This window comes from Flavobacterium sp. GW821-FHT12A05 (assembly GCF_058807735.1).
Genome location: NZ_JBXAQY010000002.1, coordinates 1 through 57,671, shown reverse-complemented (window position 1 = coordinate 57,671; position 57,671 = coordinate 1). Strand labels below are relative to the sequence as shown.

General features: G+C 34.3%; 45 protein-coding genes (1 of these 45 running past the window's edge). 11 read left to right on the top strand and 34 right to left on the bottom strand.

Annotation, left to right across the window (positions count from 1 at the left end):
• On the top strand, positions 1–130 hold the 3' end of the coding sequence (locus AC1RRQ_RS03655) for a hypothetical protein (protein WP_493021542.1). Its footprint begins 608 nt before the window's first position; the window shows 130 of its 738 coding nt (coding positions 609–738); the start codon falls outside the window, past its left edge; its stop codon occupies positions 128–130.
• 82 nt (positions 131–212) lie between these two features.
• Here AC1RRQ_RS03655 and AC1RRQ_RS03650 read toward each other — a convergent pair whose 3' ends face one another.
• Together AC1RRQ_RS03650 and AC1RRQ_RS03645 are read right to left on the bottom strand one after the other, a co-directional pair.
• The gene (locus AC1RRQ_RS03650) at positions 213–1,805 is read right to left on the bottom strand and encodes a peptide chain release factor 3 (protein WP_395415100.1); all 1,593 of its coding nucleotides are present in this window, start codon (positions 1,803–1,805) and stop codon (positions 213–215) included.
• Between the two features lie 148 nt (positions 1,806–1,953).
• Positions 1,954–3,393, bottom strand: coding sequence for an alpha-amylase (locus AC1RRQ_RS03645; RefSeq protein WP_493021540.1), 1,440 nt, complete (start codon positions 3,391–3,393; stop codon positions 1,954–1,956).
• A 488-nt stretch (positions 3,394–3,881) separates the two neighbouring features.
• Between AC1RRQ_RS03645 and AC1RRQ_RS03640 the strand changes: the two genes are divergently transcribed.
• The 4 genes from AC1RRQ_RS03640 (at position 3,882) to AC1RRQ_RS03625 (ending at position 11,922) form a co-directional block, all read left to right on the top strand.
• Positions 3,882–5,309 carry a peptidylprolyl isomerase gene (locus AC1RRQ_RS03640; RefSeq protein ID WP_493021538.1) on the top strand — a complete coding sequence of 476 codons (1,428 nt, stop codon included), beginning with the start codon at positions 3,882–3,884 and terminating at the stop codon, positions 5,307–5,309.
• A 78-nt stretch (positions 5,310–5,387) separates the two neighbouring features.
• Positions 5,388–6,341, top strand: a complete 954-nt coding sequence (locus tag AC1RRQ_RS03635; protein ID WP_493021536.1) for an AAA family ATPase — start codon at positions 5,388–5,390, stop codon at positions 6,339–6,341.
• A 406-nt stretch (positions 6,342–6,747) separates the two neighbouring features.
• Positions 6,748–9,519 carry a bifunctional aconitate hydratase 2/2-methylisocitrate dehydratase gene (locus tag AC1RRQ_RS03630; protein WP_493021535.1) on the top strand — a complete coding sequence of 924 codons (2,772 nt, stop codon included), beginning with the start codon at positions 6,748–6,750 and terminating at the stop codon, positions 9,517–9,519.
• A gap of 138 nt (positions 9,520–9,657) precedes the next feature.
• A complete protein-coding gene (locus tag AC1RRQ_RS03625; RefSeq protein WP_493021534.1) occupies positions 9,658–11,922 on the top strand; it encodes an aconitate hydratase in 2,265 nt (754 codons plus the stop codon).
• A gap of 176 nt (positions 11,923–12,098) precedes the next feature.
• Here the strand turns inward: AC1RRQ_RS03625 and AC1RRQ_RS03620 are convergent, their stop codons facing one another.
• On the bottom strand, positions 12,099–13,460 hold the full coding sequence (locus AC1RRQ_RS03620) for a Kelch repeat-containing protein (protein WP_493021533.1): 1,362 nt from the start codon (positions 13,458–13,460) through the stop codon (positions 12,099–12,101).
• 243 nt (positions 13,461–13,703) lie between these two features.
• On the opposite strand from AC1RRQ_RS03620, the gene AC1RRQ_RS03615 reads away from it, so the two are divergent.
• Positions 13,704–15,113, top strand: coding sequence for a C40 family peptidase (locus tag AC1RRQ_RS03615; protein ID WP_493021531.1), 1,410 nt, complete (start codon positions 13,704–13,706; stop codon positions 15,111–15,113).
• A gap of 6 nt (positions 15,114–15,119) precedes the next feature.
• On the opposite strand, the gene AC1RRQ_RS03610 is transcribed toward AC1RRQ_RS03615, so the two are convergent.
• The 7 genes from AC1RRQ_RS03610 to AC1RRQ_RS03580 form a co-directional block, all read right to left on the bottom strand.
• Positions 15,120–15,509 (bottom strand): response regulator, encoded by a 390-nt coding sequence (locus AC1RRQ_RS03610; protein WP_493021529.1) that lies wholly within the window; start codon positions 15,507–15,509, stop codon positions 15,120–15,122.
• Positions 15,499–16,923 carry a sensor histidine kinase gene (locus AC1RRQ_RS03605; RefSeq protein ID WP_493021528.1) on the bottom strand — a complete coding sequence of 475 codons (1,425 nt, stop codon included), beginning with the start codon at positions 16,921–16,923 and terminating at the stop codon, positions 15,499–15,501. Before AC1RRQ_RS03605 ends, AC1RRQ_RS03610 begins: the two co-directional genes overlap by 11 nt.
• Positions 16,924–17,351: 428 nt before the next feature.
• Complete coding sequence (locus tag AC1RRQ_RS03600) at positions 17,352–18,905, bottom strand: AAA family ATPase (RefSeq protein WP_493021527.1); 1,554 nt, start codon at positions 18,903–18,905, stop codon at positions 17,352–17,354.
• Entirely contained in the window at positions 18,906–19,433 is a 528-nt protein-coding gene (locus AC1RRQ_RS03595) for a hypothetical protein (RefSeq protein WP_493021526.1), read from the bottom strand.
• Positions 19,430–19,621: a hypothetical protein gene (locus tag AC1RRQ_RS03590; protein ID WP_493021525.1), complete on the bottom strand. Its 192-nt coding sequence runs from the start codon at positions 19,619–19,621 to the stop codon at positions 19,430–19,432. The genes AC1RRQ_RS03595 and AC1RRQ_RS03590 overlap by 4 nt, the downstream gene beginning before the upstream one ends.
• A 17-nt stretch (positions 19,622–19,638) precedes the next feature.
• On the bottom strand, positions 19,639–21,339 hold the full coding sequence (locus AC1RRQ_RS03585) for a hypothetical protein (RefSeq protein ID WP_493021523.1): 1,701 nt from the start codon (positions 21,337–21,339) through the stop codon (positions 19,639–19,641).
• Between the two features lie 19 nt (positions 21,340–21,358).
• The gene (locus tag AC1RRQ_RS03580; protein ID WP_493021521.1) at positions 21,359–21,808 is read right to left on the bottom strand and encodes a hypothetical protein; all 450 of its coding nucleotides are present in this window, start codon (positions 21,806–21,808) and stop codon (positions 21,359–21,361) included.
• Positions 21,809–22,124: 316 nt separating this feature from the next.
• Between AC1RRQ_RS03580 and AC1RRQ_RS03575 the strand changes: the two genes are divergently transcribed.
• Positions 22,125–23,534 (top strand): APC family permease, encoded by a 1,410-nt coding sequence (locus AC1RRQ_RS03575; protein WP_493021519.1) that lies wholly within the window; start codon positions 22,125–22,127, stop codon positions 23,532–23,534.
• A 147-nt stretch (positions 23,535–23,681) separates the two neighbouring features.
• Here AC1RRQ_RS03575 and AC1RRQ_RS03570 read toward each other — a convergent pair whose 3' ends face one another.
• The 6 genes from AC1RRQ_RS03570 to AC1RRQ_RS03545 all read right to left on the bottom strand — a co-directional run bounded on the left by AC1RRQ_RS03570 (position 23,682) and on the right by AC1RRQ_RS03545 (position 28,972).
• Positions 23,682–24,143: a DUF1810 domain-containing protein gene (locus tag AC1RRQ_RS03570; RefSeq protein WP_493021517.1), complete on the bottom strand. Its 462-nt coding sequence runs from the start codon at positions 24,141–24,143 to the stop codon at positions 23,682–23,684.
• Between the two features lie 157 nt (positions 24,144–24,300).
• Positions 24,301–24,927, bottom strand: coding sequence for an alpha-ketoglutarate-dependent dioxygenase AlkB family protein (locus AC1RRQ_RS03565; protein ID WP_493022280.1), 627 nt, complete (start codon positions 24,925–24,927; stop codon positions 24,301–24,303).
• 8 nt (positions 24,928–24,935) lie between these two features.
• Positions 24,936–25,712 carry an exodeoxyribonuclease III gene (gene xth, locus AC1RRQ_RS03560; protein WP_493021515.1) on the bottom strand — a complete coding sequence of 259 codons (777 nt, stop codon included), beginning with the start codon at positions 25,710–25,712 and terminating at the stop codon, positions 24,936–24,938.
• 72 nt (positions 25,713–25,784) lie between these two features.
• Positions 25,785–27,164 (bottom strand): exonuclease domain-containing protein, encoded by a 1,380-nt coding sequence (locus AC1RRQ_RS03555; RefSeq protein WP_493021513.1) that lies wholly within the window; start codon positions 27,162–27,164, stop codon positions 25,785–25,787.
• A 50-nt stretch (positions 27,165–27,214) separates the two neighbouring features.
• Positions 27,215–28,474 carry a Y-family DNA polymerase gene (locus tag AC1RRQ_RS03550; RefSeq protein ID WP_493021511.1) on the bottom strand — a complete coding sequence of 420 codons (1,260 nt, stop codon included), beginning with the start codon at positions 28,472–28,474 and terminating at the stop codon, positions 27,215–27,217.
• Between the two features lie 48 nt (positions 28,475–28,522).
• Positions 28,523–28,972, bottom strand: a complete 450-nt coding sequence (locus tag AC1RRQ_RS03545) for a LexA family protein (protein ID WP_493021509.1) — start codon at positions 28,970–28,972, stop codon at positions 28,523–28,525.
• 96 nt (positions 28,973–29,068) lie between these two features.
• On the opposite strand from AC1RRQ_RS03545, the gene AC1RRQ_RS03540 reads away from it, so the two are divergent.
• On the top strand, positions 29,069–29,842 hold the full coding sequence (locus tag AC1RRQ_RS03540) for an XRE family transcriptional regulator (RefSeq protein ID WP_493021507.1): 774 nt from the start codon (positions 29,069–29,071) through the stop codon (positions 29,840–29,842).
• Positions 29,843–30,041: 199 nt separating this feature from the next.
• Here the strand turns inward: AC1RRQ_RS03540 and AC1RRQ_RS03535 are convergent, their stop codons facing one another.
• The 13 genes from AC1RRQ_RS03535 to AC1RRQ_RS03475 all read right to left on the bottom strand — a co-directional run bounded on the left by AC1RRQ_RS03535 (position 30,042) and on the right by AC1RRQ_RS03475 (position 45,996).
• On the bottom strand, positions 30,042–30,803 hold the full coding sequence (locus tag AC1RRQ_RS03535) for a phosphatase PAP2 family protein (RefSeq protein WP_493021505.1): 762 nt from the start codon (positions 30,801–30,803) through the stop codon (positions 30,042–30,044).
• Positions 30,804–30,938: 135 nt separating this feature from the next.
• Complete coding sequence (locus tag AC1RRQ_RS03530; protein ID WP_493021503.1) at positions 30,939–31,238, bottom strand: type II toxin-antitoxin system RelE/ParE family toxin; 300 nt, start codon at positions 31,236–31,238, stop codon at positions 30,939–30,941.
• Entirely contained in the window at positions 31,220–31,456 is a 237-nt protein-coding gene (locus AC1RRQ_RS03525; protein WP_493021501.1) for a hypothetical protein, read from the bottom strand. Before AC1RRQ_RS03525 ends, AC1RRQ_RS03530 begins: the two co-directional genes overlap by 19 nt.
• 57 nt (positions 31,457–31,513) lie before the next feature.
• The gene (locus AC1RRQ_RS03520) at positions 31,514–33,232 is read right to left on the bottom strand and encodes an ATP-binding protein (protein WP_493021499.1); all 1,719 of its coding nucleotides are present in this window, start codon (positions 33,230–33,232) and stop codon (positions 31,514–31,516) included.
• Positions 33,233–33,496: 264 nt separating this feature from the next.
• The gene (locus AC1RRQ_RS03515; RefSeq protein ID WP_493021497.1) at positions 33,497–34,621 is read right to left on the bottom strand and encodes a sensor protein KdpD; all 1,125 of its coding nucleotides are present in this window, start codon (positions 34,619–34,621) and stop codon (positions 33,497–33,499) included.
• Between the two features lie 216 nt (positions 34,622–34,837).
• The gene (locus AC1RRQ_RS03510) at positions 34,838–35,917 is read right to left on the bottom strand and encodes a porin (RefSeq protein ID WP_493021495.1); all 1,080 of its coding nucleotides are present in this window, start codon (positions 35,915–35,917) and stop codon (positions 34,838–34,840) included.
• A gap of 414 nt (positions 35,918–36,331) precedes the next feature.
• Complete coding sequence (locus tag AC1RRQ_RS03505) at positions 36,332–36,883, bottom strand: K(+)-transporting ATPase subunit C (RefSeq protein WP_493021493.1); 552 nt, start codon at positions 36,881–36,883, stop codon at positions 36,332–36,334.
• 248 nt (positions 36,884–37,131) lie between these two features.
• Complete coding sequence (kdpB, locus tag AC1RRQ_RS03500; protein ID WP_493021491.1) at positions 37,132–39,189, bottom strand: potassium-transporting ATPase subunit KdpB; 2,058 nt, start codon at positions 39,187–39,189, stop codon at positions 37,132–37,134.
• Between the two features lie 253 nt (positions 39,190–39,442).
• The gene (gene kdpA / locus AC1RRQ_RS03495; RefSeq protein WP_493021489.1) at positions 39,443–41,164 is read right to left on the bottom strand and encodes a potassium-transporting ATPase subunit KdpA; all 1,722 of its coding nucleotides are present in this window, start codon (positions 41,162–41,164) and stop codon (positions 39,443–39,445) included.
• Positions 41,165–41,270: 106 nt separating this feature from the next.
• Positions 41,271–41,348 (bottom strand): K(+)-transporting ATPase subunit F, encoded by a 78-nt coding sequence (gene kdpF / locus AC1RRQ_RS03490; protein ID WP_081909388.1) that lies wholly within the window; start codon positions 41,346–41,348, stop codon positions 41,271–41,273.
• A gap of 163 nt (positions 41,349–41,511) precedes the next feature.
• Positions 41,512–41,793 (bottom strand): DUF7674 family protein, encoded by a 282-nt coding sequence (locus tag AC1RRQ_RS03485; RefSeq protein ID WP_071636641.1) that lies wholly within the window; start codon positions 41,791–41,793, stop codon positions 41,512–41,514.
• Positions 41,794–42,150: 357 nt separating this feature from the next.
• Positions 42,151–43,506: a sigma-54-dependent transcriptional regulator gene (locus AC1RRQ_RS03480; protein ID WP_493021487.1), complete on the bottom strand. Its 1,356-nt coding sequence runs from the start codon at positions 43,504–43,506 to the stop codon at positions 42,151–42,153.
• 51 nt (positions 43,507–43,557) lie between these two features.
• Positions 43,558–45,996 carry a histidine kinase dimerization/phosphoacceptor domain -containing protein gene (locus AC1RRQ_RS03475; protein WP_493021485.1) on the bottom strand — a complete coding sequence of 813 codons (2,439 nt, stop codon included), beginning with the start codon at positions 45,994–45,996 and terminating at the stop codon, positions 43,558–43,560.
• A gap of 208 nt (positions 45,997–46,204) precedes the next feature.
• Between AC1RRQ_RS03475 and AC1RRQ_RS03470 the strand changes: the two genes are divergently transcribed.
• Positions 46,205–48,178, top strand: a complete 1,974-nt coding sequence (locus tag AC1RRQ_RS03470) for a sigma 54-interacting transcriptional regulator (RefSeq protein ID WP_493021483.1) — start codon at positions 46,205–46,207, stop codon at positions 48,176–48,178.
• 118 nt (positions 48,179–48,296) lie between these two features.
• Here the strand turns inward: AC1RRQ_RS03470 and AC1RRQ_RS03465 are convergent, their stop codons facing one another.
• Positions 48,297–49,082, bottom strand: coding sequence for an alpha/beta fold hydrolase (locus tag AC1RRQ_RS03465; RefSeq protein WP_493021481.1), 786 nt, complete (start codon positions 49,080–49,082; stop codon positions 48,297–48,299).
• Between the two features lie 347 nt (positions 49,083–49,429).
• Between AC1RRQ_RS03465 and AC1RRQ_RS03460 the strand changes: the two genes are divergently transcribed.
• A complete protein-coding gene (locus tag AC1RRQ_RS03460) occupies positions 49,430–50,662 on the top strand; it encodes a polysaccharide deacetylase family protein (RefSeq protein WP_493021479.1) in 1,233 nt (410 codons plus the stop codon).
• A 268-nt stretch (positions 50,663–50,930) separates the two neighbouring features.
• Here AC1RRQ_RS03460 and AC1RRQ_RS03455 read toward each other — a convergent pair whose 3' ends face one another.
• The 4 genes from AC1RRQ_RS03455 to AC1RRQ_RS03440 form a co-directional block, all read right to left on the bottom strand.
• Positions 50,931–54,470 carry an ABC transporter permease/M1 family aminopeptidase gene (locus AC1RRQ_RS03455; protein ID WP_493021477.1) on the bottom strand — a complete coding sequence of 1,180 codons (3,540 nt, stop codon included), beginning with the start codon at positions 54,468–54,470 and terminating at the stop codon, positions 50,931–50,933.
• 4 nt (positions 54,471–54,474) lie between these two features.
• On the bottom strand, positions 54,475–55,359 hold the full coding sequence (locus AC1RRQ_RS03450) for an ABC transporter ATP-binding protein (protein WP_493021475.1): 885 nt from the start codon (positions 55,357–55,359) through the stop codon (positions 54,475–54,477).
• Positions 55,360–55,475: 116 nt separating this feature from the next.
• Positions 55,476–55,682 carry a helix-turn-helix domain-containing protein gene (locus tag AC1RRQ_RS03445; protein WP_012024053.1) on the bottom strand — a complete coding sequence of 69 codons (207 nt, stop codon included), beginning with the start codon at positions 55,680–55,682 and terminating at the stop codon, positions 55,476–55,478.
• 2 nt (positions 55,683–55,684) lie between these two features.
• Positions 55,685–56,200 (bottom strand): DUF2975 domain-containing protein, encoded by a 516-nt coding sequence (locus AC1RRQ_RS03440; protein ID WP_493021473.1) that lies wholly within the window; start codon positions 56,198–56,200, stop codon positions 55,685–55,687.
• 174 nt (positions 56,201–56,374) lie between these two features.
• On the opposite strand from AC1RRQ_RS03440, the gene AC1RRQ_RS03435 reads away from it, so the two are divergent.
• Complete coding sequence (locus AC1RRQ_RS03435) at positions 56,375–57,391, top strand: LLM class flavin-dependent oxidoreductase (protein WP_493021471.1); 1,017 nt, start codon at positions 56,375–56,377, stop codon at positions 57,389–57,391.
• Positions 57,392–57,671 lie beyond the last annotated feature (280 nt).

Genomic DNA, 57,671 nt, shown 5'->3' with positions numbered 1-57,671 from the left:
TAAAGAAATCCCTTTTAATATAAAATCAGTTAAAGGAAATGTATTGCAGCAAAATATAGTTATCGCTTCAGAAGAGCTGACTAAAATTTATATTGCCGGTGGATTAGGAATTAATTATACCGGACAATAAAATTTACATATTGGGGAATGTAAATAAAAAAGGCTGTCTAAATAAAATTGACAGCCTTTGTATTTTTTCTTCAAGAAAATGATTAATCAAATTCAGAAGTAAAGTATAATTTCACGGTTGGATATTTACTCTGAGTCATTTGAATTGTAAAATCAGAATCGGCTAGAAATACCAATTGTCCGTATTTATCGTGAGCCAGAAATTTTTGCTTGATTCGCTTAAATTCTTTGAATTCTTCATTTTTAGCGTCATCAGGTTTTACCCAGCAGGCTTTGTGAACAGGGAAGTTTTCGTAAGTACATTTGGCACCGTATTCGTGCTCTAAACGATACTGAATAACCTCATATTGAAGCGCTCCAACAGTTCCAATAACTTTACGATTGTTCATCTCTAAAGTAAATAACTGCGCTACACCTTCATCCATTAACTGATCGACTCCTTTTTCTAATTGCTTAGCTTTCATCGGATCAGCGTTGTTAATGTATCTAAAGTGTTCCGGAGAGAAACTCGGAATACCTTTAAAGCTCATTACTTCACCCTCAGTTAAAGTATCTCCAATTTTAAAGTTTCCTGTATCGTGTAAACCAACAATATCACCTGGATATGAAATATCAACGATTTCTTTTTTCTCAGCGAAAAACGCATTCGGGCTGGAGAATTTTAAATTTTTCTTTTGGCGAACGTGGTAATAAGGTTTGTTTCTTTCAAAAGTTCCCGAAACAATTTTAATAAATGCTAAACGGTCTCTGTGTTTTGGATCCATATTAGCATGGATTTTAAATACAAAACCAGTCATTTTTTCTTCTGCAGGATCAACCAAACGAGTTTCAGAATCTTTTGGTCTTGGAGATGGAGCAATTGTTACGAAACAATCTAACAATTCGCGAACTCCAAAGTTATTCAAAGCAGAACCAAAGAATACTGGTTGAATTTTTCCGTCTAAATAGTCCTGACGTTCAAATTTTGGATACACTTCATCAATAAGTTCTAATTCTTCACGAAGTTTTTCGGCCGCTTTTTGACCCACAATTTTATCTAATTCCGGATTGTTTTGAACATCAGAAAAAGCAATTGTTTCTTCAATATTTTTACGGCTGTCTCCACTGAAAAGATTGATGTTTTCTTCCCATAAATTATAAATTCCCTGGAAATCATAACCCATTCCAATAGGGAAACTTAGCGGTGTAACTTTTAATCCTAGTTTTTGCTCTACTTCATCCATCAAATCAAAAGCATCTTTACCTTCACGATCTAATTTATTGATGAAAACAATCATAGGAATGTTACGCATTCTACAAACCGAAACCAATTTTTCAGTTTGTTCCTCAACCCCTTTTGCAACGTCAATAACAACAATTACACTATCAACAGCGGTTAAAGTTCTAAAAGTATCTTCGGCAAAATCCTTGTGTCCTGGTGTATCAAGGATATTGATTTTTTTGTCTTTATAATTAAAAGCAAGTACAGAAGTCGAAACCGAAATACCTCTTTGGCGTTCGATTTCCATGAAATCACTCGTTGCTCCTTTTTTAATTTTATTGTTTTTTACAGCTCCAGCTTCCTGAATCGCCCCTCCAAATAACAATAACTTTTCTGTTAATGTTGTTTTACCGGCATCGGGATGCGAGATAATTCCAAATGTTCTTCTGCGTTGTATTTCTTTTAAAAAGCTCATATTTTGTATAAATAGGTTGCAAAAATACTATTAATTACCGCTTAATAAAAATATTCACTTCTTAATTTGGGAACTCTTTAGCCTAAAGATTCTTTTTTAGAAAAAAAATAAGGCTGTTTTGCAACAGCCTTAAATAGTCATTTTAAAATTACTGATTAATTGACCAAATTGAATATCCTCTTGGAGGACATTGTATTTTTACCCATTTGTCTGCCTGAGTTGTTGGGTACCAGGTTGAATTTCCTGTAAAATCTTTTATTTGAGTATTGGCCCAATTGGTTTGAATCCATCTTTCCTGCCAAGCATCAGAATTGTTGATGTAAACAACCAATCCAGGATTACCATTATATCCGTTTCTTCTTGCAATATATTCGTCATTGTCAGAATATAAAATCGAAGTTGTACCAGTCGCTTTGTTGTTGTGAATCCAGATAAGATTGTTGAGTTTGTTTTTGTCCAGCCATTCTTCATAATCTCTATAGAAAATGGTTGGATAACCTTCGTGAGTTAAAATATACGAGTAAGCAAGCATTTTGCTGTAAATTTCATCAGTATCATGATTTGTTACAAATGTAACCGCTTTATAAGGGTTACGTTTCCACATCATATCATCATTTAAAAGAGCCAGATTGTTTCCGTCAAATGCATCATTCATTTTGTAATAACAAGCAAAATCAAAAACAGAACTATTAGCATTATTGGCCCAGTCATTCAATACATTTACGTTAGAATCCCATAATTCACCAACCGAAAAACCGCCTACATTAGCATTCCATGAATTTACAACCCACGCACCAAATCCTTTAACATAATCAAATCTCCAGCCGTCAAATTTCATGGTGTTTTTGTAATATTTACCAACTCCATCAGCTCTCAGCCAAAGCCAATCCTGTACATGCGGATTTGCATGGCATAAGTCTGGAAAACCTCCAAAAGATCCTTCGTCATTATTGCCGTAGCTGTTTTTATAAAAATCATTATAATTACGTGTAAATTTTCCCGAAGCAACACCGCTGAAATTAGTCCATGTATTCGTTCCCGTAAACGGATTTGCTTCAGATTGTCCACCGCTATTATGATTGATCACAATATCAGCATAAACCTTCATGTTTTCGGCATGTGCGTTGGTAATTAAATTTACCAATTCAGTTTTCGAACCAAATCGCGTTTCTACACTTCCGTTTTGGTTGTAATCACCAAAATCAAAATAATCTGTTGGATCATATCCCATAGAGAAAGCTCCATTTTGAGCTTTAGATGCAGGAGGAAGCCAGATAGAGCCAATTCCAGCATTTGACCAGGCCGTTACTTTACTGCTTACAGTATTCCACCAGTTTCCGCCGGAAGGAACATCCCAGTAAAAGGCCTGCATCATAACGCCTCCGCCTGGATTATCAACATATTTTCCGGTTAAAGAAGAAGATTTTCCTGTACTAAAAGGTTTTCCGTCGTGATGGGTAACGTCGATAATTTTAAACTCCTGACTTTGGGCTTTTGCGTCAGCATCGTTTACTTCATTTTGCGAACAAGAATACAGCAAAGCTGTAATTGCAGTGATAAAGCATAATCTTGCAATAGGTTTTTTCATGGTAGATGTGGTTAAGTTAAATTAATAAAGTTTGTAATTGTTTAGTTTAATAGGTGTAAAAACAAGATATTCTTAATTTTTAGCACGATAAATTATTAATTACGCATCTAAAGTAGCAGTTTTTTAATATGGTTTTATTTTGTAAGAAAATAGTTTTACAACGAAAACGTTGTAGTGTTTACAACTTTTTTTTATTCGGTTATAAATTAACAGTTTGAGTTTTGTTGTTTTTTACGGAATAGGCTTTTAAAGGAGAAAAATAGGGAAGAATGAAACCTGAGGTATTGAATTTAATTACGTTCCACATAATTTTTTGTTAATACTATGGCTGATAGTTGTATTATGTAATTGAATTGTTATTTTTGTTCGTTTTATATAAAAGAAATAAGAGTTAATTATTTAGTTTTTCAGAATAACTTTTGAAAAGAAATAATAGCTTATTAAATTTTACATACAGATATTTACATCCAAAAATTAAATTTAAAATAATGTTATTAAAAAAATTACAGCTAAAAACGATTGATTATAAGTTAGTCTTAACAATGTGTTTTTTACTTTTTTTCAACTCAATAGTTTCAGCTCAGGAAGTTATTAAGGATGTTGTAGCTGAGAAACCGGTTGAAGCTCCACGCGGAAAACAAAAAATTGACGGTATCATCGCTACAGTTGGAGATTATATTGTTTTAGATTCTGATATTGATAAAGGATACCTGGAGATTGCAAGTCAAGGTGGTAATATAAAAGATATTACAAGATGCCAGATGCTTGGAAAACTTTTAGAAGATAAACTTTATGCGCATCAGGCTATTCAGGATAGTATTATTGTGAGCGACGCCGAAGTTAGAAGTATGATGGATGAGCGTTTGAATTATATGATTCAGCAAGTTGGAGACATTAATAAAGTAGTTGAGTACTATAAAAAGAGTTCTGTGGAGGAATTTAAAACATACTTTGCCGACATCTTGAAAGAGCAAAAATTAGCCTCAGAAATGAGAGATAAGATTGTTAAGGATGTGGAAATTACTCCAGAGGAAGTTCGTAATTTCTTTAAAAAAATCCCTAAAGACGAATTGCCGACTTTTGGAGCTGAAATGGAAGTAGCACAAATTGTGGTTGATCCGGCAGTTTCTAAAGAAGATAAGCAAAAAGTAATAGATAGATTAAATGCGATTAGAAAAGACGTTTTAGAAGGTTCTAGTTTTGCAACAAAAGCCGTTTTGTATTCACAAGATCCTGGATCTTCGCCTAACGGAGGTTATTACAAAATGACACGTAAAACGCCTTTCGTAAAAGAATTTAAAGACGTTGCGTTTAGTTTACAAGAAGGTGAAATTTCGGCACCATTTGAAACTACTTTTGGATTTCATATCATTATGGTTGATAAAATAAAAGGACAAGAAGTAGAATTACGTCATATATTAATAGCTCCAACAGTTTCTGAAAGCGCTTTAAAAGAAGCAAAAGAAAGAATCGCAAACATCAGAGCTAAAATTATAAACAAAGAGATTTCTTTTGCAGAAGCTGCAAGAACAGAATCTGATGAAAAAGAAACAAGAGCAAACGGAGGAACATTAGTAAACCCAAATACTCAGGATACTCGTTTTGAGTTAACTAAAATGGATCCAACTTTATACAGCCAGGTTTCCAATTTAAAAGACGATGAGATTTCGCAGCCGCTTTTAAATGTAGACGATAAAGGAAAGAAAACCTATAAATTAATTACTGTAACAAACAGAATTGATGAACATACAGCAGATTACGCCAAAGATTATACTAAAATTAAAGAGCTGGCGTTAAAAGAAAAACAAATCAATGCAATTGCAAAATGGTTTGATACTAAGATTAAAGATACTTACATCAAAATTATTGGAGAATACAGAGATTGTACGTTTGCTAACAATTGGTTGAAAAAATAATTTTTATTAAATAAAGAAAAAGAGTTAGTTTTATGAGTTCATTTAACTAACTCTTTTTAATTTTAAATATACTCATAAATGTCTGACGTAACAGCAATTCACAACTTAGTTCAGAAACGTAACGAATTAAAAAACGAAATAGCCAAAATCATTGTAGGGCAGGATGCCGTAATTGACCAAATTTTACTTTGTATATTTTCTGGAGGCCACGCACTTTTAATTGGTGTTCCCGGTCTGGCAAAAACATTAATGATCAATACTTTGTCTCAGGCTTTAGGATTAGATTTTAAAAGAATTCAGTTTACGCCGGATTTAATGCCTTCGGATATTTTAGGAAGTGAAATTTTAGACGAAAGCAGACATTTTAAATTTATAAAAGGACCAATTTTCTCTAATATCGTTTTGGCCGATGAGATTAACAGAACACCGCCAAAAACGCAGGCTGCTTTACTTGAAGCAATGCAGGAACGTTCCGTTACAATTGCCGGGCAGAATTACAAGTTAGATTTACCTTATTTTGTATTGGCAACACAAAACCCAATTGAGCAGGAAGGAACATATCCTTTACCAGAAGCGCAATTAGACCGTTTTATGTTCGCTATTAAATTAGAATATCCAACTTTTGAAGAAGAGGTAAAAGTAGTAAAACAGACAACATCTGATAATAAAGTTGAAATCAGACCTTTATTTACTGCACAGGAAATTATAGATTTTCAGCATTTAATCCGCAGAATTCCTGTGGCTGATAATGTTATTGAATATGCCGTAACTTTAGTAAGTAAAACTCGTCCAGACAACGCTTTAACAAATGATTTTGTAAAAAACTATCTGGATTGGGGAGCTGGCCCAAGAGCTTCACAAAATTTAATTTTGGCAGCAAAAGCACACGCTGCTTTTAACGGTAAATTTTCGCCGGATATTGAAGATGTAAAAGCTGTTGCAACCGGAATTTTACGTCACAGAATTATTAAAAATTATAAAGCTGATGCCGAAGGAATAACAGAAGAAATTATCATTCAGAAGCTGATGTAAGTTTTAAAAAATATATTATGAAAAGCTCGATGATTTTATCATCGGGCTTTTTTTATGCGGAAATGAATAAAAATAATTGTGATTTAGAGTTTGATGTGAAATTCCAAAAACAGCGGCAAAAAATCGCAACTATAACGTTATAAATTATTATTTAGAAGGATTCTTAGTGAAAATAGATGTAAAATCTCACTTACTTCGTAACATTAAATTTCGACTTTGTTAATGAAAAGATTTTAAAATATCAATAATTCATTATTTTAATATAAAATTGATATATTGGCAAAAACAAGCAGTGAAAATCGTTTTTTAACAATAATAATTTTTGAAAAGGCGACTTCTATTATATTTTTTTTAATTATCGGCTTTAATGCGTAAATTTGCGTAAAAAAATAAATCTGCCTTAATTATGAACATTTATAAGGATTATATTCAAGAAATTGAAGAAAGAAAAAATCAAGGACTTCACCCAAAGCCAATTGATACCGCTGAATTATTAAGCGAAATTATTGCACAAATTAAAGATTTAAATAACGAGTATCGCGAAGATTCTCTTAAGTTTTTTATTTACAATACTTTACCAGGGACTACAAGTGCAGCTGGTGAAAAAGCTAAGTTTTTAAAAGAGATCATTCTTGGTCAATCTGTAGTAAAAGAAATCACTCCGGCTTTTGCTTTTGAGTTATTGTCTCACATGAAAGGCGGACCTTCTATTGAGGTATTACTTGATTTAGCTCTAGGAAATGATGTATCTATTGCAAAAGAAGCAGCTAAAGTTCTTAAAACACAAGTTTTCCTTTACGAAGCTGATACAGATCGTTTAATAGAAGCATTTAAAAATGAAAATGCAGTTGCTAAAGAAATTTTAGAAAGTTATGCACAAGCTGAGTTTTTTACAAAACTTCCAGATGTTGCTGACGAAGTTAAAGTAGTTACTTTTATTGCTGGTGAAGGAGATATTTCTACAGATTTACTTTCTCCGGGTAACCAGGCTCACTCACGTTCAGACCGTGAACTTCATGGTCAATGTATGATTACGCCTCAGGCACAGCAAGAAATTAGAGCACTTCAGGCACAACATCCTGATAAAAGTGTGATGTTAATTGCAGAGAAAGGAACTATGGGAGTAGGATCTTCAAGAATGTCAGGTGTAAATAACGTGGCACTTTGGACAGGTAAACAAGCAAGCCCATATATTCCATTCGTTAATATCGCTCCAATCGTTGCAGGAACAAATGGTATTTCTCCAATTTTCCTAACAACTGTAGATGTTACAGGTGGTATTGGATTAGATCTTAAAAACTGGGTTAAAAAAACAGATTCAGAAGGAAACGTTGTTCGTAATGAAAACGACGAACCAATATTAGAGCAAACGTATTCTGTTGAAACAGGTACGGTGCTTACAATCAATATTAAAGAGAAAAAACTTTACAATGGCGACCAGGAGCTAATCGATATTTCTAAGGCATTTACTCCTCAGAAATTAGAGTTTATTAAAGCTGGTGGATCTTACGCAATTGTATTTGGTAAAAAACTTCAAACATTGGCTGCAAAAGTACTAGGTGTTGAAGCTCCTCTTGTATTTGCTCCATCAAAAGAAATTTCACACGAAGGACAAGGTCTTACTGCTGTAGAAAAAATCTTCAACAAAAATGCAGTAGGAATCGCTCCGGGTAAAGTATTACACGCAGGTTCTGATGTTCGTGTAGAAGTTAATATCGTAGGTTCACAAGATACAACTGGTCTTATGACGGCTCAGGAGTTAGAATCTATGGCTGCTACAGTAATTTCGCCAATCGTTGACGGTGCTTACCAATCAGGTTGTCATACTGCTTCGGTTTGGGACAAAAAAGCACAGGCTAACATTCCTAAATTGATGAAATTTATGAATGATTTCGGTTTAATCACGGCTCGTGACCCGAAAGGCGTTTATCATGCCATGACAGACGTAATCCACAAAGTACTTAACGATATCACTATTGATGAGTGGGCTATTATTATTGGTGGTGACTCTCATACAAGAATGTCAAAAGGAGTTGCTTTTGGTGCTGACTCAGGAACAGTTGCTCTTGCATTGGCTACTGGTGAGGCTTCAATGCCAATTCCGGAATCAGTAAAAGTAACTTTCAAAGGAGATATGAAAGGGTATATGGACTTCCGTGATGTGGTTCATGCTACACAAGCGCAAATGCTTCACCAATTTGGAGGAGAAAACGTATTCCAAGGTAGAATTATTGAGGTTCATATTGGAACTCTTACTGCTGACCAGGCATTTACGTTTACAGACTGGACTGCAGAAATGAAAGCAAAAGCTTCTATCTGTATTTCTGAAGACGATACTTTAATCGAATCATTGGAAATTGCTAAAGGCAGAATCCAAATCATGATTGACAAAGGAATGGATAACGATAAACACGTTCTTCAAGGATTAATCAACAAAGCAGATAAGAGAATTGCAGAGATTAAATCAGCTGAAAAACCAGCTTTAACTCCAGATTCAAACGCTAAATATTACGCTGAAGTTGTGGTTGATTTGGATCAAATTTCTGAGCCAATGATTGCTGATCCAGACGTAAACAATATTGACGTTTCTAAACGTTATACTCACGATACAATCAGACCTCTTTCTTTCTACGGAGGAGTTAAAAAAGTAGATCTTGGGTTTATTGGATCTTGTATGGTTCACAAAGGAGATATGAAAATTTTAGCTCAAATGCTAAAAAATATCGAAGAGCAAAAAGGTAAAGTAGAATTCTTGGCACCGCTTGTTGTAGCGCCTCCGACTTATAATATCGTAGACGAACTTAAAGCTGAAGGTGACTGGGAAGTATTGCAAAAATACTCTGGTTTCGAATTCGACGATAACGCTCCAAAAGGTGCAGCACGTACAGAATACGAAAACATGTTGTATTTAGAGCGTCCTGGATGTAACCTTTGTATGGGTAACCAGGAAAAAGCAGCAAAAGGAGATACTGTAATGGCAACTTCAACTCGTCTTTTCCAAGGCAGGGTTGTAGAAGATGCTGATGGTAAAAAAGGAGAATCATTGCTTTCTTCTACTCCAGTTGTAGTTTTATCTACAATTTTAGGTAGAACTCCAACATTAGACGAGTATACAACTGCTGTAGACGGTATCAACTTAACTAAGTTTGCGCCATCTAATAAACAGTTAGTTATGTAATAAATATAGGATTAGTTATAATCATTATATATAGAAAGCCCGAGCGATAAACTCGGGCTTTTTCTTTTCTAGCTCTTCTATTTTTTGTAACTTGTCATGTTCAAAATAGAATAAAAAAACAAAAACAATTATATACTTATGGCTTTTGATATTGAAATGATTAAAAAAGTGTATGAGAACATGCCAGGTCGTGTTGATAAAGCACGCGAAATTGTTGGTCGTCCACTTACATTAACAGAGAAAATTTTGTACAATCACCTTTGGGACGGAAATCCAACAAAGGCGTTTGGAAGAGGAGTAGATTATGTTGACTTTGCACCAGATCGTGTAGCGTGTCAGGATGCAACAGCTCAAATGGCATTATTGCAATTTATGCATGCCGGTAAATCTAAAGTAGCAGTTCCTACAACAGTACACTGCGATCACCTGATTCAGGCAAAAGTAAATGCTGCAACCGATTTGGCCAGAGCAAAAACACAAAGTAATGAAGTTTTTGATTTCCTATCATCAGTTTCCAATAAATACGGAATTGGTTTCTGGAAACCCGGAGCAGGAATTATACACCAGGTAGTACTTGAAAATTACGCTTTTCCCGGCGGAATGATGATTGGTACCGATTCTCACACTGTAAATGCAGGTGGTTTAGGAATGGTAGCAATTGGTGTTGGTGGAGCCGATGCCGTAGACGTTATGTCTGGTATGGCTTGGGAGCTTAAATTTCCTAAACTTATTGGAGTAAAACTAACGGGTAAATTATCAGGATGGACAGCTCCAAAAGACGTTATCCTTAAAGTTGCCGGTATTCTTACTGTAAAAGGAGGTACTGGTGCAATCGTTGAATATTTTGGAGAAGGTGCTACTTCTATGTCATGTACAGGAAAAGGTACTATTTGTAATATGGGTGCCGAAATTGGAGCAACAACTTCTACTTTTGGTTATGATGCTTCTATGGGGCGTTACCTTCGTTCTACAAACAGAGCCGATGTTGCCGATGCAGCCGATAAAATTGCACCATATTTAACGGGAGATCCAGAAGTGTATGCAGATCCTGAGAAATATTTTGATCAGGTTATCGAAATTAACTTATCTGAATTAGAACCGCATTTAAACGGTCCTTTTACACCGGATTTAGCTACTCCAATTTCTAAAATGAAAGAAGAAGCAATCAAAAACAACTGGCCGTTACAAATTCAGGTTGGTTTAATAGGTTCTTGTACCAACTCATCTTACGAAGATATTTCTCGTGCCGCTTCTTTAGCAAGACAAGTTGCAGCTAAAAATTTAAAAACAAAAGCGGAGTTTACCATTACTCCAGGGTCTGAAGTAGTTCGTTCAACTATTGAAAGAGACGGATTTATCGATACTTTTAATAAAATTGGAGCAACCGTTTTTGCTAACGCCTGCGGACCATGTATTGGTATGTGGGATAGAGAAGGAGCAGAAAAAGAAGAAAGAAATACAATCGTTCACTCTTTCAACCGTAACTTCTCAAAACGTGCAGATGGTAATCCAAACACATTAGCTTTCGTAGGTTCTCCAGAATTGGTAACTGCAATGGCGATCGCTGGTGATTTAGGTTTCAATCCATTAACTGATACATTAATTAACGAAGACGGTGAAGAAGTAAGGCTTGACGCTCCAACAGGAGATGAGCTTCCTGCTAAAGGTTTCTATGCCGAAGATCCAGGATTCCAAGCTCCGGCAGAAGACGGTTCAGGGGTTCAGGTAGTGGTGAGTCCTACATCAGAACGTTTGCAATTATTAGCTCCATTTGACGCTTGGGATGGTAAAAACATTACAGGTGCTAAATTGTTGATCAAAGCATTCGGAAAATGTACAACTGACCACATTTCTATGGCTGGACCATGGCTGCGTTTCCGCGGACATTTAGATAATATTTCGAATAATATGTTAATTGGTGCTGTAAATGCATACAACCAGAAAACAAATTCGGTTAAAAATCAATTAACAGGAGAATACGATGCTGTTCCTGCCGTCGCTCGTGCCTACAAAGCAGCTGGAGTTCCATCTATCGTTGTGGGAGATCACAACTACGGTGAAGGTTCTTCTCGCGAGCATGCTGCTATGGAGCCTCGTTTCTTAGGCGTTAAAGCGGTATTGGTAAAATCTTTTGCCCGTATCCACGAAACAAACCTTAAAAAACAAGGTCTTTTAGGATTGACTTTTGCAAACGAAGCCGATTATGATAAAATTCAGGAAAACGACACGATTAACTTTACTGATTTAACTGAGTTCGCTCCAGGAAAACCATTAACAATAGAGTTCGTTCACGCCGATGGTACAAAAGATGTCATCTTGGCAAATCATACCTATAACGAAGGTCAGATTGGATGGTTCGTTGCGGGTTCTGCTTTAAACTTAATTGCGGCAGGAAAAGCTTAATCTTTAAGATTTAATTATAACTAAAAAACGCGCTGTGAAAACAGGGCGTTTTTTTATTAGAAGCTAATCCAGCTATCCGCTATATCTTTTTATCCGCTGTCGCTGGATAAAAAGGATGCCGCTTCTATCTGGGCTAGGGCACTCATTTTTAAAAGAAAATAATGAGTTAGCTTTGACTAATTTGCTTCTTGAAATAAATTTTTGACTTTCGTAGGTTTCGTAGTTTGAAATTCATTTACATCAATACTGAATACTTTATTGGTTGGTGTTTTAGAGTAATCATTATCAATACGTCCGCCAATAATATATAATTTATTATCACTGTAAAACATCGCCGAATATTTTAATGGAAGTTGAACTTCATATTCTTTCAATTGTTTTAATTTTAGATCATAAACACACATTTTCTGGTTTTCAAAAAAATAAATGGTATTATGATTACAAGTAATTGCGGGATATTCTACGCTGGAAAATAACTCGCCTTCCTTCCGCCATTTTTCTGTAATCAAATCAAAACTTTCGATTTCAGATAAAAGCTTTCCGTTATTTCCGCCAATTAGGTAGATTTTATTATCTACTAGTATTCCATTTGCTTCTTTTGCAACTGGCATATTGGCTAACTCGTACCATAGACCTGATGTGATATTATAAAAATGAACTTTATTAGTAAAATCTTTTTTGCCACTCTCCGTCATTTTTACAGAACCTCCCATTACAATAATGTTATCTTTATAAGTAAACGAGGCAAAATTTGCTGCCTGATGCGGATTAGTGTTGTCTAGTTTAATGGTCTTATTATTAAGATCTAGTACTTCAATTTGATCTTGCAGATATTCAAATTTTCCATTTACAGAAATTTTCTTTCCACCCAATACATAAATTGCATTATCATATAAATGGATATCATGATAAGCTCTTTTTGTAAATTTTATTGGTGAAATTTCCCAGGTATCAGTTTTAATGTCATAGGTAGAAAAATCTCCTTTATAAAATAAAAAAGTCGAATTCTGCCTTAGTTCATCTTGAAGATCTTTTAATGTAGGAGCAGGTTTTTCTGCAGTGACTTTTTTCCATGAATCAGTTTCTCGAGAGCCGTCTCCGCCAATAACATAAATTTTGTTCTCCTTTAAAAAAGCTCCAAAAGAGAAAAGAGGATGTTTTAGAGGAGCTAAAGTATTGAAATTTAATTTTGATTTTAGCTTTAATTGATGATTAGCTCTAATTGTCAATTCAGATAAATTTTCAATTTCATTTGAAAGTAAAACGTTGAATTTTGTTTTTTTTAGATTTTCCAAACTTATTTTTAAGCTGGTAAATCCAATATGGGAGAATTCTAAAATTTCCTCATCTTTAAATTGAGAAAGTAGTTTTAATGAGAATTTACCATCCTGATCAGTAATAGTTCTTACTTTACTGGATAGAGCTAAGACATTGGTGTTTTCAATTGGAAGATTGGTTTGTAAACAAAAAACAGTACCGTTTATATTTTGAGCAAAAGAAAGAACAGGAAGAATTAACAATAGTAATAGTTTTTTCATATTGTTCTCAGGTTTAAAGGTGGTTTTGGTTTAAAAATGCTGTTTTTTCTAAAAAGCATATTTTCAAAGTGTTGATACAAAATTTATGCCGAGCCTGTTAATTTGAGGTAAATTAGTTGTTAAAAAACGTGCAAATTTTACTTTAAAAAGTTAAATTCGCTTTTTAGGCAATATATTTACACTTTTTGAGTTTAAATTAGTGTCTAAACTTAAAAAAGGATTAATAAACTTTAATAGGTAAGTATGGTTTTTAGATTGATTATAGTATTGTTTTTTTTTAGTGTTGGTGTTTTTTCTCAGGAAAAATTTATCAAACACAAGATTTCAAAAGGAGATAACCTTACTGTAATTGCTAAAAAATACGGAGTAAAAGCAAAAGACATTCAAGAAGCGAATCCGGATGCACCTAAAGTTTTAAAATTAAATTCGGTACTTCTAATTCCGAATAAAAATGCAAAATCAGCTCCCAATACAGATCAAGTAGCAGCAAAAAATGCACCACTGCCAAGTTCGCATGAAGTTTCGCAAAAAGAAACACTTTGGGGAATCGCAAAAAAATACAATGTTTCTGTTGATGATCTTAAAAAAGCAAATCCCGCTTTAGAAACAGAAGACTTAAAAATAGGACAACAGTTAAATATTCCTTCTAATAATACTGTTGCACTTTCAACAAATACGGTTAAAACAAACGATGCAAAGCCAGAAATTATTCCGTTAACAGATGTAGAAGTTGTTGTTGAGGTACAGCCAAAAGAAACAAAATATTCGATAGCCAAGAAATACGGAATAACAGTAGCAGAATTAGAACGCCAAAATCCTTTTATCAAAGGAAAACTGGCAGTAGGTTATATATTGAAAATCCGTACTTCGGCAGAAAAAGCAAACCAGATTGTAAAAGATGCTGGAATTGCATCTCAAACTCAAATTGCTGAAAATCCTGCTAAAACTGACGGAGTAAAACCAGAAATTACCCCAACGACAGATGTAGAAGTTGCGGTAGAAGTACAGCCAAAAGAAACAAAATTTGCAATAGCCAAAAAATACGGAATAACGGTAAAAGAATTAGAACGTCAAAATCCATTCATTAAAGGAAAACTCCCAGTTGGGTATGTTTTAAAAATAAAGACAACCAAAGAAAAAGCAGATGCTGCTTCGGGAATAATTTCTCCTCAGTTAAACGAAACAGTAACACAGACACCTTCAACTCAAGTGGCTGAAAATTCGACAATAAAAAAAGATTCTGCTTTTGTTTATACCGGAAATCACTCCGTTTTAGTTGACCAATTGATTGTAAGTGCAACAGATAATATTGGTACACGTTATCGCTCTGGAGGTACTACAAAAGCTGGTTTTGACTGCTCAGGATTAATGTTTTGTACTTTTGGAAATTTTGATATTAAACTGCCTAGAAGCTCAATTGAACAATCACGAATAGGAACAAAAGTAGCTTCTACAGAAGCGCAAAAAGGTGATCTTATTTTCTTTAGAACCAACGGAAGACGTCATATTAATCACGTTGGAATGGTAGTTGAAGCTGCCGATGGAGAAATTAAATTTGTACACTCTTCGACTCATGGAGGTGTTATGATTTCTTCAACAAAAGAACCTTATTATCAAAGAAGTTTTTCGCAGGTAAATCGAATTTTAGAATAGAGAAGTTTATTTAGAAAGCTGTCTTTTTAATTCTTCAATAGGAAATGGTTTGTTCAAAAAACCGGTGACATAACTGCTTTTTTTGATTTCTTCAATCTCATCAGCATCTAAAGTAGAGGATAAAACATAAATCTGAATTTCCTTTTTAATCTCCTCGTTTAGTGTTTCAAACAGTTCTAGAAATTCAAAACCATTCATTGTAGGCATTTGAATATCCAATAAAATAATAATCTCCTTTCGGGTGTTTTTGTTTTTAATAATCCATTGTAAGCCTTCTAGTCCGTTATTCGCAACAAAAACCTGATCGACATTAAGGATTTTTTTCAGCAGTTGTTTTGTCACAAGCTGATCGATCAAGTTGTCTTCGATTAAAACAAATGTAGGGTTAGATTCCATAAGAAGTTGGAATTGTTACAACAAATTTACTTCCAATATTGCTTTCCGAAAACACAGCGATATTGCCCTTAATATTTTCTACAGCTTCTTTTACAATATACAATCCTAATCCAGAACCTTTATTTTTGTTGGTACCAAAATACATTTCAAAAATATAATCTTTACAATCGTCCTTAATTCCAATTCCGTTATCAGTCACCTCAATTTTATTGAAACCATCTGCAATATAAGTTTTGATAGAAATAAACATTTCCTGTTTGCTGTTGTCAGCATATTTAATCGCATTAGAAAGTAAATTGCTGATGATGATTTTAAGGCGTAAACCATCACTTTCAATTTGATCTACCAATAATTCCTGTTTGAAAGTTATTTTATTTGCATTTTCGATATGCATTAATTGCGAAATAGCTTCATTAAATATCTCCTGAAGACTTACAGGTTCCATGATAATCTGTTTTCTTTTATTTTTAGAATAATCAATAATATCACTTATAAACTGATCCTGTCTCGTTAAACTCTGATGCATTAACTTTAAATACTCTTTTATCTGCGTTACATCATCCTCCAACTGTGTAATTTCTATAAGACCTTTTAAAGAAGTTATAGGCGATCGTAAGTCATGAGAAGCACTGTAAACAAAACGATCTAGTTCGTGATTAACCAGAGTTAAGTTTTCGTTTTTAACTTCGATTTCCTTTTTAGAAATAGTTAAACGTTTTACCATAATTGAGTAATACGAGCAAACGCTTAAAACAATTACCAGAATAAAAAAGATGTTCGTTATGGTTAATAATGTTTTTATTTTTCGGGTTCCTTCGCCCAAAGTACTCGAAAAATTACGCTGATTTATGGTAAGCTTATCGCTGATACGGCTTATTTGGAGAATAAATTTTTTCTGATCAGCCTCTGTTAATGAATTATGCTCGATTTTGGCATTAATTTGAGTTCCAATGATAAACAGCTCATTAATTAAATTATCGCCTAATTCCCATTCATGAATTGCCTTTGCGAGAAACGAAACTTTTCTAAAATTTACAAACAGCCAAACCAGATCATCCAAATCGTCTTTATGGTTACGTCCGGTTAAAAAACCTTGTCTTGCTACTGGATTGTCACCCGCTTTTAAAAGTGTTTTTCGTGCGATGCCGTCACCCTGAGGGACTTTTAGTTCTTCATTGTATAATTTCCATTGATTGGGATCTTTGTTGTAGAGATAGGTGATAAGATGTCGTGAAGCATCTTTCTGTCCTTTAGAATAATGCGATTCACCATTAACATAAGCCCTGTTTGCGGATAAAATTTTAATCGTAAAAAAATTAATGCAGATTAATAAGGCGCACGAAATGAATACGATTAGTATAAGGATGAAAACATTTGGCAAACGCAGGTTTTTTATAGAGCGAACCTTATACATAAATTTCATATTAGTAGGTTAATATTAATGTTCTGCCGTATGTCGAGCTGTTTTAATTTTGTTCTTAAAATAATTTTTGAGGCGGATTATTTTAAGTATAAAAAAATAAACAATTGTTAATGAAAATATCTAAATTTTAAGACTAATGTAGTCTTTAACCAAATTTAGTAAAAAATACGAATCTTTTTACAAGAGCGAAGTTTTTTCTTGTAATATTTTTAGTAAAACATAATCTATTGATAATTAGTATTTTGAAATTTTGTTTTTTGTTAAAATTTAATATGCAATCTTTTAGGTCTAATGAATTGAGATTGCTGACCCATGAATATTTTTATTTTTTTTGTTTAATAATGTTAAATAAAAAACTGCAAAAGATATTGCAGTTTAATGAGTTATGAAATTACATGTTGCAAAAAAGCTAATCGTTATTAAATAATAATTGAACGTTTTCCAGTTATCTTATTATTAGAAGAGGTTTCCCATGAAACTCCAGATGCAGGGACAGCTCTTTCGCGACCCCAAGCTCTAATCGCTTCGATTTTCTCTGGTGCTGTTTTACTTAATGGCACAATATTTTTAAAACATTTTTCAAAAAGATTATCATCTACAATATTGTCGCCATGAATTACAGCTTGAATAGCAACATCTCTTACTGCACCTTCAATATCTGAACCAGCGAATCCATCAGAAATTTCAATAAGTTGATTTAATGTTGTTTGCGAAGGCGTCATTAATAAATTACGATTTATGTAAAGATTTATAATATCATTCCTTTCAATTTCTCCAGGTAAGTCAACAAAAAATAATTCATCAAAACGTCCTCGACGTAATAATTCTGGAGGTAATTTACTAACGTCATTAGCTGTAGATACAACAAAAACTTTTGCCATACTTTCTTGAAGCCAAAATAAAAATTGACCGACCATTCTAGTTGAAGTTCCACCATCATTACCTCCAGTTGCACCAGAAAGACCTTTTTCAATTTCATCAATCCATAATATGCAAGGCGCTGCATTATCTGCAGATGCTAATGCCTCTTTTAAACGATTTTCAGATTGCCCTAGATATTGTCCTTGAATAGCGGCAAGATCGAGACGATATAAAGGAAGATTCCAATTAGCGGCTATAAATTTAGCAGATAAAGATTTACCACATCCTGGAACGCCAACTAACAAAACACCTCTAGGCGGTCGCATTTTTCTCGCTTTTAGATCTGCTGTTAAAAGTTGTTTTTGGTTATCCAGCCAATGTTGTAATCCTGTCAAACCTGCAACCGATAAGGTAGAAGAGTCTATTTTTACCTTTTCTAAACCTGATATATCACTAAATAGTTTGTCTTTCGCATTACTTAATTCCTTAATATCTTCTTTGATTAAAGAACCCTTTGCCATTTGAGTTGCTAAAACATTTTCAGCTTCAATTTTAGTCATATTTGCTAAAATAGTTGCGGCCATCTTATAATCTGTTTCATCCCATTCGAGTGGGATTGAACCTTTATAAGGCATAACACATTCTTTAACAACCTCTAACATTTCATCTTCATTAGGAGCATCTAGAGTAATTGTCATTCCTAATCGCTGTAATTGCGGCCAAATAGATTTAGTGGTGATTAAACAGATGCTTCCTCCTCTTTCAATTGCTTGAACAACACAATCATAAAGATGTCTGGAAACTAAGTTATCATCTTCAATATCGCTTACTTCTGTAAAAACAAACGTCAAATTTTGTCTCTGTGAAATATTTTGAACAGCATAGTCCAGACCACCTGCAACTGACCGATCATCATTTACACTTTTTTTTGTTTTTATATCAATAGTTCCGTGAGATAAATTATGAAAGTAAATGGGAATATTTATTTCATCTGCTAATTGTTGAATGACTTCCAGTACTCTTGCTCGCTCTATACTTCTAATTGATATGAAAGGTATTCTAGCTCTAAACATCCGCAAAAGCGAAGTTTTAAATTCTGATTTATGTGCCATTTAGAATATTATTTTTCTGCCAATTGAGGCAGTTGTTTCATTAATATTATCTTTTTTATCTATCTTGATTTCTGTTGAAATCATATTAATTTGAAAAGAGTTTAGTAAGATTTGTATTTTTTCACTTCCCTTTGATGATGTAGAATTACTCTTTTTTAAAGATGTTCTAATTTCAATAACAAAATCTTCAAGATCTTTTTGAAATGTTTTTTTTAAATCTTCAGGAAATCCGCTTATATGTATAAACTGATTTAGCAGAATAAGATTTTGCTTTCCATTTCTTAATGCAATTTCAAAATCATCTTCTGTTTTAAGATTTTGTAATTGAAAAGATCTTTGAAATTTATCCAGCCAACTTTGCTTTCGTTTTTTGTACACTTCTTCGACTTTGGAATAGAACCGATTTGCAGTTCCAGCATCAATCAAAAATGTCCCATTATTTAATTGATCCAGAACTGAATCATCTCCATTTGCGAATTGATTAAGTAAATTTATCCATTCAGAATATGTTGTTGGTCCATTTGTCATTGAGTTTTAATTCTAGGATTAATAAATTGATTTGGAGGTAATATATCCCATTCTGGAAATTTAGCGTTCTCTAATTCAGCTTCTGTTCTACCTTGAAAAAGATTTGGTTTAATACTAATTTCTTTTTTTAATTCTTGCGAGTTATCATCAGTTCTTTCTGAATGATTATCTAAAATTATTTTTGTCATGATTGATTTTTTTGAGATTAAATAATGCTTCTTGCTGTTTCATGTGATACACTTGAAAAATCTTCTGGAGTAATTGATGAAATAAGATTTCTGACATCTTCGGCCTTATTGTCTTCCTTTGAGTGTTCTATTCTATAATCTACAGTTTCAGCAATACATCCTCTTAGTACTTCTTTCGCTTTTCGTTTTCTCTCTTCTACGTTTTCGGTAACTTTATTTTTGGATTTCTTGTATCCTGTGACAGAGCTCCAAATTATAACAGCACCTATTCCGCAACCAATAATACCAAGTATTGCATGAAGGCTAAAAGCCCAAAAACCAAGAAAGCAAATCAATATTCCAATAATTATAGCGGCGTATGGAAATGAAATTTTACTTAATTCTGTTTCCAAAATTTTATCATAATAAGTTTCTTGTTCTTTTAAAAGTTCATTTTCTTCGCTTCCATCTTTTGTAGAAGTTTTAAAATCATCTATTGAAAGTTCAATATATTGCGGAATCCTATTTCTGCTTTTTGCTGTAAAACTGTCATAAGCTTCTAATATCCAAGGCTGACTTATTGAAACTGCCAGAGCTTGTGTTACTTTAGTTGCTCCAGACAATTCCGGATTAAATGATGCATTTGTCAAGAGTTGTAAAAAGTCTACTTTTTCATCAAAAATATGTTTTTCAGCATCCATTAAAGATTGAGCAGCATGTTTGTCGCCATCCATTTGAATTATAAGTTGGTTAAGTCTCACCTGCTCTTGTAAGGGCAGTTCTTCATCGTCAAAATTTGTAACAAGAAGAGATAAATTTTCATCTAATTGTTGCTTAATGCCTTTTGAGAAATCAGCTGATGAAGAAATAATACCTTTAAAATGGGTGTGTAATATATCGTGTGTTTTAGCTTCTTTTAGTGAAGTTTCTAATGAATTCCAGTTAAGTGAAAATTTTTCTAGTAAAGAATATTTACCTTCCGATAAAGGACCTAATGCTTCAAAAAAGCTAATCCACTGAGATTTCTGTTCATCTATGAATTTGTCACCTTGCGTAAGTTGATCAAGCCAGTTTTTAACATTTTCCATCATTAATTGGCGCGAGGCTGGTGGAAATACTCCTGTAGTTACAGCTTCAAGTATGATAATAAATTCTCTATCCAGATTATGTGGATTTTGATGCATAAAATAGCGTTCAAGCCATTTTAAACTTGCATCATTTCTTGTCAATCTTCGCATGACCATCATAAAGAAAAGGGTTGTTTTGTAATCATCTCTTTTTAAAGCTTCATTCAAAGCTTTTTCGCTAGTAGTCTTGTCGTTTCGTATCCAGGCAGTTAAAGAAACCAAGGCAGGAGCTAACCAATATCCCGGTGCTTTTATCATTACTTCTTCTGTAGTAAATCGCAAAGTGTCTTCACTTATTACACCAGTATCAACGCCTTGTAGAATACCTGTTGCCATTCTTCTAACTTCGGCGTAATAACCAAACTTGATTTGTAAATCTTGTTTTAAATTCCCTTGACGTGTTTCAGCCAGTTGCAATGACTTTTGTTTTAAATCTGCTTCGACAAAATCCGCAAAAGAATCTGCTAGTTTTACTAACTCACTTTCTAATTGATCTTGTTTAAAGTTTAATGTTCCTAATTCAGAATGAACTCCTTTCATATCTGAACTAATTGATCTTAAGGCACTATTTATGATCGAAAGATCTGCGTAAGAGATTACTTGTTGAGACATAGTTGTTTTATTAATGATGTTATAGTTTTGTTGCTGTTCCGTCTTCTCGAATTAAAATGATTTTGTCTTTATAGATTTCGACCATTGCATAAGCATTATGTTTAGCAACAGATCGCGCTTTTTCAAATTCTGCTTCCATAGTTTCTGAAATTTTGTAATGCTTAATAATTTGACTGCCGCTTAAATCTAATGTGTGCACTTCATATGGATGTCCTAAAAAACATTTTGAAAGAATTCCTAATGGTAAATTAGAAAGATCAGCTGTGCCAAATTCTTCTTGAATTGATTTTATAAGCTCATCCATTCCTTTTGTATCAGTTAATGTTTTTGCATCGAGACCACTAATAAGATCAAGATATTTTTTTGAACGTTTTTTTAAAAGATCTCTATCACTAATGAAGCCCCTAGTTAAGTTCGTTTTGTCTGAATCAAAACTTATGTTTTCGTTTTGTAAAATGATTCTTGCCATGCTTTTTGTTGAATTATTTTAATTTTTCGATTCTCAAAAGTAGCCAGTCCAATAGGTTATATTTTATGGAAAACCGTAATAGCATTTTTATCCTGAAAAGACCTTATGAAAAACGTTGCGTAAGGGATAGAGGCGGCATCTCCCGATTTAGAAAAACAAGGCTTTTTAGCCGTAGTTTTTGTTAATCGGGAATATAGCCGAAAGCCCGACCCGGAGGGATACGCCCAAAAATATTTTCAGTCAATTGAAAATTTATAACAGAAAATCTAAAATTTGAGAAAAAAGTATATCTTTAACCAACCCAAAACCCAAAAAAATGCACGAAAACGATCAAGAACATTTTAAAAGAGAACTCGGATTATTAGACGGAACCATGCTTGTGGTTGGCTCTATGATAGGATCCGGAATATTTATTGTAAGCGCCGATATCGCAAGACAAGTAGGATCTGCAGGATGGCTGACTCTAATTTGGCTGATCTCTGGATTAATTACCATTATCGCCGCTGTAAGCTACGGTGAGCTGAGTGCAATGTTTCCAAAAGCAGGCGGACAGTACGTTTATTTAAAAGAAGCGTACAATAAATTGATTGCCTTTTTGTACGGCTGGAGCTTTTTTGCTGTAATTCAAACGGGAACAATTGCAGCAGTTGGAGTGGCATTTTCAAAATTTGCGGCGTATTTATACGAACCGCTTAGCGACGAAAATATACTTTACGAATTAGGTTCTTTTAAATTGAATGCGGCACAGCTGGTTTCAATTTTCACGATCATTTTACTGACTTATATTAATAGCCGAGGCGTTAAAAACAGTAAAACGCTTCAAACGGTTCTTACGATTATCAAAATTTTATCCTTGCTTGGATTAATCGTTTTTGGATTAACATTGGCAGCAAAAGCTTCTGTTTGGGATGCAAACTGGGCCGATGCATGGAATACACGTTCGTTTGATAAAGAAACGGGTTCATGGCTTCCAATAGGCGGAACGGCTTTGATTACCGGAATTTCGGCTGCAATGGTTGGATCTTTATTCTCAAGTGATGCCTGGAATGGCGTAACTTTTATTGCAGGAGAAATTAAAAACCCAAAACGTAATGTTGGTTTCAGTTTATTTCTTGGAACTTTTATTGTAACCATTATTTATGTTTTAACTAATATTATGTATCTGGCGGTAATTCCGTTAGACGAAATTGCAACAGCAAAATCAGATCGCGTAGCGGTCGTGGCTTCACAATATATTTTCGGGAATATTGGAACTTTGATTATCGCGATCATGATTATGATTTCGACTTTTGCCTGCAATAACGGATTAATTATGGCCGGTGCCAGAGTGTATTATACGATGGCAAATGATGGTTTATTCTTTAAAAAAGCAGCAGTTTTAAACAGCGCAAGTGTTCCGGCATGGGCTCTTTGGGCGCAGTGTATTTGGGCTTCGGCTTTATGTTTAACGGGTAAATACGGTGACTTATTAGACTTCGTAATTATCATTGTTTTGATTTTCTATATCTTAACTATTTACGGAATCTTTATTCTGCGTAAAAAAATGCCGGATGCGGAAAGACCTTATAAAGCTTTCGGATATCCGTTTTTACCATTGCTGTACATTATTATAGCTGCGGCAATTTGTGTTTCATTATTAATCACAAAATTCTCGACTTGCGGATGGGGCGTATTAATTATGCTAACTGGAATTCCGGTTTATTACTTAACAAAACCAAAAGAATAAGTTTTTTGCTTTAAGTTGAAAACTCTATAAATAATAAAAGCGCTTTGATAATCTCAAGGCGCTTTTTTTTGCAGCAAATTTTAAAACAAAAAAAAGACACTGCTAAAAAACAATGTCTTTTTGATACTAAATAATCTATTGAACTGGTTATACAACAGCAGGCTCAACAGATGATTTTATAGTTGAATTAATAATAGAAATAGTAAGCGGATCAATTTCTCCAGAGAAAAAAGCATCTAATATTTCCTGAAATACAGGATTAGTGTTTTCTACTAAAGAAAAAAGCGTCATCGAAGAACGTAATTTTCTGGCATCTAAATCACCTAAAATTCCATCTGCCGATTTTCTTTTAAAGGTCAATAACAATTCAGAAATTTCGATAAGATGTTTTCCTAAAATAGGATGTTCCAGATATTCTGTAGCTTCTTTAAGATCGGCAATGGCATAAAGATTTGACGTATCACTAGTACCTAAGCCTTTAATTTGAGGAAAAATGAACCACATCCAGTGTGTTTCTTTTTTTCCTTTTTTAATTTCAGCAAGGGCAGTAAGATAAAGTTTGTTCTGCGCATCTAAAAAGCGCATTAAATCATTGTTTGAATAAGCCATTTTGGTATTATATTTTAAAAAAGGGTTGCAAAAGTAGTAAAAAAGAAAGGGTCTGCCTAATAAAACATGCATACAATCAGTATTTTAACTTTTTTCGACAGAATTTTCCTCATCGTCTGGGAGTTAAAAAATACGGTTGTTTTTAGTTATTAATTAATTACACATTTCGGTGCGTTTGTCTAAATGTTAAATTTATTCTGGGTAAAACATTCCGTGCCGTTTTCGGAACCTGATGCTGCCAAAAACTATTTGTGGTTCCGGCCATCAATAAAAAAGAGCCATGATGCAGCGGAATTTCGACCTGCGGAATCTCCTTGCTGAATTTATGGCGCAGCTTGAACATTCTCGTTTCACCAAAAGTAACCGAAGCAATAACGGGGTTTGGCCCTGTATTATGTTCCTTATCGCTGTGCCAGCCCACGCCGTCATTTCCGTCTCGGTATAAATTAAGCAGAACAGTATTAAAATCCAGCTGTGTTTCTTTTTCTACACGGCCTCTAATAGTCAGTAATTCGTAGTTCCAGTCAGGACCTTTTGGATCTGCTCCGGGATTATCTTTGTCTTCATACCACGCGATCATTCGGGGAACAGTATAAGTTTTATCATAAATTTCCATTTCATATTCTCTCCATTTGGTTTTACGAAGCAGTCTTTCATACAAACGATCCGATTCTTCTTTTGTAAAGAAATTATCGATCAAAATCAATTCAGAATCAGGGATGTCAAATACTTTTTTTCCTGCCAAACCTGCGGTAAATAATTCGGTGTCGTTAAATAATGTCATTTTTCCATTCATTTTTTGTCAATTTCAATCCAAACAGGAGCATGATCGCTTGTTTTTTCCCAGCCTCGCACATGACGGTCGACAGCGCCGGAACGGAGTTGCTTTGCTATTTGCGGGCTCAGTAAAAAATGATCAATCCTTAAACCGGCATCCCGTTCGTAAGCATTCCTGAAATAATCCCAAAAAGTGTAAATTTTTTCATTAGGATATAAGGTACGAATGGCATCTGTCCATCCCTCCGAGACAATAGCAGCAAAAGCTTTTCGGACTTCGGGTCTGAAAAGTGCATCGTTAACCCATTTTTCGGGTTTGTAAACATCCAGTTCTGTTGGCATAACATTAAAATCGCCAATTAGTATTACCGGAATTTTTAAATTCAATAATGTTGCTGCACGATCTGTAAGCCTATCAAACCATTTTAGTTTATAATCAAATTTGGGGCCGGGCGAAGGATTTCCATTTGGAAGATAAAGGCAGCAAATCACGATTCCATCAATCAAAGCTTCTATATACCGACTCTGAACATCATCTTCATCTCCCGGAAGAGCGCGGGTTACTTCTTCAATTTCCATGTTTCGGGCCAGAATAGCAACGCCGTTCCATTGCTTTTGTCCGTGCCAAATGGCATTATAGCCGGCATCATTAATCGCTTTAAGCGGAAAATTATCCTGCGGTGCTTTTAATTCCTGCAAACAGACAATATCCGGAGCAGTTTCTTCAAGCCAGCGTAATAAAACAGGTAAGCGTCCGTTGACTCCGTTTACGTTATATGTTGCTATTTTCATGGTACATTTAATTAATTTGTATCATTAAATTTACTGATTATTAAGCATTTAATCTAGATTAGAATTATATTCTTATTTCAGGAACTGTTTGTTAAAGAATACTTTACCCGGATGTTTTTCTGCGTAAGCAAAAATCAAATGCTCGATATATTGATTGCTCTTATAAGGTTCAGTATAGTTTTTTACTTCTAACGGATCATGAATCGAAATGTCTGACGGAATATATCCCATACCATAAAAGCGCCCGTTTTCAATCCAAATGCAGCTCCTTTCATCTTTAGCTCTTCCTTTGTCTATAATAGCAAAAGTGGGTCTGTTATTTAACAAAAAATCAATAGCATTGTCGACTTGTTCGTTATGGAGTGAAACATCAGGCAGACTTTTTATGTCGTTGTTTTGGAAAAGCTCTCCTTCTTCCGGTCTTGTATATTTGCAGAATCTATGATCGATTTCAAACTGTTCCGCCAAACCTCTCAATAAATTGATGCCGTCGTATTGCGTATTAAATTCATGAATGCAGATTTGAAATTTACTCACTTTTCCAATGGCCAGATATTTATAACCGTTTCGGGCTTCATATTGATAGATTCCAAATTTAGCTTCAAAGCGTTTTAATGCCCTATTGTAAGTTGGCCAGAGTTTTTTGATTTCGGTACATTCTAATAAAAGAGCCATTAATTCAGTGCCGCAGATTTCAAAAGAAATTCCGTGAATATCCCGTAGAAAATGCTGTCTTTGCGGATTAATATTGTTACCGCTGAAATGCGAAGCCACACGTTTTTTTAAGTTGATGGCTTTACCAACATAAATAACTTTTTTTTGCTGATTATAGAAATAATACACACCTGGTTTTTCGGGTAAATTATTAAAATCATCTGGCGGAAGGTTAGGAGGCAAACGTTGATCCTGCGCCGTTTTCTTGATCATTTTTTCGATTTCTCCAGCATCATCCCATTCTAATAAAAGTGAAAATAAAATAGCTGTCGCATCTGCATCTCCGCCGGCACGATGTCTGTTTTCTAAATCTATATTTAAGGAATTGCAAAGATTTCCTAAACTATAAGAACCTAAACCCGGTTTGATTTTTCTGGCAGCGCGAACTGTACAAAGTTTTTTTGCCGACCATTTAAAACCGGCCTGCTCCAGCTGATGATGAACAAATGAATAATCAAAATTGACGTTATGAGCAACAAAAATACGATCTGTAAGCATCTCTAATACTTTCTCCGAAATGTCGTCGAAAATAGGCGCATTAGCCACCATTTCGTTATTAATACCCGTTAATCCAAAAATAGAAAGTGGTATATCTTTTTCTGGATTTACAAGCGTTTCATAACGGTCAATTACATTTTTGCCATCATGAATAATGATCGCAATTTCTGTAATCCGGCTTCCACTGGCATTGCCGCCTGTGGTTTCGATATCGACTATGGCATATTCCGTATTTTTCATCTTTATATAACGTAAAACCGATTGTGTTTCTGTTGTTTATACTTTAAAATTTAAACTTTAACCGTAATAACATCCTTTAGCAGAGTAGAAAACTTGGGTGATAATCTGTCCTGTTTCATTTTCCATTGTCGCCCCAAAGACTGCACGCCGAATTTAATTTTATTATTACCGTAGTTTTGGTTCATTTTATCAATCACACTCATTAAAGGCTGATGCTTAGGATTTGAAGTTTCGAATAAATTAAGCTGAGTTTCACTATTTGGAGTTAACCCCATTACAATTACCCCTGCTTTTTTATAACGATAGCCTTTTTTAAAAATAGCTTTAAATCCTTTTTGTGCAGCCTCATTAAGTTCTATTGTCGAATTGGTTGGAAAATCAGTAGTGATGGTAATACTTCGTGAATAGTGCGATTCCTCATTCTTTATAAAACTGGTTTGGATAAAAACAGTCACCATATTGCAATGACATTCCTGACGTCTTAATTTTTCTGCACAAGAAGCTGTAAACGTGCTGATTCTTTCGGATATTTCTTCATAAGTAGTATATCTTTTTTCGAAAGATCTCGTAGTGGCAATCATTTTACGGTCTGTGGCTTCTTCTAATCCCAAAGTTTGTTTTCCTTCTAATTCATGTTTTAATCGAAGCCCAACTACAGACATTTCTTTTCTTACCCAAGCATCCGGAAGTTGAGTAAATTCATAAGCCGTATTGATTTTCTTTGCTTTAAGTCGTTTGGCATGTTTTCTTCCTATTCCCCAAACATCTTCAATTTTACTCCACTTTAATGCTTTAATTCTTTTCTCCTCAGAGTCGATACAATAAACACCCTCTGTACGATCTGCAAATTTTCGGGCAATTTTATTCGCCATTTTAGCCAAAGCTTTGGTAGGAGCAAAACCGATGCTTACAGGAATACCTGTTCCTTGCGTTACTTCTTTCCGCATTTTTAGGCCCAGTGTGTTCAGATCAAATAAATCGTAACCTGAAAACTTCAGGAAAGCTTCATCAATACTGTAAATTTCAATTTCGGGAGTATACGTTTGAAGCAAGTTCATGACCCGATTACTCATATCGCCGTACAGCGGATAATTAGAAGAATAAACAAAAATATTTTTTTCTTTAAAAACCGATTCGTACTTAAAAGCAGGAATAGCCATGGGTATTCCCAGAGCTTTAGCCTCATCAGAACGCGAAATAACGCAACCATCATTGTTAGAGAGAATAACGATAGGTTTTCCTCTTAAAGATGGTTCAAATACTCTTTGGCAAGAAGCATAAAAATTGTTACAATCGACTAAAGCAAACATTTTCTAAATGTGTTTTTATATTTCTATTTCTGTTTTGTCACCCTGAGCTTAAAAAGATTTAATACTATGAATTACAATTCCCCAAATCACAAAATTATTTTCCGGAGTTACTTTTATAGGCTGATAATCTTCATTTTCGGCAATAAGCCAGATGATGTCTTTTTCTATTCTGATGCGTTTTACGGTGAATTCACCATCAATTTGGCAGACAGCAATTTTATTGTTTTGCGGTTCCAGGCTTTTATCAATAATTAATAAATCGCCATCATTAATACCAACATTTTTCATGGAATGCCCTTTTACTCGAGCAAAATAAGTAGTGTATTTATGTTTGATAAATTCTTTGTTAAGATCAATAGATAATTCGATAAAGTCATCGGCAGGTGATGGAAAACCTGCGCTGATACCAACGTCAAAAAAAGGCAGTTTTACTTTCGAACTTACATCAGGAATGTATAATTCTATTGATTTTGTGGTATTCATACTTCTCAATTTCATAATCACTTCAAAAAAATGTTTTTTGTATAAAGCAAAATTAGTACAGATAATAACATTTTTTGTATATTTGCTGTTCCAAATTATAACAAATTAATTATGTCCTTATTTTCAGACAATATCAGAGCATTAAGGGTTAAGCATAAAATATCGCAGGAGAAATTAGCTGAAAACCTGAGTATTACAAGAGGAAGATACGTGAAATACGAAGACGGAACTTCGGAAGCACCGTATGACATTTTAAAGAAGATTGCGTTATATTTTCACATGAGTATTGATTTGATACTATCTGTTGATATACGTAAAATTGATGTGCAAAATTTAATAAGACTGGAAGGCAACCGACTTATTTTACCAATTCAAGTGGATAGTTTTGGAGAAAATTATATCGAAATTGTATCTCAAAAAGCAAAAGCAGGTTACCTCAACGGATATGCCGATCCGGAATATATTGAAAGTTTACAGCAGATTACACTTCCTTTTTTAGGACCAGGAAAACATCGCGGATTTCCCGTTGAAGGCGATTCGATGCCGCCACACGAAGATGGTTCCATTATTATTGGCCGCTATGTAGAAAGGTTAGGTGAAGTTATGGATGGCAAGACCTATATTTTGATTACAAAAAATGAAGGTATGGTTTACAAACGCCTCAATAAAAATAAAAAAAACACTCTGGTTTTAGAATCGGATAATAGTTTTTACCCGAATTATGAGGTGAAAGCTTCTGATATTTTAGAGATTTGGGAATACGAATGCAACATTGGCCGATCTGACAAAAAACAAGAAATAACAGAAACTGGAGCAATGAAGGATTTGCTTTTAGAATTGAAAAGAGAAGTTAGGGAAATTAAGAATAATACTTCGAATACTTAGTTTATAGCCACAGATTCCACAGATTAAAAGGATTTTTTTTCGCCACGAATTTCACTAATTTTTTATTCAAATATAATTCGTGAAATTTGTGTAATTCGTGGCGGATAAATCAAAACAAAGCCATTCAAAAATCCTTTTAATCTGTGGAATCTGTGGCTTAAAAAAACTTTGTGCCTTAGCGCCTTTGTGGTAAGAAAATCTAAAAAACCTTCACAAAACTCAAACCATATTGCTGCCCATTATAAAAAGGAGCAATCATAGAAGTAGATTTGACTTCAGAAGTAGATTTAAATAATTTTTTAGTGATATACGGATTCATCCAATACGCAATTTTGGTACTCAAAATCCCGATTCCGGCTCCGGCAGCAACATCTGTTAACCAATGACGATTGTTGTAAATTCTAAATAATCCCGTTCCCGTTGCAACAGCATAACCGGCAATTCCGTACCAGATTGACTTGTCTTTGTATTCCTGCCATAAAAACTCGGCACCGGCAAAAGCAGTAGCAGTATGTCCGGAAGGAAAAGAGTTATTTGAACTTCCGTCAGGTCTTTCTTCATGTACAAGCGATTTTAAACCCAAAACCGTTGTTGCCATAATTGCATATGAAGTCACAAATATCACAGAACGATCCCGCATATTATTCTTGCCCTTTACACCAAAAGCATTCAAGGCATAAACAGATGCCGCAGGCGCATACTGCGAGAAATCATCAATGGTGATTTTGTTGTCTATGTCTTCCGTGACTTCTTTTTTAATCTGCGAATTAAAACTCAGCAGCTGATCGCTTTCAAGTCCAATAACACCATACCCAATTAATACACCAGGAATAATCAATTGTTTATAATTGAATTTTAACTGATGTGAGGTACTGTCAATTTTTGTAATCGAATCGTTTTGCTGTGCATTAGCAGAAAATAATCCGAATAGAAATACCAGGGAAATAGCTTTGTAAAACATCTTTCGTTGTCGTTATATTTTGCAATATTAACGAAGGTTTGATCGAACTATTTTTGGCTTAATTGAACCTTAAGCGAATATTAATCTGTTGGTTTTAAATAAGGTAGTTGAGTTAAGATTGGCTAAATGTTTTTATTATTTTATTTTTCTTTTTTCCGGATTTTGACGATTGTCCCAAAAAGATAGTATTTCTATTTGATTATTATTAATCTCATAAAATATCAAATAAATTTTCATTGGAATGACACGAGTGATTTTATTTGAGGTGAGCCTCCCTATAAATTCATTATTAGAAAGAGTTTCTAACAAATCTTCAACTTCTTCAAGAATTTTTAAGCTGTAATCAGAATTACCATTCCTAAGAGCATAAAATTCAAGGACATTAGAAAATTCAAGTTTGGCAAGATCAGACCAGATTATTTCTTTTTTAACCATTCTCTCATTTCTGAAATTACATCTTCATTTTTATGAAATTCACCTTTTTTAATCTGATAGCGACTTGTTTCGATAGAAGATTGTTGCTCAAGATTTAATTCATACAGAGATTGTTCAGAAGAATCAAAAATAGTTTGAAGTGCTTTTAAAAAATTCATGTCTTTAGAATCTCTAATTCTGGAGATTAAATTTTCTTTTATTTGCGCTGTCATGTCCATATTAAATTCTTTTTAATACTCAAAATTAAAGATTTATTTTTAAAATAGAACTAATAATTATACTTTTAACGAAAACCAAAACGTACTTCCTAAACCTAAATTACTCTCAACTCCAACATTCCCGTTTTGTGCTTCGATAAATTCCTTGCTTATCGCTAAACCTAATCCCGTTCCGGATTTTTGGCTTCCCGGAACCTGAAAATATTTATCAAAAACCTTGTCTTTATATCTTGTATCAATTCCTTTTCCGGTATCAATAACCTGAAATACGATTTGGTTGTTTTCTTTTTTTAATTTGATGATAATCGTACTTTTTTCAGAAGAATACCGAATCGCATTCGACAAATAATTAATCAAAACCCAGCCTGTTTTTTCGCTGTCCGCTTTTACGTCCTGCAGGTTTTCATCAGCATCAATCAGCAGGTTTATTTGTTTTTGATCGGCTTGAACTTTTACAGCTTCAACAGCATAATTTACAATTTCGTGAGGATTGCTTTTTTCGATATTCAGCTGAATATTTCCTGTTTCTAATTGAGACAGATTAAGCAATTCTCCCGTAATTTTCAATAAGCGCTGACTATCATCTTTTATGCTTTCGACTAATTGTTTCTGGTCGTCGTTCATATCGCCCGTTTTTCCATTTTCAAGCAATTGAAGACTTAATTTTATAGAAGCAATAGGTGTTTTTAATTCGTGCGAAACGGTGGCAATAAAGTTGGTTTTGGCAAAATCCAGTTCTTTAAAAAGTGTAATATTTCTCAGAATAATAACATCACCAATATAAATTTCTTTTTCTTCGCCTGTTGGAATTATGGTAATATTCAGAATTTCTTTTTCAAAATAGCTTTCCTTTCCGTGTGCAAAAATTTTAAGCGGTTGTTTTTTAGGAGAATCTGCATTCTCTTTTAAAATCAAAGAACGAATCAAATCATTTGATAAAGCTAGAGTAGAAGCCGATTTTCCGATAACATCCTCCAGTTTCAGACCAACAATTTTCAGCGCTTCATCATTAGCAAATAAAACAATTCCTTCATTGTCCAAACCAATAATTGGATCGTGCATATTGTTGATTAAAGTTTCCAGTCGTTTCTTTTCGAAAAAAAGTTTGTATAGATTACTATCGCTGTATTCCTGAAGTTTCTGCGCCATCGTATTAAACGATTTTGCCAAATCTCCATATTCATTATGATTGGTAAAATGAACGCGTTCTGAATAGTTTTTATTGGCAATTTCCTTAATACTCAGTGTTAATTCCTTGATTGGATTGGCAATATTATTGGGCAGATTAATCAGTAAATTAAAAGCAATTAAAAAACATAAAGTCCCCACAATGGCAATCCATAAATTAGCATTTTCGGCAGTATGTTTGGCGATATCGCTTTTCTGTTTTATGGCATCCAGATTCAATTTCATGATCGCAAAAATGTCTTGTCTGACTTGTGCTTTTAAAGCTTCGTTAGAGTCGCTTTTTTCTAATAGGGCAAAACTTTTTTCAAGACTGGCAGTTGCTTCTTTTTCTCCGGGTTCGGTAACATTTTTTGTTTGTTTTTCAAGATATTCCTTGAAAACATGAATCTTACTATCGGGACTGGCTTTAATTTCATCCAAAGACAAAATCATATTTCGCGAGTATTCCAGCGTATTATAATTCGCTTTCAGAATATTCTCTGTATCTGCCTTTATCAAAAAAACAGAATAGCCGCTAACTAACGAAAGTATAATGATCATTAAAAATAACAATCCAACTCCCAGATTCAATTTGGTTTTAATTCTCATTTTATAAAACATTTAATTTTTTTGAACTTTTTTTGAACCATATAAGTCATATAAGTTCATTTAAAAACGGTGCTTAAAATTTAACCGCAAAGGGCGCAAAGGTTTCGCAAAACACGCAAAGATTAGATAAAAAAAACTTTGCGACTTTGCGAGCAAAAAACTTTAGCGAACTTTGCACATAAACCTTGCGTTCTTTGCGGTTAAACTTCAACATCATCCCGAATTCAAATGAACTTATGTGACTTATATGGTTTAAAAAATTTTTCACGACAGAATAACAAGATCAACATTTGATAAAGACAGTTTGTTTAGCAAACGCCTAAAAATTGTTGTAGACAAAATTACTTTAAATAAATTCAAATGCGGTTTCCCAATACATACAGTTGTAATTTGTTTTTCTTCTGCAGTAGTTAAAATCGCATTAGCAATATTTGAATTTTCCAGTTTAATAACTTCGGCTCCCAATTGAACTGCGAGTTTAAAGTTATTAATTAAATGTCTTTGTTTGTCTAGAGCAATTTTTGTGCTGCTTTCCTGTGGCGTTTCTACATACAAAACATACCAGGATCCGTTGTAATAACTTGCTAAACGTGCTGCTTTTCTAATTACAATTTTAGCCGTTTTATCATTACTGCTAATGCAGGCCAACAATTTTTCATGTCGTAAAGCATGAAGATTCGGAACTTCATTTTCAACTTTTCGAACGACCTGACTCGCTACTTCTTTCAAAGCCAATTCCCGAAGTTGTAAAATCTGTTCCGATTTAAAAAAGTTCGTTAAGGCCGTCTGAATTTTATCCGGAGTATAAATTTTTCCTTCTTTCAAACGCGCAATCAAATCTTCAGATGTCAAATCGATATTCACGACTTCATCAGCCAATCGCAAAACATTATCCGGAATACGTTCCTGAACATCAATGTTGGTAATCCTTTTTACATCTTCATTTAAACTTTCAATATGCTGAATATTTACGGCCGAAATGACATTAATTCCCGCTTCCAGAATTTCTAAAACATCCTGCCAGCGTTTTTCGTTTTTGCTTCCTTCAACGTTCGTATGTGCTAATTCATCCACAATAACCACTTCTGGACGAAGATTTATTATAGCCTGCACGTCGAGTTCTTCTAATTCTTTTCCTTTATAGAAAATGGTCCGTCTCGGAATTATAGGCAAACCTGCTAATAATTCATGCGTTTCCTTTCGCATGTGCGTTTCGATGTAGCCAATTTTTACATCGATTCCGTTTTTTAATAACGAATGCGCTTCCTGAAGCATACGAAAAGTTTTGCCCACACCGGCACTCATTCCAATGTAGATTTTGAACTTCCCCTTTCGTGATTTCTGAATTAAATCGAGAAAGTGCTGTGCGTTATTATTTTCGTTTTCCATATTTTTTGCCACGAAGGCGCTAAGTCACAAAGTTTTTTTTTAAGCCACAGATTACACAGATTAGAAGGATTTTTTTAGCCACGAATTACACAAATTTGCACAAATTTTTATTTAATATAATTCGTGAAAATTTGTGTAATTCGTGGCAAATAAATCTACACAAAGGCATTAAAAAAATCCCTTTAATCTGTGTAATCTGTGGCAAGAAATATTCTCCTAAAAACTAATCGCCAAGGAAGTCGTTACAAACGTATTCGTATCCGTTGGAAGATTATCTTTATTTGTGAAGATTTGATCTTTGCTCGAAAGATTTCTGGCTTCAATTCTAAACATAACATTATCAGTAACTAAGTAATCAAAGTTAGCTGAAAATCCGTAAGTTTTAAAACCATTTGGCGTTTCAGTTGCGATAATTACACCTTTTTCGTCGCTATAATATTCACCGCGTGCTGCAAGCTGAATTTTATCTGTTGGTTTGTATTGCAGAATCAAAACTGGCGAAAACCAAGTATCATATTTATTACTGTTTTTAGCCGATTGCTGAGATCCAACATCAAAACCAGCTGTAATATTTGTCTTTTCCGTCACCTTAAATTGTCCGTAGAAGTTGTTGAAATAACGCCATTTTTTATCAATATCCGGCTGTTCATTTCCAACATAAGTACTCCAGTTTAAAACAACCCGATCCGATGGTTTGTAGGTAACCTGAGTTCCAAAAGCAGGTGTTTGATTGCCTTCTACTTTCTCAATTCTCTGCCAGCCATTTAAGTACATCCCGGCTAAATACCATTCTCCAGATTCAGATGTATAACCAATTTTAACTCCTGCTTCATAATAAGGCGAATTCTCAGCCAGAATACTTCTTGATAGAGTCTGGCAGTCTTTTCCACTGGCACTTTCAAAACCAATGTGAGCCGGCATAATTCCTGCATCAACCCATAAATTATGGCTTTTCGAAATTTTAACACCCACATTTGCCTCGTATATATTTTTTAGCAAACCTTGTTCTGCCGACATATTATATTCAGCATACGTTCCGGCCATTAAGGCAAAGTTTCCACGAACATTTTCTTTTGTATAATTTACTTTTGCCAAACCTAAATTGATGTTTACTTCATTACTTTTATTAAAGTTATAAAAAAAGCTTGGACGAGTATGATTTTCAGGTTTCCCGAAATCATAGCTATAATAAGTTTCTACATATCCTGAAAACGTCAGCGGACTTTTAGATTCTTCTTGTGCATGTAAATTGCTATAACCAAAAGCGATTAAAGCAGTAAGTAATATTTTTTTCATTTTTGTGATATTCTATTATTTATTAGTAGATTTTTTAGGAGCTAATCCCGCTATCCACTACAATCTTTTGTTTGGAACCCCCAAACAAAAGGATTTTCGTTTCTATCGGGGCTAGGGCATTTGGGGTAAAAAAGGCGTTTTTGTTTCCTGCAAGGTTTTTAAAACCTTGTAGGTATTAATTTTAAAGTTTAGTTTGTTGATTCTAATTTTCGGCACAGTTTGTCATTGCGAGGAACGAAGCAACCACATTTGCAAAGTCAACTTTATGTATAATTGTTAGAGGGGTTGCTTCGTTCCTCGCAATGACATTAAATGAGCAAATCACTTTGTCATACCTACAAGGTTTTAAAAACCTTGCAGGAGAAAAACTCAGTCCCGATAGCTATCGGGATAGCGACTCAGAACCTTAGCAACTTAGCGAAGCGCATCAAGCGCCGCATTCAATTCCAGAACATTCACTGTTTCAGGACCAACAACAGCAGTATTAATTTTAGATTCAACCAAAGATTTTACCTTCGCTTCGTCTAGTTTTCTTTCTTTGGCAATTCGTTTTACCTGAATCAAAGCGCCTTGTGGAGAAATATTTGGATCTAAACCACTTCCTGAAGCCGTAACCATATCAGCCGGAATTTCAGATTTTTTCAAGTAAGGGTGAACCAGTAAAAGCGTGTCAATTCTTTTTTGAACCAAAGCCAGATATTCGGCATTGCTTGGGCCTTTGTTGCTTCCGGCGCTTCCGGCAGCATTATAATCAACAGCCGAAGGTCTTCCCCAGAAATAATTCGACTTATCGAATTTTTGACCAATTTTTTGATAACCAACCACTTTTCCGTTAACCGAAATTGTTTCTCCTTTTCCTTGATTTGGAGCAATTTGTGCGATTCCATAAATCGCAAGAGGATAAATAACCGCAAACAAAATCAAAGTAAATGCGGTAAGTTTTATTATAGAAAATAGATTTTTCATTTTTTTTGAAGATTCTAAGGGACTAAGCTGCTAAGGTTCTAAGTTTTTTTTCAGAAGCTTAGCAAATCGAAGTCATGTTTTTAATTTGAGTTTTTAAAGATTCCTGTATTTGCGATTCTAAGAGAAAACCTCAGTCCCTTAGAATCTTAGCATCTCAGTACCTTTTTTCAGATTCTAAGGAACTAAGTTTCTGAGGGACTAAGAAAAAAAACTTAGCACCTTAGCATCTCAGAACCTTAGTACCTTTTTTACATACATAAAGAGACAAGCAAATCAATTACTTTAATTCCGATAAAAGGAACAATCAATCCGCCAAGTCCATAAATTAAAAGGTTTCTTTTTAAGATCGCACTGGCACCAATTGGACGATAGTCAACACCTTTCAGCGCAAGCGGAATCAAAATTGGAATAATAACCGCGTTGAAAATTACAGCCGATAAAATGGCACTTTCAGGACTATGCAAATGCATAATATTCAAACCTTGCAGCGCAGGAATCGCAGTAATAAAAAGAGCAGGAACAATAGCAAAATATTTCGCAACGTCATTTGCAATAGAAAAAGTAGTTAAAGTTCCACGAGTCATTAAAAGCTGTTTTCCAATTTCAACGATCTCAATTAGTTTCGTTGGGTCATTGTCAAGATCGACCATGTTTCCTGCTTCTTTTGCAGCTTGAGTTCCACTGTTCATGGCTACTCCAACATTCGCCTGAGCAAGGGCAGGAGCATCATTTGTTCCGTCACCCATCATGGCTACTAGTCGTCCTTCGGCTTGTTCTTTTCTAATGTAATTCATTTTATCCTCAGGTTTAGCTTCGGCAATAAAATCATCAACACCAGCTGCTTCGGCAATAAATTTAGCCGTAAGCGGATTATCACCTGTAACCATAACCGTTTTGATTCCCATTCTGCGTAAACGCTCAAAACGCTCTTTCATTCCGGTTTTTATAATATCCTGAAGTTCAATTACACCTTGAACTTCATTGTTTTTTATAACAACTAGCGGAGTTCCTCCGTTAGACGAAATGGTAATAACTTGTTGGGCAGTATCTTCAGGAAAAGAATTTCCGGCTTGCTGCGCAATGTTTTTTGCAGCATCTTGTGCTCCTTTTCTAATGTTGGTTCCGTCTTTTAATACTACTCCAGAAGTTCTGGTTTCGGCTGTAAATTTGATGGTATGCGCGATGTCAGAAGTAGTTTGTAAAAAGCTCGCTTTCGTTTCACTTTTTACATCTAATATTTCACTTAACTCGAGAATACTTTTACCTTCCGGAGTATCATCTGCAAGCGAACTCAAAACAGCCGATTTAACAAAATCATCAAAAGAGATTCCTTTTGTTGGATAAAAATTAGTTGCTTTTCTGTTTCCAATGGTGATGGTTCCTGTTTTATCTAAAAGCAGTACATCAATATCTCCGGCAGTTTCAACCGCTTTACCAGATTTTGTAATTACGTTAGCTCGTAAAGCTCTGTCCATTCCCGCAATACCAATCGCAGAAAGCAAACCACCAATTGTAGTTGGAATTAAACAAACAAACAAAGCAATGAAAGCCGCAATCGTGATGGGTGCGTTGGCATAGTCGGCAAACGGTTTTAGCGTAACGCACACAATCACGAAGATTAAAGTAAATGCGGCTAATAAAATGGTTAAGGCAATTTCGTTTGGTGTTTTCTGACGGCTCGCACCCTCAACCAAAGCAATCATTTTATCTAAAAAGCTTTCGCCTGGTTCAGAGGTTACTCTTACTTTGATTTTATCAGATAATACTTTTGTTCCTCCGGTAACCGAAGATTTATCTCCGCCAGATTCCCTGATTACAGGAGCACTTTCTCCGGTAATGGCACTTTCGTCGATTGTAGCCAGACCTTCGATAATCTCACCATCGGCAGCAATTAAATCGCCTGCTTCACAAACGAATATATCGTCTTTTTTTAATGCCGAAGAACTAATGTTTCTAATTTCTCCGTTAGGTAAAATTTGTTTTGCAGGAGTTTCTTCTCTTGTTTTTCTTAAACTGTCGGCTTGTGCTTTTCCTCTTGCTTCGGCAATAGCTTCGGCGAAATTGGCAAATAAAAGCGTTGCCAGTAAAATCAAGAACACAATTAGGTTATAAGTAAAACTTCCCTGATCATTTGCACCCATTAATATTGAAACGCAGACAGCAAACATAATGGCTGTTCCAATTTCTACGGTAAACATTACCGGATTTTTGATCATCATTTTTGGATTAAGCTTCACAAAAGACTGCGCTAAGGCTTCTTTTACCTGTTTACTTTCAAACAATGATGTGGATTTATTAGTTGTCATTTTCTTGTAAAAAGTTAAATGTTATTTGTTAAATGTTGTGTGCTAAAAACACATGGATTATAGAACATAGCCAGCGGTTTCAACCGCTGGGACGCAACGTATATCACAATCTTTGTCCCTGCAATTCGTTTCCTATATTGAAATACGAATGGTAAAATCGTTATTCTAACTATGTGTGAAAACGAGTTTTCTTTTTATTCTTTTTTATTGATTTAGATTCTATGTTTCTATGTGTTTAAAATATCCAGCATTTTTATTTTAGTGTAAAGAATTCCGCTAAAGGACCAAGTGCCAATGCTGGGAAGAATGATAAAGCAGCGATAATTGCGATTACGGCAAAAGTCATGATTCCGAAAATTGAGGTATCGGTTTTTAAAGTTCCTGCACTCTCTGGAATGTATTTTTTACCTGCCAGTAAACCTGCAATTGCTAATGGACCAATGATTGGAATAAAACGGCTTAGCAGTAATACAATTCCTGTAGTGATATTCCAGAACGGGTTATTATCTCCCAATCCTTCAAAACCAGAACCATTATTGGCAGCGCTTGAAGTATATTCATATAACATTTCTGAGAATCCGTGATTACCAGGATTGTTTAACCAGCCTGTTGCGTTGCCGCTAAACCAATAGCCCATTGCGGTATCATGTGCTGCAAAATAAGAGGCTAAAGCAGTTCCGGCTAATATTAATAAAGGGTGAAGAATGGCGATAAAAGCGGCAATTTTAACTTCCCGCGCTTCGATTTTTTTACCTAAAAATTCGGGAGTTCGACCAACCATTAATCCGGAGATAAATACAGCCAGAATAATGAAAACATAGTAGTTCAAAATACCAACACCACATCCGCCGTAAAAGGCATTTACCATCATAGATAATAATTGCATAGCACCAGAAATAGGCATAGAACTATCGTGCATACTGTTTACAGAACCTGTAGAAATTACCGTTGTAGCAATGCTCCAGAAACCTGAAATTGCTGGGCCAAACCGAACTTCTTTTCCTTCAATCGCTCCGGTTGCCTGTGCAATACCCATTTTTTCGATAGCAGGATTTCCGTTGATTTCACTCATAACCGTTGGAACAACCAAGAGTAAGAAACCAACCGTCATAACACCAAAAATAATATTCGCTAATTTTCTTTTGTTTAGGAAAAATCCAAGAGCAAAAATCATCGCAAACGGAATAATCATCTGCGCCCAAAGCTCAACTCCATTCGTAAAATAAGTTGGATTTTCTAATGGATGCGCTGAGTTGGCTCCAAAAAATCCACCACCATTTGTACCAATATGTTTAATAGCAATAAAAGCTGCAGCGGGTCCGCGAGAGACTTCTACATGATCACCTTGAAGTGTTGTAATAGCATCTTTACCTTCAAATGTCATAGGAGTACCGCTGAAAACTAATGCGATAGCTACAATTGCTGAAAGAGGTAATAAAATACGAGTACAGCTTTTGATGAAATAATTATAAAAATTACCCAATTGTTCTGTTGTTCTTTCTTTCATTGCTGTAAAAATCATAGCGGCAGCAGCCATTCCGATACCGGCAGAAACAAATTGAAGAAACATCAAGACGATTTGTGAAAGATAAGAAACCCCGCTTTCGCCTGAATAATGCTGTAAGTTACAATTGACTAAAAATGAAATTGCAGTGTTAAATGCCAAATCAGGCGTCATCGAAGGGTTGTTATCCGGATTAAGAGGTAAAGAACCCTGAAACAATAAGACAAAAAAGCAAAGAAAGAACCAAACCATATTGATACTTAAAAGTGCTTTTAAGTGTTGTTTCCAGTTCATTTCTTCAGCCGAATTAATACCGCTGATTTTAAAAATAAATTTTTCAATTGGATTGAAAATCGGATCAAGAAGTGTTTTATCTCCTAAATAAACTTTAGCAATATATTTTCCTAAAGGAATAGCTAAAACAATGGTGAGGAGAAAAATACCAATGACGCCTAATAATTCTGTGTTCATAATTTTTATATTTTTTAGTGAAAAATGAGAGATGATTTTGTAAAAAGGATGATGAATAAAATTTACGTTTACATGTCACATTCAGGATTTCACTTTTTTACATGATTTAAAATTTTTCGGGTTTGATTAATACATATACCAAATACACGAAAACAGCGATTGAAATAATAAATAGTGCGGTCATGATTTAGATTTTTTCAAAAAATTCGACTGACATAAAACAAATTGCAAATAGCACCACGGCCAATGCGAGTAAAAGAAATGTGATCATAGGAGATTATTTTGGATTTTAGATTTAAGATTGTAGACTTTAGATTTTCGATTAAACAGTTAACCGATTAAACTTTTTACACTCCCGATGCATTAACCTGCTTGATATATTCCGCTTTAAGTGTCTGCGGAAACAGATGAGAAATATTGCAGTGACGCACTTCCATAAAAGAAGAAACCGAAAAAACATACACATTAGAAATGGCATTTTTAGTTTCGATGCTTCCAGTTATAAACAAACGTTCGGCAAGAGCCAGACATTTCTTTGCTCTCACGATATTGCCTGAAATAATCGATTTTTTGGTGATTTCGGCAAAGCGTTCAGCTTGTTTGTAGATTGAGGTAACTTGAGTTTTCATTTGGAATGAATTTTAATGTTCTCCCTCCTTATGCCAAAATATGTTCCGAAAAAGTTGAGTTACAGCTAAAGTACTGTCAATAAAAGGAATGTACTTTTATGCCAAAAATCAGGCATAAAAAAAGCCTATCATTTTGATAAGCTTTTATTGAAATGATAAGGTTTGTTTAATTATTAATTGTGAATTATTAATTATGAATTTTGAAAGCCCCAGCGGGGCGGCATATTTTTGGATTGTAGGTGTCGCTCCTCTGGAGCTTTTTTTCATTGGCAATAAATAATCTATAAATATTGCGCTTCTCCGAAGCTTTAAAAATTGATATTGAAATTTGCCATTAATATTGGAATTTGGAAATTTTTAAATTTTGGAATTTTCAATCCCATATTCTTCCAGCTTTCTATACAAAGTCGCAATTCCAATTTCTAATAATCGAGCCGTTTCTGCTTTATTCCCTTTTGTATAATTTAAAACCTTTTGGATATGCAGTTTTTCAACACTCTGCATCGAGAAAGCCGACATAGGTTTTGAATTATTTTCAGCTTGATGCTGCATTTCGTAAGGCAGAACATCCGAGGTTAAAGTATCACCATTACTCAAAATAACCGATCTTTCGATGATATTTTTAAGTTCGCGGATATTTCCCGGCCAGGAATAATTTTCTAATTTCTGCAGAAATTCATCAGAGATATGTAATGTTTTTTTATTCGTTTTTTCAGAAAACTGTTTAACGAAATAATGAGTCAATACTGATATGTCTTTAATTCTTTCTCGTAAAGAAGGCAGTTTTATTTCGAAGATATTTAAACGGAAATACAAATCAGAACGGAAGCGATGTTCATCACTTTCTGTTTTTAAATCTCTATTTGTAGCGGCAATTAATCTGAAATTTGATTTTTTAGGAGTCGTGTCGCCAACCGGAATATATTCGGAAGTTTCTAAAACACGCAATAATTTGGCTTGAAGATCAATTGGCATTTCTCCAATTTCATCCAGAAATAAAGTGCCGCCGTTCGCTTCTTCAATAAAACCCTTTTTATCTTTTACAGCTCCCGTAAAAGCGCCTTGTTTATGACCAAAAAGTTCGCTTTCTAAAATTTCTTTTGTAAAAGTACTGCAGTTTAATGCCACAAAAGATTTCCCAACACGATTACTATTTTCGTGAATGGCCTGCGCAAAAACTTCTTTTCCGGTTCCGGTTTCGCCGGTAAGTAAAACAGTCGAATCTGTTTTGGCAACTTTTTGGGCAAGATCAATAACCTGTTCTATTCCTTTCGATTTTCCAACAATGGTATTAAAAGAATATTTATCGTTAATGCGTTTTTCAAGCTGCTGCACCTTTTTTTGCAAATGCACTTTTTCAACCGCTTTATAAAGAAGCGGAATAATCTTGTCATTATCGTCGCCTTTTACAATATAATCGAAAGCACCATTTTTCATTGCCTGAACACCATCTGGAATATTCCCAAAAGCAGTCAGCAGAATAACTTCTGTCAGCGGAAAACTTCCTTTTATGTTTTGAAGAAAATCAACACCGTTTCCGTCAGGCAGTTTTACATCACATAAAACAACATCAATATCCGTTTGTTCCAGTTTCTTAAAACCTGATTTCAAATCTTTGGCTTCAAAAACTTCAAATCCTTCCGATTTTATAATACGCGCCAGCAGACTTCTCAGTTTTTCTTCGTCGTCTATAATTAAAATTTTGTTTGTCATTTGCAGATAAGCTAAAAACCGAATTGGTATTTTGATGTACAAATGTAGGTTTTAAATCATTTTCCTTTTTTGATTCAGAGGAAATTCTTGCGAAAATTCAATTTTCAAAATCGTTCCATTATTATTTTCCATGGTTAATTTTCCTTCAAGATCATCTGTTAAACCTTTTATTAAGCTCATTCCAAACGAGTTTGCTTTTTTATCGTTGAGGTTCAAATCAAAACCAATTCCGTTATCAGAAATAGTCAATATATATTGATTTTCAGCTACTGTTTCGAGCGTTATGTAAATCATTCCGGTTCGATCTTCGGGAAAAGCATATTTAATAGAATTCGTAATCGCTTCATTTAAAATCAACCCAAGCGGAACAGCATGCGCAACATCTAATTCCAGCGGATCGACTTTTACATCAAAGCGAATTCTCTGCCCAAGTGAAAAAGATTCTCGTAAATATTCGACCAATTCCTTAATATAATTTGGCATATTGATCGTCGAAATGTTCTCGGAATTGTACAATTTCTGATGAATTAAAGACATCGAGTGAATCCTGTGCTGACTGTTTTTTATTGCCGATAAAGCCATATCGTTTTCTAAATAAGCCGATTGAGAATTCAGTAGACTAATAACGGTTTGAAGGTTGTTTTTTACACGATGGTGAATTTCTTTCAACAGCCATTCTTTCTCATCCAGTAAATGTTTCAGATTGATGTTTTTCTGGTTGATTTCTTTTTCCTTGATTTCAAGTTTGGCGTGATTTCGTTGTTTTAATCGGTATCGGTTATACAATAATCCAATAGTAATAAGCAATAAAATCAAACTCCAGATGGAGACACTATTTAAGAGTTTTGATTTTTGAAGTTCGCTTTCCTGTAGTTTCGACTGATCGTTTAAAAGCTTAATTTTTTGCTCTTTATTCTTGGTTTCGTAATCAATTTTAAGTTCTTCAATCAGTTTGTTTTTAGAATATCCAAGAGTTGAATCACTGATTTGCTTGTAGTTTTCAAAGTGTTTTATGGCACTTTTATAATTACCATTAACAGAATCTGTTTTGAACAATAAATACTGAAGTCCCTGCGAATTGTAATTTTTGTTGTAGATTTTACAAAGAGCAAAAACTTTATCAGTATAAAATTTAGCTTTTTCCGGTCTGTTTGTATCAATATAAAATAAAGACATTTGAGTGTACTGATGTACAACCTCGTTAAAGGTTTCGGGAGTATTGAGCTGCGATGCATAATAATCCATTTGTTTAAAATACTTTTCGGCCTGCACATAATCCTTTAAAGTAAAATAACAATTAGCCTTAATGTAATTAATTGACATTTTATCGAAAGTACTTTTTGGAGGATATTTTTCGGTAGTTGAATTGAGATATTCGAGAGCTTCCTTAGTTTTTCCTTTTAAAGATAAAGCGGCAATAGAACCAAAAAAACTTTTATACCAAGTACCGCTGTCTACGTTTTGCTGTCCAATTTCAATACCTTTTTTGTACATTTCTAATGCGGCCTCATTATGACCGTAAATATTATAAACGTCGCCCAATCGCAGATAAAAGATTTCTCCCAAAGTGTAATCTTTTTCGGTTTCCATTCTTTTTACGCTTTTCAGGGCATAATATAAAGCAGTTCTAATGCTTCGCTGGCTCAATTCTATATAAGCAATGGTAGTTTCTGCAAACTGCTGATGCGTGAAACCAATTTTTCGTAAATCGATTAAATTTTGATACAATCTTTTTTTGGCTTCACTTACTTTATTTGTCCAAAAATAAATCGTGGTAATCTTCATGTAATTCTCTATTCTTTTTTCTTCAAGATTTAGAGAAGCATAAAGCGAAACGGCTTCTTGCAGTATTTTTTCTTTCTCAGGATCTAAATTAAATAAGAGCGTTCCATAAGCATCTAAAGCTTCGGCAAGACCTGGTTTGTCATTTTGTTTTCGGCATTCGTCTATAACCTGCAAGAAATACTTTTTTCCTTCGGCCGGATTATTGGCCTGATAATAATATTTACCTAAAAGCAATAAACTTTGATGCTGCCATTTTTTTATTTTAAGCTGATTGCTGACCGAAACGGCTTCATCAATATAGGTTTTAGCATTTTTAAGATCTTCTGGTTTTGAACCGGGTTTAAAAAGATAAAAACTACCTAATTGAAGCAATAATTTAATTCTATCTTCCGCTTTTGTTTTAGCCAAAAGTTTTTGTGCCGAATAAATATCACCTTTATCTATTAAATCACTGCCAATTAATTTTGTGCCGTCGTAAAAACCTTCATTATAACTTAACGAAACAGGCAGTTTGTATGCTTTACAAGCTACCACTACAGAACTATCCGGATCAATTGCACCTTGATTGGCATTAAATAAATACATCGAACAAGATTGAATTAAGAGTCTCTTTTTGGGAAGATCATATTTGGCCACAGCAGGAGATATTTGTGCCAATGATGAACAGGTAATTAACAAAATCAAATAAGAAATGATTCGTTTCATAATTTGTTAAATATTAGATTTTTGGATTGGTTTTAGTAAACAAATATAGAAATAAAGAAGCCTGATTTTTTTGAAAAATATCAAGAAAATTCACATTAAATATGGTTTTTTTGATATAAAAAATCCAAAACACTGAAATTACTGGTGTTATTTAACTAATTTTATACCAGTAAATTACAGGGTTATAATATAAATAATACTACATTTTATGGGAACGGTCTCTGAAAACAGCACCCAATCTGAAAAAAACGGCTTACAAAAACAAATTTTAATTGTTGAGGATCAATTTATTGAAGCACATGATTTGCAGTTAATTCTGGAAAAAGCAAATTATAAAGTGATCGGGATTGTGCGTTCAGTCGATCAGGCATTGGATGTAATTCAGACCCAAAAACCGGATTTGGTATTTTTGGATATTATGCTGAAAGGAGATAAAAACGGAATTGATCTGGCGTATGTTTTAAAAGAAAAAAATATTGGTTTTATTTTTATTTCGGCCAATTCAAGCAAAAGAATTTTAGATCAGGCCAAAACCACACAGCCATACGGATTTATTGTAAAACCTTTTAGGGAACAAGATATTTTAACCACTCTCGAAATTGCTTTTTATAGACAAGAATACAGCTTAGAATCGCAGTTAATGCAGCAATTAGAATTGAAAAATGACCTTACAGAATTAATCAATTCAAACCTTAAACTCGAAGATGCTTTATTGGCTTTTGCCAAAATCATTCAAACCTTTGTTTGTTTTGATTATTTAGAAGTTGGTTTTGTAAATGCAGAACAATATTCGAATCTCGGAATCATCCGAAAAAATATCGACCAATATCAAATTATAAGCGTACAAAAGCTTTCTCAAATTGCCGATATATCCATAAAAGAATTAAACGAAACCTACATAAAATCGCAGATTGATATTAAACCCGTTATTTACAGCGAAGAATCGTTGATTAATAATTTTCAGGCTGCGCCCATAAAAGGAATTATTTCACATAATTTCGGCATTAAGTCCTATTTGGTTTTTCCGCTTTCAATTGCAGTCTCGCAGCGTTTTTGTTTTACTTTCTACAGCCGTAACTTCAATATTTATTCCAATGAAAACTTAAAATTATTATCTAATTTAGAAAATACATTTTCACAATTTATATCTTGTTTTTATTCATCGGTATCCATAATTCTGGAACCAAAAGACATTCAGGTGAAGAAAGAAAAAAACGAAAATATAAAATCTGGTTTTGAAGGAATAATTGGCAACAGTTCTCAAATGGTAACGGTTTTTAATTACATTAAAAAAGTAGCGCCGTCTGATACTTCTGTTTTAATTTTGGGAGAAAGCGGCACCGGAAAAGAAAAGATTGCCAAAAGTATTCACGATTTATCTCCACGAAAAGACAAATCATTAATTATAATAAATTGCGGCGCCATCCCGGAAAACCTTGCCGAATCCTTGCTATTCGGACATGAAAAAGGGGCTTTTACGGGAGCAACAGATAAGCGAATAGGAAAATTTGAATTGGCAAACGGAGGTACAATTTTTTTGGATGAAATAGGAGAGATGCCATTAGAACTTCAGGTAAAATTACTGCGCGTTTTACAGGAACGTGAAATAGAACGTGTAGGCGGACTAATGCCCATAAAAATTGATGTTCGTATTATTGCGGCAACCAACAAAAACCTGGAAGAAGAAGTCGCTGCAGGACGTTTTAGAATGGATTTATATTATAGACTGCATGTTTTTCCAATTATGGTTCCGTCATTAAAAAAACGAAAAGAAGATATTCCGGAATTGGCAGATCATTTTATAAAAGTCTACAGCGAACGCATGAGTAGAAAAGTGCCAACGCTTTCAGACAATGCTTTACAGCAAATAACAAATTACGACTGGCCGGGAAATATTAGAGAACTCGAGCATCTTATTCAACGTACCTTACTGCTTACAGAAGGAAATACAATTAAAGCAATTGAATTTTTGCCTTCGTCTAAAATGCATGCACAGCAAAACACTGATTCGTTTTCGATTAAAACCATTTTAGAAAATGAGCGGGATTACATCTTATATATCCTTAAAAAATGCAACGGAAAAATCTCAGGCGCGGGTGGTGCAGCCGAAATTCTGGATATCCATCCTTCAACCTTAAATTCAAAAATCAAGAAATTAGAAATTAAGAGAGAAATAAGTTAATTTTTTTTGCAAAGAAAATTGCTCGCCAAGTCGCCAAGTCGCCAAGTTTTTTCTTTTTTAAGTTTAAATTTTGCGACTTGGCGACTTTGCGAGATTCAAAGACAAATAATAAATAAACTTAAGTCATTTTCTCAATCCATTTTACCACGGATTCTGCAACTTCTTGCCATTCGCTTTGAAGAATTAAAAAATGATTTCTGTTTTTGAATTCTTTATAACACGTTATAGAATGCAGGTTTCGATGTTTTCTGAAATTCCAATGAACCAATTTCGGAGAAATGATTTGATCCTCTGAACAAGAAATAAAAAAAAGCGGAACATGTTTTTTCCTGAAGTTGATTTTCGCATGATTTGAAAATAGATTTCGCAAAGCCTTTTTAGATTCCGGGATAATGAATTTGTCATATACTGCTTTCTGCTTTTCAATCGATGCAATATTGAAGAACGTATTTCTCCAATTTTCGAATGGCAGAAGAAACGTTTTTTTAGAAGAAAAAAAGACATTTGAAAAACGGAAAATGGTTTTATAAAACGAAAATTTTAAAGCAGTAAAACCCTTTGGCGGAAAAGGATTAATACAAATTCCGGCTTCGGCTAAATTTTTCTGAACTAATAATTGAACCAAAAATCCGCCGTAAGAATGTCCCACTAAAATAGGTTTCTCAGGAAGTTTTTCAATAATTTCGGTGTAATAACATAAAAGATCAAATAAGCTGATCGAACCAATTTTTACACACGGATTTTGATCTCTTAAATTTACAGCTGAATCGTTTTTATGAAGCCATGGCGGCGCCACAACCTTGTATCCTTTCTCTTTAAAAAAAGCAAGCCATTCTTCCCAATAAAAATGACTCACAAAAGCTCCCGAAATAAACACAATCGTTTTTGTATTAGAAAGATACATAGCAGGATTTTTTAGTTGTATTTTAAAATACAATCTGCATGCCCTTTTGCGAAGCACTGATTACAAAGGATTTTCTGCTATTTTGACTTTAGGAGACTTATTATATTTCGTTAAATACTTTTAATGTGTTGAAATATCAACTTTTAGCGCGATAAAATTTAGAACACTGATTTTATGGATTCACTTGGTGAAAACGCTGATTGACACAGATTTTATTTTTTAAAATAATAAAAACCCGTTTTTATCCGCGTTTTCGCGAAGCGAATCCGTTTTATCCGCGTTCCATTATTACACTCAAAACTTATTAATTATCTCGTATCTTTAAAATCTCTAATTCTAACCTAAAAATGAAAATACCACATTACCGAATAAAACACTTTTTATTGACTTTTATTCTCCTGATTACGTCGGTTTCACTTTGTTTTGCAAATGAATTCAATACTAAAATCGATTCTTCAAAAGCGAAAACCATTTCCTTTAAAATTAAATTGAAATCAGACAATAAAGTCCATATAAAACCTGCTCCTTTAAAATACAACAAACATTTTGCTTATAGTTTTACGCTTGATGACGGATATCGATCTGCTTATTTAACCGCTTTTCCGTTATTGAATGGAGGAAAAATAAGTAATCCCGATAAAAACGAATGGAAGATTGATCAGGGCGGAGACGGAACAACATCAAAAGGTCTTTTTTATTCTGACGGATTCGGAAATAAAATTCCGTTTAAATTGGCTTTGGCGGTTAACGGAGGTTCAATTAGAGATTTACCAGCAAACCGTGGACATCTTTCGTGGCCTGAAATAAAAGAAATGTACAATGCCGGCTGGGATATTTTGAATCATGGTTTCCATCACGCAACAAAACACGGCACAAATTATTTGACAGAAGTAACCGAAAATACCACTTCGATAAAACAAAATCTTGATTTTACGATGTCGCATTTTGTGGTTCCGGGCGGAGAAGGCGATGAGAAATATTATTTAGAATATGAAAAAGAGGCGCTTAATAACGGGCATTTTTCGGTTGCGTCTTATTATGGTGTTGGTCCAGTTTTTAATGTTGATTCAAAAATGAATTTAGATAAAATGATTTCTGCCCGAACCTTTGTGCGGAGTTCAAAAGACACGACCAGTTTTAAAACAATGGATCGTTATTTAAAAACAGTAGATTCAATTGTAAAACAACCCAATGCAATTTGGTTTAACGAATTTACACACGGAACCGGAAATACAAACTTGTGGAATTTAAGCATGCGTTTTCCGGATTTTAAATACTATATGATAACGCTTGCCAATAAATACGGCGCAAAAGGAAACGATTCTATCTGGATGGCGCCTTGGCAGGAAGTTTACGAATACATTTGGCTAAGAGACAGAATTAAAGTCGATTACAAACAAAAAAATAAAGAAATAGAAGTTACGATTGAACTGCCTGAAATTCCAGAAACTTTTAGGCATAAAGATATTTCTTTAGTAATCGATACTTCTTCAAAATTTGAAATCGAATCCAATAAAGATTTGAAAATAAAAGACGACGGAAAAACAAACCACAAACAGATTTTGATTCAATTGAAATAAAAGGTTTTAGCCACTCCCGATAGTTATCGGGATAAAAGGATTAAAATGATTTTTTTTGCCACGAATTCACGAATTTCTCTAATTCCTATTTTTGACTGATTTTTATTTCAAACATAGCCCGTGGTTTCAACCACGGGTACACAATGTCTAATTACACCCAATTCGTAACGTTTCCCGCGGTTGAAACCGCGAGCTATATTTTGAGCATTTGCGAAAAACTAAAATTAAAAATTAGTGGAAATTCGTGGAATTCGTGGCAAAAAAAAATCTAATCAATCTCTTTCTCGTTGTCCTTTATAAAAGTATCAATATTCATTAAATACGGATCAACAACAATGCGTTGAGGTTTTGTTTTGAGTTTTAATTTCCCTTCAATTTTATTGTTTTTGATAGCAAAAGGATTAAGAAACAATTTTCCGTTTTCATCATAAATCCCAATATCTATTGTGGCATCGTTTGCAATTTGTTTTCGTTCTCCAGTTGCATTTTCCCGATACTTTTTAGAGTCAGCTTTAAAAGAAACTTCATAAAAATCATTTTTTTGAATACTTGAAACAGATTCTATTTTTGACGAATACGTAATAATCTGCTTAAACATTTCATCTAATTTAGAATGTAGTTTTTGATCTGTCATTGCATAAATTTCTTTTAATAAAGCCTCAGAATCAGGAAAGGGATTTGGATATTTATAATGACTCAGAAAATTTTTCAAAGCCAGATTTACTTTTTCTTCACCAATTAAAACCCGAAGCTGATACATTACCAGCATTCCTTTATCATAAGGCAAATGTGGCGTATCGTAATTCGTTTTATACAAAGGCGTTTCAGGATCATAACTTCGACTGCTCAAATATAAATCGAGATGAATTTTTAAAGTTTCGAGTGCCTTTTCCAAACCATGTTCTTTTTCATACAACATCAGTTCGGTGTATTGCGCCAGAGTTTCAGTCAAAATCCAGCTTCCTTCTTTTTGTTCCGGACTAATCTGTGAATTCCCCCACCACTCATGCGACAATTCATGCGCCGTCAATTGATTAATTACATCTTCTTTATCCTTATTGTTGAGGTTGCTGTAGAATCCGAAATTCTCTTTCATAAAAACAGTGGACGGATATGAAGTCGCAGCAAATCCATCCGCGAAAGCAGAAACTTCGGCATAACGAATCGTTTTGTATGGATATTTCCCAAAATTGTTTTGGCAGTAATCTAAAGTGTTTTTCACATCCTGAATTAATTTAGCAACGTTTCTGGAATGCCTTTTGTCATAATAAACTTCAATAGAAATTCCTGTATAACTTGTTTTTTGAATTTGATATTCGGCAGAAGAAAAAGCAAACCGAAACGGAATCTTTCCGTTAGATTTATAATGAAAATAATTGCGGTCGTCTTTTTTCCAATTTCCAATTAAATCTCCAATGCCAATCGCCGTCTGATTTTTAGAAGTCGAAACCACAGCATCATAATCAACAAAATCATATTTAATTTCCGATTTGTCTTCCAGTTTTTTAAGAGGCGCCTGCGGTTTCAAATGTCTTTTCGTACGTTCTTTTTTACTGCTGATTTCATTCGATTCCTGATAGCCAAAAAGCGGAAAGTAACGACTTATTCGCATAAACGAACCATTTTCAATAATAGAATTAAATGCTGTATGTCCTTTAAATGGCGACCACGAAGACTCAAAAGAAAAACTCATTTTCATTTTCTGCTTCGGTTGCAAAGGTTTTTCCAATCGATACCAATAATGATGAAATGCCGAAACATCGTCCAGGTTTTTCGAATTCGGAATTTCAACAGAAGTCAGTTTAGAATTTCGATCTATATATAGGAGTAAACTATCAATTGGTTTTTCAGTATTATTAATCAATTCATAAATGCCTTTTACTTCATAACGGTTTTCCTCAGGAAATAAATCGACTTTACTTTTTACAGAAACAATCGTAGGCTGGGCAAGAGTGGTATACTTTTTAAATTGAGTTTCATATTGTTCGCTCCAATTGTTCTGATCGTCTTCGGTCAAATACGGATATTCGATATTGGTTTTGTAAAAAAGATAACTCCCAAAGCCAGTAAAAAGAATAATTCCCAATGCAAAAGTTGCTTTTTGAAAGGCATTGCAGGAATTTCTTCGAAAGGTTTTTACAATTGAAGCGTTTCTTTTCCACAAAATTCCTGTCAAAGTAAGAAGCAGTAAAGCCAATCCAAAATTGTACAACATGGAAATATGAAACGGAAAAGTATATTTTCCGAAACCATTCAAATCAAAATATTCTCTTTTAAACGCATCTCCAAATCGCAGTAAAGGATGTGAAATTCCCAATTGTTCGCCAATTCCCGTACAAAACAAAATACAGACAAAAGCAGCAACCGAAAGTCCGATGTATTTATTTTTAATAAAAGTCTGAATTGAGATTATCAAAATCGAAATCAGCAGCAACGGAAAACCGAGATAATAAAACAAAGAAAGATAAAGATCCAATTCGATTGGAGCATTGGCATTCGCAATCTGAAAGGCGCATCCAATCAAAATACTAATGCTGATTATGATTAACGGAATGATAAAAAGCGCTGTCAATTTGGATAGTAAAATCACAAATTGAGAATAAGGGGCGGTATTTTCGAGCATTTCAAATCTCGAATTTTCGCTTCGGTTTAATAATTCACTGCTGTAAAAAAGGAGAATCAAGATCAGAATAAAAGGCAGACGATCCATTATGGTGGAAATCATCAAAGCCGTATCCGTAATTTTTTCGGCTAATCGGATACCGCCGTCAATTTCATCCGAAATTTCGATTGCCAATAATCCCGAAAATAAAAGAACAATCAATAAAAACGGAATTCCTTTTAGAATCAAATAAATATCCAGCTTGATATTGCTTTTAAAAACAGTAAAATTATGTCTGAAAGTTTTGAACTCGATTTTTTTTGGAATTTCCAAAGAAAGGATTTTTTCTTCTTTTGAAATGACTTTAGGCGTTTTTATCTTTTTGGTTTTCGTTTTTCGGAAAGAAAACAAGTGATATGAAGTAAAAAGTAAAAGCAGTGAAACCGAAATCCACAACAATCGATTAAATAAAAAGTTCCCCGAAAGCGAAACCAGTTCGGTATTTTTTTCAATTGAAGTCCAATATCTCGTTTGTTCTAAAAAAGCAGCCAAACCAAACGGATCTATTTTTGCAGCCAAAGACATGGCTTTCGCCGAAGAGGGAGAAGCATTTGCAAAGATGGGCGAATTCGAAAAAATAGACCCCACGATATATAAGATGTAAATTAATAATCCGCCAACATAAATAAAAAGTTTACTTCGCGTAAGCCAGGCCAAAGCCGTCAATATAGAAAGGCACAAGAAAATATTCGGAATCACAATTACAAAATATGGCCAGAGATAATTTATAATTTCAAAAGAACCAATCTCACTTTTAGAAAGCCACGACATTTGATGTCCAACGATCATTCCGACGATAAACATTCCAAAAGAAACTACGGCGATTATAAACGCAGTAATAAATTTTGGAGCCAAATATTGAAACTTAGAAATAGGAGAGGAGAAAATAATCGAATCGAATTTCGTTTCATATTCCTTTAAAAAACGCTGCGCGACCTGAAGTGTAATCGAAAATATCGCCATCAGCGAAATCAAACCAATCGCATACGTAAGCACATACGGACTATTTTTGTAAGCGCCCGAAAAAGAAAAGTTCGCAAAAGCACTCACAAAAAATCCTAAAACCAAATAAATAATAAACGTGGCATAAAAAGTCCAGCTTCTGGTAGTGTTATGCCATTCAAATTGAATTAATTTAGAAAGCATAACACTAATTTTTAAGTTGATTTTGAGCTAAAACACTAAAATAAACATCGCTTAAGTCTGGCGATATCAATTCGAAACCAGAATCTGGTCGTGTATCTGAGAAAACATGAATATTGATTTTCCCTGAATTTAAGTTGGACGAAATGATATTAAAGTTCGATTGATGTTCTTTCAGTTCTGTTTTCTGAATGGCTTTCATCCAGATTTTATCTTTCAAAGAATCGATCGCTTCGTTTGGTTTTCCTTCCAAAATCAATTTTCCGTTGGAGATAATGGCCATTTTTGGGCATAAATCACGAACGTCTTCTACAATATGAGTCGATAGAACTACAATAATGTTTTCGCCAATTTCACTCAGCAAATTATTAAATCGGTTTCTTTCTTCTGGATCAAGTCCCGCAGTAGGTTCATCCACAATAATAATTTTCGGATTTCCCAGTAAAGCCTGAGCAATTCCAAATCGCTGACGCATTCCGCCGGAAAAAGAATGAACCGCTTTATCTTTATACTGGAGTAAATTGGTCTGCTGCAATAAATACAATATTTGATCGTGTCGTTCCTTTTTATCGACAATTCCTTTTAAAACTGCCAGATGATCGAGCAGGCGATAAGCCGAAATTTTAGGATAAACGCCAAATTCCTGTGGAAGATAACCCAGATTTTGCCTGATGAACATTGGATTTTCCAGAATATTAATTCCGTTAAACTCAATACTTCCAGAAGTAGGTTCCTGCAAAGCGGCAATAGTCCGCATTAAAGTCGATTTTCCGGCGCCGTTTGGACCAAGTAAACCAAACATTCCGTTTGTAATTTCAAGCGATAAATTGTCAATCGCTTTTGTGCCGTTCTCATACGTTTTGCTGAGTTTTTTGATTGATAAACTGTTCATTTTTTGATTGATTTTGATGATTGAATTAAACTATGATTTGAAAAAATTAGGCAATAGAATGCCTCTCGGCTTCAAAAACCGATTTATTAAGAGTGAAATAAGATTTAAAAAGAAAGCTATTCTGCCACGTATTCTAAAATATCCCCGGGCTGGCAATCCAATATTTTACAAATAGCTTCGAGAGTATCAAACCGAATTCCTTTTGCTTTTCCAGTTTTTAGAATCGATAAATTAGCAGGCGTAATATCTAGTTTTTCTGCCAACTCTTTACTCTGCATCTTGCGTTTGGCAAGCATTACATCAACATTTACAATTATTGGCATAGTTATATAAATAAGTCTTGTTCGTTCTGAAGGTTTAAACCTTGTTTAAAAATGGCGGCTAAAAAGTACGCAAAAACACCCAGCATTCCGTGTAATAGAATAAAAAGTGAAACTTCATTATCCAGCGGCACAAAAAAGAAAGCCACAAATATTACAATACCCGGAATTAATAAATTGGATAAATAGAAACGCCTTAAATGAGAAATTCCGTTTGGAGTAAATAATTTAGGCTGAAAAAATACTTTAAAAACATTACTGCTCAGTAAAAAGAAAAGTCCGTACAAACTCAGCGGAGCCAAAAAATCAAAAAGTATATAAGGCAGATTATAATCGCCAAGCATTAAAGGATGAGAAGTAAAAGGATAACAAACCTGAAAATACTTTCCGTTGTCCTTAAAAGTCAAAAACAATCCCGTTACCAAAGTAAAAATAGAATAGGCAGCCAAAAAGAAATAAACCACCGACAAAAATCGGGTAAAGTAAAATAATATTCTAGATACAATATAAGTTGTCTTCATATACTTAAAAGTTAGATTGATATTGCAAATGTATAATTAATTATCGTAAAACAATAATTAATTATTAAAAATTACTCATTTTAAACCTTTTGAGAATATTATAAATCTATTAACATTAGAAAACAAAAGGCATCCACATAAAAGGCTTAATTTTGCATATTAGCATTTTTTTATATGAAAAACCCAATTTCAGTCTCATTATTAGAGCTCGCTATCATCACTCAGGATAGCAATGCCACAGAAACATTCCAAAAAACAAAAGACATAGCGCAATTAGCAGATACTTTAGGATATAAGCGATTTTGGCTTGCAGAACATCACAATATGGCACACGTTGCAAGTACAGCAACGGTTGTTTTAATTGGTTATGTAGCAAGTCAGACCAAAAATATCCGAGTTGGTTCTGGCGGTATCATGCTTCCCAATCATTCTCCTTTAGTTGTTGCCGAACAATTTGGAACCCTGGAAACGCTTTATCCCAACCGAATCGATTTAGGTTTAGGAAGAGCGCCCGGTACAGATCAGCCAACCGCTGAAGCAATTCGAAAAGACTTTTTTGAGCAGGCACAGCGTTTTCCGCAAAACGTAAGCAAACTTCAAGAGTATTTTTCAAGCGAAAATGCAACAGGAAAAGTGCGTGCATTTCCAGCCGAAGGTCTAAAAGTGCCAATCTGGATTTTAGGATCAAGCATGGATAGCGCGGCTTTGGCAGCAGCTTACGGATTGCCGTATGCTTTTGCCGGACACTTTGCACCAAAACTGATGATTCAGGCATTTGAATTTTACCGCGAAAATTTCCAGCCTTCAGAATATTTAGATAAACCAAAAACAATGGCTTGTGTTAATATCATTGCAGCCGATACAAACGAAGAAGCAGAATTATTGTCTACAAGTTTGTATCAAATGTTCCTGAACTTAATTAGAAACGACCGTAAAGGTTTACAGCCGCCAGTTCCGTCATTAGACGACATCATGAACGAGCAGGAACGTTTTCATGTCAATCAAATGACAGCCGGAACCTTCACAGGAAACAAAGAACAATTAATAACCGATTTGAAAAAGTTCATTGACTACGCTAGAATAGACGAATTAATGGTAACAAGCCCTATCTTCGATCATCAGGGAAAACTAAAAAGCATTCAAATCACCAAAGAAGCAATCGACAGCCTAAACGAAAGTATACATATATAAGAGTAGATTTCATTCCCACAACCCGACAAGTTTCTAAAAGCTGTCGGGTTTGTTTTTTTTTTTTTGTACATATATATATAAAGTAGAAAGCCTCGATTGTCAGGCTGAGCGAAGTCGAAGCCCTTTTGATTTTGGAATTTGAAATTAAGCGCCGGCAATTTTGGAATTTGGTATTTTCATTATTGGAATTTTAAGGAGCTTAATCCCGCTATCCGCTGCAATCTTTTATTTTGAACCCCAAAATAAAAGGATTTCCACTACTATCGGGGCTATGATATGC

What these genes read in the sequence shown, in the direction of transcription:
- AC1RRQ_RS03635 (WP_493021536.1), top strand. Translation starts at nt 5,388, where the DNA reads ATGTCTGACGTAACAGCAATTCACAACTTAGTTCAGAAACGTAACGAA.
- AC1RRQ_RS03480 (WP_493021487.1), bottom strand. Translation starts at nt 43,506, where the DNA reads ATGACAAACAAAATTTTAATTATAGACGACGAAGAAAAACTGAGAAGT.
- AC1RRQ_RS03595 (WP_493021526.1), bottom strand. Translation starts at nt 19,433, where the DNA reads ATGACAAATGGACCAACAACATATTCTGAATGGATAAATTTACTTAAT.
- AC1RRQ_RS03645 (WP_493021540.1), bottom strand. Translation starts at nt 3,393, where the DNA reads ATGAAAAAACCTATTGCAAGATTATGCTTTATCACTGCAATTACAGCT.
- AC1RRQ_RS03555 (WP_493021513.1), bottom strand. Translation starts at nt 27,164, where the DNA reads ATGAAAAATACGGAATATGCCATAGTCGATATCGAAACCACAGGCGGC.
- AC1RRQ_RS03565 (WP_493022280.1), bottom strand. Translation starts at nt 24,927, where the DNA reads ATGACATTATTTAACGACACCGAATTATTTACCGCAGGTTTGGCAGGA.
- AC1RRQ_RS03505 (WP_493021493.1), bottom strand. Translation starts at nt 36,883, where the DNA reads ATGAAAAATCTATTTTCTATAATAAAACTTACCGCATTTACTTTGATT.
- AC1RRQ_RS03515 (WP_493021497.1), bottom strand. Translation starts at nt 34,621, where the DNA reads ATGGAAAACGAAAATAATAACGCACAGCACTTTCTCGATTTAATTCAG.
- AC1RRQ_RS03535 (WP_493021505.1), bottom strand. Translation starts at nt 30,803, where the DNA reads ATGTTTTACAAAGCTATTTCCCTGGTATTTCTATTCGGATTATTTTCT.
- AC1RRQ_RS03440 (WP_493021473.1), bottom strand. Translation starts at nt 56,200, where the DNA reads ATGAAGACAACTTATATTGTATCTAGAATATTATTTTACTTTACCCGA.
- AC1RRQ_RS03625 (WP_493021534.1), top strand. Translation starts at nt 9,658, where the DNA reads ATGGCTTTTGATATTGAAATGATTAAAAAAGTGTATGAGAACATGCCA.
- AC1RRQ_RS03540 (WP_493021507.1), top strand. Translation starts at nt 29,069, where the DNA reads ATGTCCTTATTTTCAGACAATATCAGAGCATTAAGGGTTAAGCATAAA.
- AC1RRQ_RS03615 (WP_493021531.1), top strand. Translation starts at nt 13,704, where the DNA reads ATGGTTTTTAGATTGATTATAGTATTGTTTTTTTTTAGTGTTGGTGTT.
- AC1RRQ_RS03610 (WP_493021529.1), bottom strand. Translation starts at nt 15,509, where the DNA reads ATGGAATCTAACCCTACATTTGTTTTAATCGAAGACAACTTGATCGAT.
- AC1RRQ_RS03650 (WP_395415100.1), bottom strand. Translation starts at nt 1,805, where the DNA reads ATGAGCTTTTTAAAAGAAATACAACGCAGAAGAACATTTGGAATTATC.
- AC1RRQ_RS03575 (WP_493021519.1), top strand. Translation starts at nt 22,125, where the DNA reads ATGCACGAAAACGATCAAGAACATTTTAAAAGAGAACTCGGATTATTA.
- kdpA (WP_493021489.1), bottom strand. Translation starts at nt 41,164, where the DNA reads ATGAACACAGAATTATTAGGCGTCATTGGTATTTTTCTCCTCACCATT.
- AC1RRQ_RS03455 (WP_493021477.1), bottom strand. Translation starts at nt 54,470, where the DNA reads ATGCTTTCTAAATTAATTCAATTTGAATGGCATAACACTACCAGAAGC.
- AC1RRQ_RS03570 (WP_493021517.1), bottom strand. Translation starts at nt 24,143, where the DNA reads ATGGCTTATTCAAACAATGATTTAATGCGCTTTTTAGATGCGCAGAAC.
- AC1RRQ_RS03470 (WP_493021483.1), top strand. Translation starts at nt 46,205, where the DNA reads ATGGGAACGGTCTCTGAAAACAGCACCCAATCTGAAAAAAACGGCTTA.
- AC1RRQ_RS03620 (WP_493021533.1), bottom strand. Translation starts at nt 13,460, where the DNA reads ATGAAAAAACTATTACTATTGTTAATTCTTCCTGTTCTTTCTTTTGCT.
- AC1RRQ_RS03475 (WP_493021485.1), bottom strand. Translation starts at nt 45,996, where the DNA reads ATGAAACGAATCATTTCTTATTTGATTTTGTTAATTACCTGTTCATCA.
- AC1RRQ_RS03445 (WP_012024053.1), bottom strand. Translation starts at nt 55,682, where the DNA reads ATGCCAATAATTGTAAATGTTGATGTAATGCTTGCCAAACGCAAGATG.
- AC1RRQ_RS03600 (WP_493021527.1), bottom strand. Translation starts at nt 18,905, where the DNA reads ATGGCACATAAATCAGAATTTAAAACTTCGCTTTTGCGGATGTTTAGA.
- AC1RRQ_RS03435 (WP_493021471.1), top strand. Translation starts at nt 56,375, where the DNA reads ATGAAAAACCCAATTTCAGTCTCATTATTAGAGCTCGCTATCATCACT.
- AC1RRQ_RS03530 (WP_493021503.1), bottom strand. Translation starts at nt 31,238, where the DNA reads ATGGTTAAAAAAGAAATAATCTGGTCTGATCTTGCCAAACTTGAATTT.
- AC1RRQ_RS03520 (WP_493021499.1), bottom strand. Translation starts at nt 33,232, where the DNA reads ATGAGAATTAAAACCAAATTGAATCTGGGAGTTGGATTGTTATTTTTA.
- AC1RRQ_RS03630 (WP_493021535.1), top strand. Translation starts at nt 6,748, where the DNA reads ATGAACATTTATAAGGATTATATTCAAGAAATTGAAGAAAGAAAAAAT.
- AC1RRQ_RS03590 (WP_493021525.1), bottom strand. Translation starts at nt 19,621, where the DNA reads ATGACAAAAATAATTTTAGATAATCATTCAGAAAGAACTGATGATAAC.
- AC1RRQ_RS03585 (WP_493021523.1), bottom strand. Translation starts at nt 21,339, where the DNA reads ATGTCTCAACAAGTAATCTCTTACGCAGATCTTTCGATCATAAATAGT.
- AC1RRQ_RS03450 (WP_493021475.1), bottom strand. Translation starts at nt 55,359, where the DNA reads ATGAACAGTTTATCAATCAAAAAACTCAGCAAAACGTATGAGAACGGC.
- AC1RRQ_RS03605 (WP_493021528.1), bottom strand. Translation starts at nt 16,923, where the DNA reads ATGTATAAGGTTCGCTCTATAAAAAACCTGCGTTTGCCAAATGTTTTC.
- kdpB (WP_493021491.1), bottom strand. Translation starts at nt 39,189, where the DNA reads ATGACAACTAATAAATCCACATCATTGTTTGAAAGTAAACAGGTAAAA.
- AC1RRQ_RS03545 (WP_493021509.1), bottom strand. Translation starts at nt 28,972, where the DNA reads ATGAAATTGAGAAGTATGAATACCACAAAATCAATAGAATTATACATT.
- AC1RRQ_RS03580 (WP_493021521.1), bottom strand. Translation starts at nt 21,808, where the DNA reads ATGGCAAGAATCATTTTACAAAACGAAAACATAAGTTTTGATTCAGAC.
- AC1RRQ_RS03640 (WP_493021538.1), top strand. Translation starts at nt 3,882, where the DNA reads ATGTTATTAAAAAAATTACAGCTAAAAACGATTGATTATAAGTTAGTC.
- AC1RRQ_RS03550 (WP_493021511.1), bottom strand. Translation starts at nt 28,474, where the DNA reads ATGTTTGCTTTAGTCGATTGTAACAATTTTTATGCTTCTTGCCAAAGA.
- AC1RRQ_RS03485 (WP_071636641.1), bottom strand. Translation starts at nt 41,793, where the DNA reads ATGAAAACTCAAGTTACCTCAATCTACAAACAAGCTGAACGCTTTGCC.
- AC1RRQ_RS03460 (WP_493021479.1), top strand. Translation starts at nt 49,430, where the DNA reads ATGAAAATACCACATTACCGAATAAAACACTTTTTATTGACTTTTATT.
- xth (WP_493021515.1), bottom strand. Translation starts at nt 25,712, where the DNA reads ATGAAAATAGCAACATATAACGTAAACGGAGTCAACGGACGCTTACCT.
- AC1RRQ_RS03465 (WP_493021481.1), bottom strand. Translation starts at nt 49,082, where the DNA reads ATGTATCTTTCTAATACAAAAACGATTGTGTTTATTTCGGGAGCTTTT.
- AC1RRQ_RS03510 (WP_493021495.1), bottom strand. Translation starts at nt 35,917, where the DNA reads ATGAAAAAAATATTACTTACTGCTTTAATCGCTTTTGGTTATAGCAAT.
- AC1RRQ_RS03525 (WP_493021501.1), bottom strand. Translation starts at nt 31,456, where the DNA reads ATGGACATGACAGCGCAAATAAAAGAAAATTTAATCTCCAGAATTAGA.
- kdpF (WP_081909388.1), bottom strand. Translation starts at nt 41,348, where the DNA reads ATGACCGCACTATTTATTATTTCAATCGCTGTTTTCGTGTATTTGGTA.